This window comes from Pseudomonas mandelii (assembly GCF_024138395.1).
Classification (GTDB): Bacteria; Pseudomonadota; Gammaproteobacteria; order Pseudomonadales; family Pseudomonadaceae; genus Aquipseudomonas; species Aquipseudomonas mandelii_E.
The window spans coordinates 173,015-227,641 of sequence record NZ_JAMYDU010000008.1; the positions used below are offsets into that span (position 1 = coordinate 173,015).

General features: G+C 58.1%; 47 protein-coding genes, 1 tRNA gene and 3 pseudogenes (1 of these 51 running past the window's edge). 18 read left to right on the top strand and 33 right to left on the bottom strand.

Translation table 11 applies throughout. The features are described 5' to 3' along the window. The 12 genes and pseudogenes from NHU87_RS15140 to NHU87_RS15190 all read right to left on the bottom strand — a co-directional run. Positions 1-115, bottom strand: partial view of a hybrid sensor histidine kinase/response regulator gene (locus tag NHU87_RS15140; protein WP_253549951.1) — the start only. 2,171 nt of this gene lie to the left of the window's left edge; the window shows 115 of its 2,286 coding nt (coding positions 1-115); it begins with the start codon at positions 113-115; its stop codon lies off the left edge, out of view. Next, positions 112-795: a chemotaxis protein CheW gene (locus NHU87_RS15145; protein ID WP_253549955.1), complete on the bottom strand. Its 684-nt coding sequence runs from the start codon at positions 793-795 to the stop codon at positions 112-114. Before NHU87_RS15145 ends, NHU87_RS15140 begins: the two co-directional genes overlap by 4 nt. Continuing rightward, positions 792-2,078 (bottom strand): CheR family methyltransferase, encoded by a 1,287-nt coding sequence (locus NHU87_RS15150; protein WP_253549958.1) that lies wholly within the window; start codon positions 2,076-2,078, stop codon positions 792-794. Before NHU87_RS15150 ends, NHU87_RS15145 begins: the two co-directional genes overlap by 4 nt. Continuing rightward, complete coding sequence (locus NHU87_RS15155; protein ID WP_253549961.1) at positions 2,075-2,611, bottom strand: chemotaxis protein CheW; 537 nt, start codon at positions 2,609-2,611, stop codon at positions 2,075-2,077. The genes NHU87_RS15150 and NHU87_RS15155 overlap by 4 nt, the downstream gene beginning before the upstream one ends. Then, the gene (locus NHU87_RS15160; RefSeq protein WP_253549978.1) at positions 2,611-4,233 is read right to left on the bottom strand and encodes a methyl-accepting chemotaxis protein; all 1,623 of its coding nucleotides are present in this window, start codon (positions 4,231-4,233) and stop codon (positions 2,611-2,613) included. Before NHU87_RS15160 ends, NHU87_RS15155 begins: the two co-directional genes overlap by 1 nt. A gap of 92 nt (positions 4,234-4,325) precedes the next feature. Further along, the gene (locus tag NHU87_RS15165) at positions 4,326-4,637 is read right to left on the bottom strand and encodes a DUF6124 family protein (RefSeq protein WP_253550097.1); all 312 of its coding nucleotides are present in this window, start codon (positions 4,635-4,637) and stop codon (positions 4,326-4,328) included. Between the two features lie 17 nt (positions 4,638-4,654). Continuing rightward, positions 4,655-6,171, bottom strand: a pseudogene (gene tnpC, locus NHU87_RS15170) (IS66 family transposase). Between the two features lie 18 nt (positions 6,172-6,189). Beyond that, positions 6,190-6,549, bottom strand: coding sequence for an IS66 family insertion sequence element accessory protein TnpB (tnpB, locus tag NHU87_RS15175; RefSeq protein WP_019412232.1), 360 nt, complete (start codon positions 6,547-6,549; stop codon positions 6,190-6,192). A gap of 77 nt (positions 6,550-6,626) precedes the next feature. Continuing rightward, positions 6,627-6,746, bottom strand: a pseudogene (locus NHU87_RS28625) (DUF6124 family protein); the annotation flags it as partial. Between the two features lie 158 nt (positions 6,747-6,904). After that, on the bottom strand, positions 6,905-9,325 hold the full coding sequence (locus tag NHU87_RS15180; RefSeq protein ID WP_253549981.1) for a hypothetical protein: 2,421 nt from the start codon (positions 9,323-9,325) through the stop codon (positions 6,905-6,907). A 208-nt stretch (positions 9,326-9,533) separates the two neighbouring features. Further along, positions 9,534-10,256 carry a tellurite resistance TerB family protein gene (locus NHU87_RS15185; protein WP_253549983.1) on the bottom strand — a complete coding sequence of 241 codons (723 nt, stop codon included), beginning with the start codon at positions 10,254-10,256 and terminating at the stop codon, positions 9,534-9,536. A gap of 149 nt (positions 10,257-10,405) precedes the next feature. Beyond that, on the bottom strand, positions 10,406-12,757 hold the full coding sequence (locus NHU87_RS15190; RefSeq protein ID WP_253549986.1) for a hypothetical protein: 2,352 nt from the start codon (positions 12,755-12,757) through the stop codon (positions 10,406-10,408). 333 nt (positions 12,758-13,090) lie between these two features. Here NHU87_RS15190 and ydcS point away from each other — a divergent pair, with 333 nt between their 5' ends. From ydcS to NHU87_RS15215, 5 genes are all read left to right on the top strand, one after another. Further along, positions 13,091-14,242, top strand: coding sequence for a putative ABC transporter substrate-binding protein YdcS (ydcS, locus tag NHU87_RS15195; protein ID WP_253549989.1), 1,152 nt, complete (start codon positions 13,091-13,093; stop codon positions 14,240-14,242). A 180-nt stretch (positions 14,243-14,422) separates the two neighbouring features. After that, positions 14,423-15,460: an ABC transporter ATP-binding protein gene (locus tag NHU87_RS15200; RefSeq protein ID WP_253549992.1), complete on the top strand. Its 1,038-nt coding sequence runs from the start codon at positions 14,423-14,425 to the stop codon at positions 15,458-15,460. A gap of 1 nt (position 15,461) precedes the next feature. Continuing rightward, positions 15,462-16,409: an ABC transporter permease gene (locus tag NHU87_RS15205; protein ID WP_253549994.1), complete on the top strand. Its 948-nt coding sequence runs from the start codon at positions 15,462-15,464 to the stop codon at positions 16,407-16,409. Continuing rightward, on the top strand, positions 16,399-17,223 hold the full coding sequence (locus NHU87_RS15210; RefSeq protein ID WP_253549996.1) for an ABC transporter permease: 825 nt from the start codon (positions 16,399-16,401) through the stop codon (positions 17,221-17,223). The genes NHU87_RS15205 and NHU87_RS15210 overlap by 11 nt, the downstream gene beginning before the upstream one ends. Positions 17,224-17,372: 149 nt before the next feature. After that, positions 17,373-18,797, top strand: coding sequence for a gamma-aminobutyraldehyde dehydrogenase (locus NHU87_RS15215; RefSeq protein WP_253549998.1), 1,425 nt, complete (start codon positions 17,373-17,375; stop codon positions 18,795-18,797). Between the two features lie 185 nt (positions 18,798-18,982). On the opposite strand, the gene NHU87_RS15220 is transcribed toward NHU87_RS15215, so the two are convergent. Then, complete coding sequence (locus tag NHU87_RS15220) at positions 18,983-19,609, bottom strand: RloB family protein (RefSeq protein WP_253550000.1); 627 nt, start codon at positions 19,607-19,609, stop codon at positions 18,983-18,985. 3 nt (positions 19,610-19,612) lie between these two features. After that, a complete protein-coding gene (locus NHU87_RS15225; RefSeq protein ID WP_253550002.1) occupies positions 19,613-20,866 on the bottom strand; it encodes an AAA family ATPase in 1,254 nt (417 codons plus the stop codon). A gap of 382 nt (positions 20,867-21,248) precedes the next feature. Between NHU87_RS15225 and NHU87_RS15230 the strand changes: the two are divergent. Further along, positions 21,249-21,347, top strand: a pseudogene (locus NHU87_RS15230) (phage antirepressor protein); the annotation flags it as partial. Between the two features lie 71 nt (positions 21,348-21,418). Here the strand turns inward: NHU87_RS15230 and NHU87_RS15235 are convergent. After that, positions 21,419-21,604 (bottom strand): hypothetical protein, encoded by a 186-nt coding sequence (locus tag NHU87_RS15235; protein ID WP_253550004.1) that lies wholly within the window; start codon positions 21,602-21,604, stop codon positions 21,419-21,421. A 410-nt stretch (positions 21,605-22,014) separates the two neighbouring features. On the opposite strand from NHU87_RS15235, the gene NHU87_RS15240 reads away from it, so the two are divergent. Next, complete coding sequence (locus NHU87_RS15240; RefSeq protein WP_253550019.1) at positions 22,015-23,640, top strand: glucan biosynthesis protein D; 1,626 nt, start codon at positions 22,015-22,017, stop codon at positions 23,638-23,640. Between the two features lie 192 nt (positions 23,641-23,832). Here NHU87_RS15240 and NHU87_RS15245 read toward each other — a convergent pair whose 3' ends face one another. The 3 genes from NHU87_RS15245 to NHU87_RS15255 form a co-directional block, all read right to left on the bottom strand. Continuing rightward, positions 23,833-24,939 carry an NADH:flavin oxidoreductase/NADH oxidase gene (locus NHU87_RS15245; protein ID WP_253550022.1) on the bottom strand — a complete coding sequence of 369 codons (1,107 nt, stop codon included), beginning with the start codon at positions 24,937-24,939 and terminating at the stop codon, positions 23,833-23,835. Positions 24,940-25,206: 267 nt separating this feature from the next. Further along, on the bottom strand, positions 25,207-26,916 hold the full coding sequence (gene recJ, locus NHU87_RS15250; RefSeq protein WP_253550025.1) for a single-stranded-DNA-specific exonuclease RecJ: 1,710 nt from the start codon (positions 26,914-26,916) through the stop codon (positions 25,207-25,209). A gap of 66 nt (positions 26,917-26,982) precedes the next feature. Further along, complete coding sequence (locus tag NHU87_RS15255) at positions 26,983-27,525, bottom strand: YaeQ family protein (RefSeq protein ID WP_007897614.1); 543 nt, start codon at positions 27,523-27,525, stop codon at positions 26,983-26,985. A gap of 147 nt (positions 27,526-27,672) precedes the next feature. Between NHU87_RS15255 and NHU87_RS15260 the strand changes: the two genes are divergently transcribed. Then, positions 27,673-28,872 (top strand): CaiB/BaiF CoA transferase family protein, encoded by a 1,200-nt coding sequence (locus NHU87_RS15260; RefSeq protein WP_253550028.1) that lies wholly within the window; start codon positions 27,673-27,675, stop codon positions 28,870-28,872. A 199-nt stretch (positions 28,873-29,071) separates the two neighbouring features. Here the strand turns inward: NHU87_RS15260 and NHU87_RS15265 are convergent, their stop codons facing one another. The 12 genes from NHU87_RS15265 to queA all read right to left on the bottom strand — a co-directional run bounded on the left by NHU87_RS15265 (position 29,072) and on the right by queA (position 42,252). Beyond that, positions 29,072-29,359 carry a DUF3509 domain-containing protein gene (locus tag NHU87_RS15265; protein WP_253550031.1) on the bottom strand — a complete coding sequence of 96 codons (288 nt, stop codon included), beginning with the start codon at positions 29,357-29,359 and terminating at the stop codon, positions 29,072-29,074. A 337-nt stretch (positions 29,360-29,696) separates the two neighbouring features. Then, positions 29,697-31,052, bottom strand: a complete 1,356-nt coding sequence (locus NHU87_RS15270) for a transporter substrate-binding domain-containing protein (RefSeq protein WP_253550034.1) — start codon at positions 31,050-31,052, stop codon at positions 29,697-29,699. Positions 31,053-31,185: 133 nt separating this feature from the next. Beyond that, the gene (gene thrC, locus NHU87_RS15275) at positions 31,186-32,595 is read right to left on the bottom strand and encodes a threonine synthase (RefSeq protein WP_253550037.1); all 1,410 of its coding nucleotides are present in this window, start codon (positions 32,593-32,595) and stop codon (positions 31,186-31,188) included. 66 nt (positions 32,596-32,661) lie between these two features. Continuing rightward, a complete protein-coding gene (locus tag NHU87_RS15280; protein WP_253550040.1) occupies positions 32,662-33,966 on the bottom strand; it encodes a homoserine dehydrogenase in 1,305 nt (434 codons plus the stop codon). Positions 33,967-34,098: 132 nt separating this feature from the next. Further along, positions 34,099-34,830, bottom strand: coding sequence for a bifunctional protein-disulfide isomerase/oxidoreductase DsbC (gene dsbC, locus NHU87_RS15285; RefSeq protein ID WP_253550043.1), 732 nt, complete (start codon positions 34,828-34,830; stop codon positions 34,099-34,101). 304 nt (positions 34,831-35,134) lie between these two features. Further along, the gene (gene xerD, locus NHU87_RS15290; RefSeq protein ID WP_253550046.1) at positions 35,135-36,031 is read right to left on the bottom strand and encodes a site-specific tyrosine recombinase XerD; all 897 of its coding nucleotides are present in this window, start codon (positions 36,029-36,031) and stop codon (positions 35,135-35,137) included. Positions 36,032-36,164: 133 nt separating this feature from the next. Next, on the bottom strand, positions 36,165-36,716 hold the full coding sequence (locus tag NHU87_RS15295; RefSeq protein ID WP_008072859.1) for a glycine zipper 2TM domain-containing protein: 552 nt from the start codon (positions 36,714-36,716) through the stop codon (positions 36,165-36,167). A 121-nt stretch (positions 36,717-36,837) separates the two neighbouring features. Next, on the bottom strand, positions 36,838-37,752 hold the full coding sequence (gene secF, locus NHU87_RS15300) for a protein translocase subunit SecF (RefSeq protein WP_253550048.1): 915 nt from the start codon (positions 37,750-37,752) through the stop codon (positions 36,838-36,840). 9 nt (positions 37,753-37,761) lie between these two features. After that, positions 37,762-39,630, bottom strand: coding sequence for a protein translocase subunit SecD (gene secD / locus NHU87_RS15305; protein ID WP_253550051.1), 1,869 nt, complete (start codon positions 39,628-39,630; stop codon positions 37,762-37,764). A 63-nt stretch (positions 39,631-39,693) separates the two neighbouring features. Beyond that, positions 39,694-40,029, bottom strand: coding sequence for a preprotein translocase subunit YajC (gene yajC, locus NHU87_RS15310; protein WP_007903559.1), 336 nt, complete (start codon positions 40,027-40,029; stop codon positions 39,694-39,696). Positions 40,030-40,072: 43 nt separating this feature from the next. Then, positions 40,073-41,188 (bottom strand): tRNA guanosine(34) transglycosylase Tgt, encoded by a 1,116-nt coding sequence (gene tgt / locus NHU87_RS15315; protein ID WP_162130630.1) that lies wholly within the window; start codon positions 41,186-41,188, stop codon positions 40,073-40,075. A gap of 14 nt (positions 41,189-41,202) precedes the next feature. After that, positions 41,203-42,252, bottom strand: a complete 1,050-nt coding sequence (queA, locus tag NHU87_RS15320; RefSeq protein ID WP_253550053.1) for a tRNA preQ1(34) S-adenosylmethionine ribosyltransferase-isomerase QueA — start codon at positions 42,250-42,252, stop codon at positions 41,203-41,205. A 107-nt stretch (positions 42,253-42,359) separates the two neighbouring features. On the opposite strand from queA, the gene NHU87_RS15325 reads away from it, so the two are divergent. The 3 genes from NHU87_RS15325 (at position 42,360) to NHU87_RS15335 (ending at position 43,960) form a co-directional block, all read left to right on the top strand. Beyond that, positions 42,360-42,444: transfer RNA gene (locus tag NHU87_RS15325), tRNA-Leu, on the top strand. Positions 42,445-42,607: 163 nt separating this feature from the next. Then, positions 42,608-42,937, top strand: a complete 330-nt coding sequence (locus NHU87_RS15330; protein ID WP_253550056.1) for a hypothetical protein — start codon at positions 42,608-42,610, stop codon at positions 42,935-42,937. A 285-nt stretch (positions 42,938-43,222) separates the two neighbouring features. Then, complete coding sequence (locus tag NHU87_RS15335) at positions 43,223-43,960, top strand: hypothetical protein (RefSeq protein ID WP_253550059.1); 738 nt, start codon at positions 43,223-43,225, stop codon at positions 43,958-43,960. Here the strand turns inward: NHU87_RS15335 and NHU87_RS15340 are convergent. Beyond that, a complete protein-coding gene (locus NHU87_RS15340; protein WP_253550062.1) occupies positions 43,917-44,393 on the bottom strand; it encodes a DUF488 domain-containing protein in 477 nt (158 codons plus the stop codon). The genes NHU87_RS15335 and NHU87_RS15340 overlap by 44 nt on opposite strands. A gap of 687 nt (positions 44,394-45,080) precedes the next feature. Here NHU87_RS15340 and NHU87_RS15345 point away from each other — a divergent pair. The 5 genes from NHU87_RS15345 (at position 45,081) to NHU87_RS15365 (ending at position 51,145) form a co-directional block, all read left to right on the top strand. Next, positions 45,081-45,392: a DUF3077 domain-containing protein gene (locus NHU87_RS15345; RefSeq protein WP_253550065.1), complete on the top strand. Its 312-nt coding sequence runs from the start codon at positions 45,081-45,083 to the stop codon at positions 45,390-45,392. Positions 45,393-46,006: 614 nt separating this feature from the next. Continuing rightward, on the top strand, positions 46,007-46,483 hold the full coding sequence (locus NHU87_RS15350; RefSeq protein ID WP_253550068.1) for a formate dehydrogenase subunit gamma: 477 nt from the start codon (positions 46,007-46,009) through the stop codon (positions 46,481-46,483). After that, the gene (locus tag NHU87_RS15355) at positions 46,480-48,042 is read left to right on the top strand and encodes a formate dehydrogenase beta subunit (RefSeq protein ID WP_253550071.1); all 1,563 of its coding nucleotides are present in this window, start codon (positions 46,480-46,482) and stop codon (positions 48,040-48,042) included. The genes NHU87_RS15350 and NHU87_RS15355 overlap by 4 nt, the downstream gene beginning before the upstream one ends. Beyond that, positions 48,039-50,927, top strand: coding sequence for a formate dehydrogenase subunit alpha (gene fdhF / locus NHU87_RS15360; RefSeq protein WP_253550073.1), 2,889 nt, complete (start codon positions 48,039-48,041; stop codon positions 50,925-50,927). Before NHU87_RS15355 ends, fdhF begins: the two co-directional genes overlap by 4 nt. Beyond that, on the top strand, positions 50,924-51,145 hold the full coding sequence (locus tag NHU87_RS15365) for a formate dehydrogenase subunit delta (protein WP_095054230.1): 222 nt from the start codon (positions 50,924-50,926) through the stop codon (positions 51,143-51,145). Before fdhF ends, NHU87_RS15365 begins: the two co-directional genes overlap by 4 nt. Before the next feature lie 64 nt (positions 51,146-51,209). Here the strand turns inward: NHU87_RS15365 and NHU87_RS15370 are convergent, their stop codons facing one another. Both NHU87_RS15370 and NHU87_RS15375 read right to left on the bottom strand, forming a co-directional pair. Continuing rightward, on the bottom strand, positions 51,210-52,571 hold the full coding sequence (locus NHU87_RS15370) for a sensor histidine kinase (RefSeq protein ID WP_253550076.1): 1,362 nt from the start codon (positions 52,569-52,571) through the stop codon (positions 51,210-51,212). Next, entirely contained in the window at positions 52,568-53,278 is a 711-nt protein-coding gene (locus NHU87_RS15375) for a response regulator (protein WP_253550079.1), read from the bottom strand. The genes NHU87_RS15370 and NHU87_RS15375 overlap by 4 nt, the downstream gene beginning before the upstream one ends. Positions 53,279-53,444: 166 nt before the next feature. Here NHU87_RS15375 and NHU87_RS15380 point away from each other — a divergent pair, with 166 nt between their 5' ends. Beyond that, positions 53,445-54,239, top strand: coding sequence for an MlaA family lipoprotein (locus NHU87_RS15380; protein ID WP_253550082.1), 795 nt, complete (start codon positions 53,445-53,447; stop codon positions 54,237-54,239). After that, positions 54,229-54,504: a hypothetical protein gene (locus tag NHU87_RS15385; protein WP_253550086.1), complete on the top strand. Its 276-nt coding sequence runs from the start codon at positions 54,229-54,231 to the stop codon at positions 54,502-54,504. The genes NHU87_RS15380 and NHU87_RS15385 overlap by 11 nt, the downstream gene beginning before the upstream one ends. The last annotated feature ends 123 nt before the right edge of the window (positions 54,505-54,627 follow it).

The following is a 54,627-nucleotide window of genomic DNA, read 5'->3' on the forward strand; positions in this document are numbered from 1 at the left end:
GGGTCGGATCGCGTTCAAGCGCCAAAAGACCTGCGCTCAACACCAGGGTCTGGGCCTCGGCTTCGAGGCTGAACAGTTCCAGCAAAGAGGCGTCACGCATTTGCTCGGGGGTCATGTGAGGCTCCGGGTCACGGCGGACAGCAGCTGTTCTTCATCCAGCCAACGCAGGCTGCGACCTTTGAATTGCAAGACGCCACGGGTGTATTTGGCGCTGGTCTGAGTGCCGGACTGAGACGCCGCATCGAGAATGCGCTCGTCGATAGCGTGAATCCCGTCCACCTCGTCCACTGGCACCACCACCGGCCCGCCGTGAGCGGCGATGATCAGCATCCGCGGCATCACCCGCGCGCCAGACGCCGCGCCACTGCCGCCGTCGAGCCCCAGCAGTTCCACCAGCGACAGGCATGCCACCAAGGCACCACGTACATTCGCCACGCCCAGCAACGCCCCGGAGCGTTGATGCGGCAAGGAGTGAATCGCCTGCAGCGGCGCCACTTCGACCAGGCTGCGAGTGGCCAAACCCAACCATTCTTCGCCGAGGCGAAACATCAGCAGCGAGCGGGTTTTCACATCGCTCCCGGCCACAGTGGAGACTTGCTCGCGGTCGTCCTGCTGCAACGCATAGCGGTCGAGCAAGCGAGTGGCAGCAGCCGAATACACCGCGCAATTGCGGCAATGAATGTGTTCGCTCAGCAGCGGACAGGACTGGTCGCCGTGGATACCGATGCGGTTCCAGCAGTCGTCGATGGCCTGGGCATCTTCATGGGTGACGCTCAAGGTGTCGGCGGCGTTCATCGTTTACGCTCACTGTCTGCGGCGCGCTCGCTGCGGGCGGCGCGGGCCTGCAATCGTCTGGCACCGGCCGTGTCGCCCTGGGACTGGAGCAAGGCGGCCAAGTGCATCAATGCGTCGGGGTGTTGCGGTTCGAGGTACAACGCCTTGCGATAAAAACCCTGGGCTTCGAGAGCGCTGCCGGCGAGATCGCTGAGCAGCCCCAGCCAATAAAACACCTGGGCCACCGGTTCGTGACTGCGCAAATAACTGTCGCACGCTGCCCGAGCCTCGGCACTTTTCCCTTCGTTAGCCAGCGCGGCGATGTTCGCCAGCAGCGTGGCGGCGTCTGAAGGGGTGACCTGCGAAGGTGTGACTTGGGGAGTCTGCGGCAGCGGGACGACCGTCGCAAAAGGCCGACTGCGCATCGGCGGCGGTGTCACGCTGCGCACCGGTTGTTGCACCGGCAGTGGCAATGGCGTTGGCACGAAGGACGCGAGCGGTTCCGGCGCACTTTGACGACTGAAGGCAAACGACTGCGGGATACCGATCGAGCGCATGCCGAAACGCCCCAGCAAACTGCCCTCCGCCGGGCCGATAAACAGTACGCCGTCGACGTGGGTCAGGCGCTTGAGCACTTCGAACACCTGCTGCTGGGTCGGCTGATCGAAATAGATCAACAAATTGCGGCAGAACACGAAGTCATAGGGTGGCTCACTGACCAGCAAGGCCGGGTCCAGCAAATTGCCGACCTGCAAACGCACCTGCTCAAGCACGCGCCCGCCAAGACGATAGTTGTCGTTTTCAGCCGTGAAATGCCGCTCGCGAAAGTCGATGTCCTGGCCACGAAACGAATTCTTGCCATACAGCGCGAGCCTGGCCTTTTCCACCGACAGCGGGCTGACATCCATGCCGTCGACCTTGAACTGGTGCGGCGCCAGTCCGGCATCGAGCAATGCCATGGCGATGGAGTAAGGCTCTTCGCCGGTGGAACACGGCAGACTGAGAATCCGCAGGGCGCGCATGTTATTGATCGCCGCCAGCCGTTTGGCCGCCAATTTCGCCAGTGTGGCGAAGGATTCCGGGTAACGGAAAAACCAGGTCTCGGGGACGATTACCGCTTCGATCAGCGCCTGTTGTTCGTCGCGCGAACCCAGCAGGGTGTGCCAGTACTCATCGGCCGTCAGCGCCCGAGCCGCCGTGCAGCGCTGGCGTACCGCGCGTTCGATGATCGCCGGGCCGACCGAGCCCACATCGAGGCCGATACGTTCCTTGAGGAAATCGAAAAACCTTTGATCGCTGCTCATCCCTGCTCCTCAAACTGCGCCAGGTCCAACGGCGGCGAGGGAAACAACAAGACGCGGACTTGTTCGTCCAGCAAATCGGCAACCCGCACCCATTGCAGTAAACCCTGGGCATCTTCGCGCACCGGCCCGAGGTACGGCGCTTGGCGATTGTCCAGGCCATAAGGCTGAAAATCTGCCGGATTGCAGCGCAACGTGTCGGTTGCCTGCTCCAGAATCAGCCCGAGCAATTGCGCAGGCGTCGTCTCATCCGGCCGATAGTGCACCAGCACCAGCCGCGTGCTGGTGCGGGCCTGGGCCGGTTGGGCGAAGGTCAGGGCGCTGAGGTCGATCACCGGCACCACCGCGCCGCGATAGGCGAACACCCCCGCCACCCAGTCCGGCGCCCGGGGAATGGGTTTCAACGGCAGCTGCGGCAGCACTTCGGCCACCTCGATGGCCTGCAAGGCGTAACGCTCGTTGCCGATGCGGAACACCAAAAACAACGACTGCTTCGCCGGCATCACCGCGCCGCGCTTGACCGCGAGCTCGCTCATCAGACTTTGAATCGCGAGACGCCGCCACGCAGCCCTACGGCCACCTGGCTCAGTTCATCGATGGCGAAACTGGCCTGACGCAGGGACTCGACGGTCTGGCTGCTGGCATCGCCCAACTGCACCAACGCGTGGTTGATCTGCTCGGCGCCAGTGGCCTGGGCCTGCATGCCTTCGTTGACCATCAACACCCGTGGCGCCAGCGCCTGAACCTGATGAATGATCTGCGACAACTGCTCGCCCACCTGCTGCACCTCGGACATGCCTCGACGCACTTCTTCGGAAAACTTGTCCATGCCCATGACCCCGGCCGACACCGCCGACTGGATCTCGCGCACCATCTGCTCGATGTCGTAGGTGGCCACAGCAGTCTGGTCCGCCAGACGCCGCACTTCGGTGGCAACCACGGCAAACCCGCGACCGTATTCACCGGCCTTCTCGGCTTCGATCGCGGCGTTCAGGGACAGCAGGTTGGTTTGGTCGGCGACTTTGACGATAGTCACCACCACCTGATTGATGTTGCCAGCCTTCTCATTGAGGATCGCCAGTTTGGCGTTGACCAGATCGGCCGCGCCCATCACCGAGTGCATGGTGTCTTCCATGCGCGCCAAGCCTTGTTGACCGGAACCGGCCAGCACCGACGCCTGATCGGCGGCGGTGGAGACTTCGGTCATGGTGCGCACCAGATCCCGCGAGGTGGCGGCAATTTCCCGCGATGTCGCACCGATTTCGGTGGTAGTGGCCGCGGTTTCAGTGGCGGTGGCCTGCTGCTGCTTGGACGTCGCGGCGATTTCCGTGACCGACGTGGTGACTTGCACCGAGGACCGCTGGGCCTGGGACACCAGCGAGGTGAGCTCGGTCATCATGTCGTTGAAGCCGGTTTCCACCGCGCCGAACTCATCCTTGCGATCAAGATCCAGACGACTGCTGAGATCGCCGGTGCGCATGATTTCGAGGATATCCACAATGCGATTCATCGGCGCCATGATCGCGCGCATCAGCAGCAGACCACACAGGCCGGCGACGATGATCGCCACCAACAAAGAGACTCCCATGCTGATCTTGGCGGCTGTCACCGCTTCACCGATGGCCAGTGTGGCTTCGTCAGCCAGATCGTGATTATGCTCGATGAGGCTGTTCAACTGCTTGCGTCCATTGACCCAGGCCGGAGTGAGCTTTTGCTCCAGAGCAAGACGCGCTGATTCGTACTCTTTGCGCTGATAGAGGTCGATGACGCTCGTCAGTTCTTGATTGAAGAGCTGATGAAACGCTTCGAATTTGTCAAATGTGGCCTGATCTTCCGGTGTGAAAATGGTTTTGCGGTAGTTGGTCATCTGCTCGTTCAAGCGCTCTTCGAAGCCCTTGTACATGGCATGGTCGGCGGGTGTTATTTCGCGACGTCCGGAAAGGCCGACAATCTGCTGGGTCAGGTTGTAGCTGTCGACCCAGGCACCGCGCATCATCGAGCTGAAATACACCCCGGGAACCGCGTCATTACGGACCCTTTCTGCGCTGGCGTCGATTTTCATCAACCGAGAAAAAGAGATCACAACCATCAACAGCATGATCGCGATAATCACCGCAAAGCTCGCCAAAATGCGTTGGCGCAATGTCCAGTTCTTCACAGTCAGTCCTCGGTGCGGGTCAAATTGCGGGGGAGTATAGCCGAGGCCTGTGGGAGCGGGCTTGCTCGCGAAGAACGATCACGCGGTGTTAGTCACGAACCTTTGTGGCGAGGGGCTTGCCCCCGTCCGGCTGCGCAGCAGTCGCAAACCCGGCAAATGAGGTTGTCTGAATAAGCGCAGTAGCCCGCCAGCTCACCCAGCATGACCACCTGTTGAATGCCCAACATGGTGTTGCGATGCGAGCCTTCCAGCAACCCGGCGAAATCACTGAACATCACCCTCGCCGCGGTCAGGGTTTCGCAGGCTTTTGCCAGCAGGGTTTCGTTATCGACCTCGGTGCCGACGTGGAAATGGTGCTGGGGTTTGCGTGGAGTGTTTGTAAGCGCTCCATGAACCCCGTCTATTCAAATAGGCGGCGCGCTTAGCGAGGCGATGCGGGCGAGCAGTTCCAAGGCAGCAAGGCTTCGTAATCTTCAACCGAGGTTGCCTGTGGCAGGCGCTCAAGTGTGTGGCGCAGCCACGCATAGGGCTCTTGGCCGTTGGCTTTAGCCGTCTCGACCAAACTGTAAAGTTGAGCGCTGGCCGCTGCGCCCTTGGGCGTATCGCTGAATAACCAGTTCTTTTCGGCCAATGACAAAGGGCCTGATCGCACGCTCTGCCACAGTAACCGGCTTCGGTGTAGCGCACCAACTTGATCCAGTTGCTGGCCAGGTAGCTGATGGCTTTGCCCAGTGCATTTTGCGCCGTCACTTGTGGCTGGGTTTTCTCCAGCCATGTTTGCAACTGCGCCAACACCGGCAGGCTGTTTTGTTGTCGGCTTTCGTGGCGATGATCATCACCGACTTCTTTTAAATCTCGCTCGATACCGTACAGCTTGTTGATCAGATTCAGGGCGATATCGGCACGCCCGGTTTTGCCTTTAGGCTGCACCTTTTGCGCCTCGACAAATTTGCGTCGCGCATGTGCCCAACAGCCTAAACGTTCGACACCGGATTGCGCGCCCAAGGCGTTATAACCAGCGTAATCATCGGTCATCAGGTAGCCGCGATAACCTTCAAGCAGGCGCGACGGAACCTCCTGCGCCCGGCTGGTCGAGTAGTCAAAAAGGATCACCGGCTGATCCGGCGGCCCGCCGGTTTGAACCCACATCCAGGATTGACTGGTCGGCTCTCGATCAGGCTCTTTCAGCACTTGCACGCGCGTTTCGTCGCAGTGGATGACGCGACTTTCCAGCAGCCGATCGCGCATCAAGTTGAGCAAGGGGTGCAGGTGTTCGCCGCACTGGATAACCCAGCGTGCCAAGGTTTGTCGTGGAATATCGACACCGTGGCGACCGAGTACTTTTTCGAAGCGATGCAGTGGCAGGCCATCGACGTATGTGGTCGTCAGCAACATCGCCAAAACGCTGGGGCTAGCCATGCTCTTTTCGATCAGCTGCGCCGGTTTGTCAGCCGTGACCGGCGCGGTTTCACAGTCACGGCAGGCATAGACCTTGCGCACATGTTTGATCACGCGGATTTGCATCGGCACGATCTCGAGCTGCTCGCTGATTTCCTGGCCAATGCTGTGTTTACGGCAACCGCAGGCGCAGGTCAGCTCGTGCTCGGGCAGTTCGTGGATGACTTCGATACGCGGAAGATCAGCGGGCAGAGGCTTGCGTTTACCGCGATGTTTGGTCGGCGCTACGACCTCTTCTTCAACCGCTTCGTCGACAGACTCGGCCGCGCTTTCAGCTTCGTTGAACAAGGCCATTTGCGGGGTCGCGGGATCAGCTGTCTGCTCTGACTTGCGCCCGAAAAGGCGCTGACGCAACAGCGCGTTTTCTTCTTCAAGATGAACGATCTTGCCCTTATCCGACTCGCGCTCACTCAGCATTTGCTCAAGCAGTTGCTTGAGCAAAACAGGGTCGGCAGGAAGGTCTTTGGGCATGGAAATCATGCCCTGGATTATACCGAATCAGGCGACGAATCGAGGCGTCAAAACTTGATGCGGACGGTTGCGCCACAAATCAAAACCGTCCAATAACCAGTTGAGTTCTTGAACCGTCAGCACGATGGCTTCATCCGAACAATCCGGCGATGTTTTAAAGCGCTCAGACTCCAGCCGCTTTAGCCAAAGGCAAAAGCCGTTGCGTTCCCAATATAAAATCTTCACTCGGTTTCGAGGCTTGTTGAGGAAGACGAAAAGCACCGGGTCAAACACCGCGACCTTGATATCCAGTTCGACCAGAGCCGCGAGGCCGTCGATGGATTTTCGGAAGTCGACGGGCTTGGGGTAGAGATAGACTTTTTCGACTTTGGCGTCGGGACGCATCATGAGGTGCGGGCTCCGGAAAAGAATCGGGAGCACAGCATCGGGGATCAGGGGGCGGCTTTGAATGTGGGGTTCATGGAGCGCTTACGAGTGTTTTTGGGGGTAGGCGGGTTGAGGTCGTGGTCGGCGGCCTCGTTGAGTTTTTTTGAATCGGTGTTTTCGGATGGGGGTGCCGGATCGGTTTCCGACGGATTTGGACTGTTTGAACGACAGCGTCGTTTGTAAGAAAAAAGATCGCAGCCTACGGCAGCACACGACCGGGTACACCCGTATCCAACGGATAAACGCGGGTTCCGTAGGAGCTGCTGAAGGCTGCGGTTTGTCAGCGCAGCTGCTTTTTCGTACTTTTTTTTGCCGTTCACGCCCAGTTGATTATGTGCGTGTTGGATCGTAGATTCGAGTCATAGTCGATCAATTGATGGTAATGGTGTTTGCCGCCATTCCACCATCCGAGTTGAGACCAGTTTACTTGGTGTGGGTCAAGGGTGAACTGGTACCCTCCCCCCCATTGAGTGGTCAACAATACCGCTCGCGCATAGGGACGTGACTGAACCGTGCCATAAAACACTACCCAATGACTCGCGCTACCGCCCGAATAGAGGTAGGCCCCGTTCGATAACACATAAGCTATGGTTGGAGCTTGCGGCGGTGGCAGCACCGTAATCGTGCGAGCTACTGATACTGGCTGCGAACCTTGTAAGCTCTTGGCATATAGGTCATGACTCTTCAAGGCCAGCCCTGCCAACGCGTGGGACGAAATACCCTGATCGCTTGCCGTTTGTGTGCTGACAGGTGTCAGTCCATTGAGAAGTTGCACAAGCAAATTGGGACTGGAATAAACAATCACGGTGAGGTGGGTATCGGTGGTGTGCGCTCCAACCTCCCGTCCGGAACTGTCCTTCAGCGAAGTGATACTGGGAGTTGCTAGCGGCTCGGTAATAATCCGATAACTGTTAAGCGGCAAGCTCACGATCGTTTGATCGTTCTCGTTGGGACACAGATCTACTTCTGCCCAACACGTCAGTACACTGTTGTTCTTTAACATCAGCAAATCTTTACGCAAAACTGGCTTATTCAAGCCGGATTCACTTTCCACAAGCGACGTTTCTCCACTGGCGATAGGAATTGTGACAGCATGACCATTGCTGTTAGTTCCGGTGGCTCCCAACTTATATGGCTGGCCTTCAGCAATTAGTGGCCAGCATTGGAGACAAAGATTCGCATCGCCAGTGAAGAGGCGACTATCCACGATCTCACCTTGCGCCTCAACAATCACAGGCGATGGAAAATTGGGATCTTGATGCCTGTATGTCCCCACTTCGATTACCAATGGTTCGGAAGTGAATTCTTTGTTTCCACGTCGCAGAATCCATTCCAATTTAACCTTGATCCCGATATTGGCACGAATAAATGATGGTGGAAGTTTGAAGTTGGCCACCGAGTTGGAGTTGAAAGGTTTGAAATTGAAATTTGGCGACCCAGCGCCCGACGCCCCTCCCGTGACCACCAGTCTGGCTGCATCCCCAGCTTGAAACCCGGACAGTTTTGCACGTGCATTGACACCTTCGAGGTTATTTTGCGGAAGAAGTACATTTCCTTCGCTGAGTACATGTACCATCACCGGAGGCAAAGCCCCCTCGCCTGCATCGAGTACCCGAGCTTTCGCTTTATAAGATCTGGCGACCACCATGTCGTCTCTGATCAGCTCGCAATCCATCTCTACCTGACCGCCCGGCAGAACCTTCCCTACAGATATTTTCAAATCAATGGCTGATGGCACCCTTCCTACCGATTCTTCAGGACTATCCGTCACCAACGTACCGTCAGGCCCTTCGCAACGATAGCGGCCCCTGAGAATATCGCCGGTTTGGAACACCCCCCTGATCGTATTTACCCGCGCAGTGAGATACTTTGTTTTGTTCAAGATGACGCGATCGATAGTTTCCGGGTCGTCGTTTTGATAGTTATCTGGATCTTCAATGTAATCTGGCCTCTCGAATTGTTTTTCCGTACCGTCGATATCTCGCTCAACAGCTTTTGACCAGAGATTTCGTTCAGGGTAGTTCAACAACTGATCGTGAGGCTGGCAAATAAACAGAAAATTTGGGCTGCTTCCGGCCTCTTCGAAAACTTCCTTTCTGATAAGAATCGAGATGGGCTCACCGACAACATCCGGATCGAGCGGATCGTCCGGCATGCCCACTACACGCGTGACGGGAACTCCGTTGCATTTCACAAGGATGACATCCCAAAGTTTCATGAAAGGATACCAAACAGATAACCACACACCCGCGTTAATTTCCCTTGGCCCGATATCTTTTGGCACTTCGAGAACGATGCGATCATGAAAGTCATCGGCAGGATTGACGTCGTAGCCACAAATGCGATTTGAACTATATACAACATAAAGGGAGATTGATTCGTTGGCGTTTCCGCTCAGACGCACCTCCAAATAACTGAACCGGTTAATTCCATTCAACAATATTGTTTCAGAAACACGAAAAGTACGTCGAAGATTATCGTCAATTACCGGTGGAACATCGACCGCTACACCATTGTGTAAAATCGATACCGATGCAATAGGGTCGCCCGGCTGATCACGCGGAGGATCGACGACAATATCAAGCTTGCCACTCTCGACTAACCTGAGGGACACACCGACCAAAGGCTCTCCCGCGTCTGGGTCCTCGCTTTTGACGCCCGGTGTAGAACCGGGAATCAACGGAGGAACATCTTGCAGGACGCTATTTTCAGTACTCATCGAGAGATCGTCACTCATCACACACTCCTTGTTGACAGCCGCATGCTGCGGTCCAATGAGAGCCATCAAACCCCCAGGCCGTAGATTTGGCTACTGTCAGAAATTACAGGTAAAGTCTGTTTTTCGATGAACGGTCAATCCGAACGCGTTCGAAAACGTGCAAAACGACAACGCCCGCCACCTCAGGAAGAAGTGGCGAGAGCTATGAACGTATTTAACGTGTCGCTTATACCAAAGCCTGCCGCACCTGCTTCTCCAGCTCAGCCTTCAACCCCGGCTCCAGCTTCAACTGCCGCGCCAGCTCATCAAGGTAGGACTTCTCCATGAAGTTCTCCTCATCCACCAGCATCACACTGGCGATGTACATTTCAGCCGCCATTTCCGGCGTGCTGGCAGCGCGGGCGACGTCGGTCGGGTCCAGCGGTTTGTTGAGTTCGGCGTGCAGCCAGTGTTGCAGTTCCTGATCGTTGTCGAGCTTGCTGAACTCGCCTTCGATCAATTGACGCTCGCGCTCATCCACATGACCGTCGGCCTTGGCCGCGGCGACCAACGCCTTGAGAATCGCCTGGCTGTGCTGCTCGACCTGGGCCGCTGGCAAGCGGTCGAGAGTTTGCGGTTCGGTTCGAGGCGCAGTGCCTTGCTGGGCCTGCCAGTTGCCATACGCTTTGTAGGCGATTACGCCCAGCGCGGCGAGGCCGCCGTAGATCGCCACTTTGCCGCCGACCTTGCGCACCTTCTTGTTGCCGAGCAACAAGCCCATGGCGCCAGCCGCTAGAGCACCGCCGCCGGCGCCGGATAGGACACCGCCGAGGCCGCCCGAACCACTGGAGCCTCCGAGCAAACCGCCCAAACCACCGCTGGATGCTTTGTTCTGGGTGCCGCCGGCCTTGTTCTGCAACAGATCCTGACCGGATTTGAGTAGTTGATCGAGCAATCCACGGGTGTTCATGTTCCGCCTCCAAACAGGGGTTATCCGGATCTATAAGGCCTCCAGCCTAGTTCGAAAGTGCCCATGACCTGCGAGTGAGTGTGCTTCCAAATATTGCTGGTTTCCCCACGCAATAAATCGGAAAGACACCCCGGCTGGATTTTCAGCAACTAAAGCGTCAACAAGAAATCGTCAAATACCAAGGAAGCGTTACCTTTCGCAAGTAATTCCATTTTGACTATATCCAGCCCTGAGAACTCAATGGTCCTTGCGGGCAAGCCGAGCCTTTCTTGTCCTAGGAAACCGCCAGTGCCATAAAAATTTATTTCACCAAAAGACTGCCCCAAACCGTTGCCATAGAATTCAAAACTCACTTTTTGGCAGGGACGGATGAACGTAATCTCTGCTTTCTCTTGCGCCACGACATACCAGTGAAGCTGCTTGCCCGGTATACCACTGGCTATTTGAGCATTGGTAAAAACAGCCGGATTAGGCAAGTGAACTGCAGTTGTTAAAAGTTTGAAGGTGAGAACCGGCGTCACAAGCATTTCACCCGCCCGGATGATCATCCGCGAAAGTTCATCATCAAAATCCTCCACCAACAATGTCTTGACTGTGTAGGTCCTCTGCGGGAACTTCACAGCCTTGCTCTCGTCCGCCTCACCATAAAAATTCACGCTCATGCTGATCGTCAGCAGACTTCTGTCACGCAGCGTAAAAAGCCAGTCCAGCGGCACTGGCCGGCTCAAACCTGATGATGCGGCATGAACCACTTTTTCCTCAAAAATTGTCTCTTTGCCATCACGGTCGATCCCGATGTAGCGGATCAAGACCCATTGATTTTCGACCTGCTGGGGCCACTCGCTGACATTCAAAGGCGTCCGTGCTTCAAGTTGAGTGACGTCTAGATCATTGCCATTTACACCACCGATAATCGGTGTTGGCAGTTCCGGGTGGTAGTGAGGTATTGACCCGATCGAGGCAGCAAGGGGCGGCGATGTCTGGATCGGCTTGCCACCACGCAGGTGCTCGTAACTGAGCTTTACCTGTTTCCCCAGATTCGCCGCTATAAATGTGCGGTTGAGAAAAAAGTTGGCGCGACTGTTGGCGTTGAGAAGTTGAGGTGCAAAAACTGGAGATCCAGCCCCGGAAGCACCTTCGGCAATAAGTCGCACAGTATCGCCCACCCGATAACCCAAAACCTCAACCCGACCCGTTGCCCCGCGCAGATTGGCGGAGTCCAATGGGTCGAGCACACCGTTGATGGACTTGAGCAATGCAGGTGCGAGCAACCGGGGCAGCCCCTCCCCTATTACACGAGCACCGGCAACGGTTGAATTTCCGATCGAAATACCTCCACGGAGCAATGTGTAGATCACCGATACATTGCTTCCCGCGATGACTTGATCGTTACTGACCTGAATTACACAGGGTTTCTTCTGTCCGAACTCATCTTCCTCGACAGTGCCCGTCATTGATAAAACCACGTCTGGCTTGCCCGCCACTTTGGCGGTGTAAGTGGCAATGATGTTATCTCCCACCAGAAAACGCGGATCGCTGGTGCGAACCACAACCCGCAAAGGATTTGCGCCGAGTTTTCCCAGATCGATAGTGTCAGGATCGTCGGTGGGATCGTTGAGAATTTCGCGCAACAACGCACGCGGCAATCGATTACCAGCCAGATCCACATCAATAGATTGCACGGCTGACCAGCGTGAATCCTGATCGGGATTGTTACCGAGCTGATCGGTGACCGTATAAGAAATATTGAACTTGGGATGATCCCCGGCCTTCTCCAAGTCTGCACGAGTCACGTTGAAACAGACTTTGACGGGAACATTGGAACCAGGATTCGGCGCCTGCTCCCTGGTGACTTCGTGATACACACTGTGGCCGTTAAGGTTCAATCGAATGCGATCAAAAGCACGGCAAAAGGGGTAGGACACGCACACCTGTGCACCGATGACAGGAAAGTCCGGGCCAACGCCTTTGCGCAAAGCATCGGACAGAATCAACTCAAGTTCAGAATGCTCTCCATCTCCCGGGCTGGTGTCTTGATTACCGGGAAGTATCCTGTTGTACAACAGCTCCAGCGGCGGCTCGGAGGTGCCCATGTTTGCACTGCCCCGCTTCACGGTACAGCTAAGCCGGTTAATCACATCGGCGAGCAGCATCTGATGTGAAATGTGCAGTGTTACCTCATTGTTTTCGTCTAACGTCTGCACACTGTCGATGCCGGGTTGGCCGTTCAGATTCAGAAACACCGTATCGCCCCGGCGCTGCCCCAGATACGGGCCGAATACGACTTTTGCGCCTTCCGGCGCCCAATCATAGATACGCCGTGGAACCCCCAAATGCGCGCCTACGATAGGTCGTGTCGCTTCTGGCAGATCAGGCGGAAACAGTGCCAGCACCGTATTTTCCACCTCCATGCCACCTAATATCTGTTCTTCACTTGGTGGAAAACAGGTCGGGGTGACCGGTGGTGGGCCATCGAACTGCCCGGTTGCAGTTGTGTCCATGTGACTCTCCTTATCTCAGATTGAACGCCAGATACGCCTTGCGGAGAGTGGGCGCCGATAAGGCGGCACAGACAACTGTCAGAAATTACAGGTAGCCGGCCTTTCCCGACGAACGGCAAGACCGTACCCCACAACTCGTCTTCGAAATCGATTGGTAAAAAAAAACCGCCATCGGGAATTTCCGAATGATGACCCTGCGTCGGATTCGTCACTTCGGCACATCATGGCCCGCCCCGGCCAGTATCTCTGACTACGCTAATAACAAGCCGCCAACGGCATGCTTCACCCCGTTCACCACTGCCCCGACCATAATTTAAACAAGAGGGTTCACCCATGCTCGTGCACAAGACCGCACTGCTCAGTGCAATCACCACCGCGCTGCTGACCAGTGCCAGCCTGCAGGCCGCCGAACCGCTGCAAGCCGTCGGTGCCGGCGAAGGTCAGCTGGATATCGTTGCCTGGCCCGGCTACATCGAACGGGGCGAAACGGACAAGGCCTACGACTGGGTGACTGGCTTCGAGAAGGAAACCGGCTGCAAGGTCAACGTCAAGACCGCCGGCACGTCCGATGAAATGGTCACCCTGATGGCCAAAGGCGGTTACGACCTGGTGACGGCGTCCGGCGACGCTTCCCTGCGCCTGATCGCCGGCAAACGTGTGCAGCCGATCAATACCGCATTGATTCCCAACTGGAAGAGTCTCGATCCGCGCCTGAAGGATGCACCGTGGTATGTGGTCGACAAGCAAACCTACGGTACCCCCTATCAATGGGGCCCGAACGTGCTGATGTACAACACCAACGTGTTCAAGCAGCCGCCCACCAGTTGGGGCGTGCTTTTCGAAGAGCAGAAGCTGCCCGATGGCAAATCCAACAAGGGCCGCGTGCAAGCGTATGACGGCCCGATCTACATCGCGGACGCGGCGTTGTACCTGAAAACCGCTAAGCCGGAATTGGGCATCACGGATCCTTATCTGCTCGACGAGAAACAGTACAAGGCCGTTCTCGATCTGCTGCGCGCCCAGCAAAAGTTGATCCATCGCTACTGGCACGACACCACCGTGCAGATGAGTGACTTCAAGAACGAAGGCGTGGTGGCTTCCAGTTCCTGGCCCTATCAGGTCAATGGCCTGATGAAGGAGAAACAGCCCGTTGCATCGACCATCCCGAAAGAAGGCGCCACCGGATGGGCCGACACCACCATGTTGCACGCCGAGGCCAAGCACCCGAACTGCGCCTACAAGTGGATGGACTGGTCGCTCAAGCCGAAGGTCCAGGGCGATGTGTCTGCCTGGTTCGGCTCGCTGCCGGCGGTTCCGGCCGCGTGCAAGGAAAGCGAACTGTTGGGCGCCGAGGGTTGCAAGACCAACGGTTTCGACCAGTTCGACAAGATCGCCTTCTGGAAAACCCCACAGGCCGAGGGCGGCAAGTTCGTGCCTTACAGCCGCTGGACCCAGGATTACATTGCGATCATGGGTGGTCGTTAAGCTCTCTGAGATCAAAAACAAGATCAAAAGATCGCAGCCTTCGGCAGCTCCTACGCCGACGGCATGCACTGCAAATGTGGCGTCCTCTGCAAATCCCGTAGGAGCTGCCGAAGGCTGCGATCTTTTAATGGCAGACCCGATTCAATTGATAGAAAGCGCGCTTTTTTGGAGCACCGCACCATGACGCTTGCAGTCCAGTTCACCAACGTTTCCCGTCAGTTCGGCGAAGTGAAAGCCGTTGACCGGGTTTCTATCGATATCCAGGACGGCGAGTTCTTTTCCCTGCTGGGCCCCTCAGGCTCGGGCAAAACCACCTGCCTGCGCCTGATCGCCGGTTTCGAACAACCGAGCACTGGCTCCATCCGCATTCATGGCGCCGAAGCCGCCGGGTTGCCGCCGTATCAACGTGACGTGAACACCGTGTTCCAGGATTACGCGCTGTTCCCGCACATGAATGTACTCGACAACGTCGCCTACGGTTTGAAAGTCAAAGGCGTCGGCAAGTCCGAACGCCAAAAACGCGCCGACGAAGCCCTCGACATGGTCGCCCTCGGCGGCTACGGCGAACGCAAACCGGTGCAACTCTCCGGTGGCCAGCGTCAGCGCGTGGCCCTGGCCCGCGCGCTGGTCAATCGCCCTCGTGTGTTGCTGCTCGACGAACCCTTGGGCGCCCTCGATCTGAAGCTGCGCGAGCAAATGCAAGGCGAGCTGAAGAAGCTGCAACGCCAGCTCGGCATTACCTTCATCTTCGTCACCCACGACCAGACCGAAGCGCTATCGATGTCCGACCGCGTGGCGGTGTTCAACAAGGGGCGCATCGAACAGGTTGACACACCGCGCAACCTGTACATGAAACCGGCGACCACGTTCGTCGCCGAATTCGTCGGCACTTCCAATGTGATTCGCGGCGATCTGGCCCGGCAGTTGAGCGGCAATCCACAGCCGTTTTCGATCCGTCCGGAACACGTGCGTTTCGCCGAAGGCCCGCTGGCGAGCCATGAAATCGAAGTCAGCGGCCTGCTGCACGACATCCAGTACCAAGGCAGTGCGACCCGCTATGAACTGAAGCTGGAAAATGGCCAGACGCTGAACATCAGCCAGGCCAACGTCCACTGGCTGGACGTCAGCGCGCAACATCAGACCGGGCAACGCATCAGCGCTCGTTGGGCGCGTGAAGCGATGATCCCGCTGCACGATAATGTTGTGGGCGGGGCCTGAGATGAACAGCGTGACCGTTCCTCAAACCCCGGCCAGCGGCTCGCCGTTGCGCCGGTTTTCGAACCTGCTGTACCGGCGGCCGAATCTTTACTTGTCGCTGCTGCTGGTGCCGCCGTTGCTCTGGTTTGGGGCGATCTATCTCGGCTCGCTGTTGACGTTGTTGTGGCAAGGCTTCTACACCTTCGATGACTTCACCATGGCGGTCACCCCCGACCTGACCCTGGCGAACTTCGCTGCGCTGTTCCAGCCGTCGAACTTCGACATCATTCTGCGCACCCTGAGCATGGCCATCGTCGTGTCGATCGCCAGTGCAATCGTGGCGTTCCCGATCGCCTACTACATGGCGCGCTACACCAGCGGCAAGACCAAGGCGTTCTTCTACATCGCGGTGATGATGCCGATGTGGGCCAGTTACATCGTCAAGGCCTACGCCTGGACCTTGCTGCTGGCCAAGGGCGGCGTGGCCCAATGGTTCGTTCAGCATTTGGGGCTGGAGCCGGTATTGCAGTTCGTGCTGGGGATTCCGGGCGTCGGCGGCAGCACCTTGTCGACCTCGCATCTGGGACGGTTCATGGTGTTCGTCTACATCTGGCTGCCGTTCATGATCCTGCCGATTCAGGCTTCACTGGAACGCCTGCCGCCGTCCTTGCTGCAAGCCTCGGCGGACCTCGGCGCCAAGCCGCGCCAGACCTTCATGCAAGTGATTCTGCCGCTGTCGATTCCGGGCATCGCCGCCGGTTCGATCTTCACCTTTTCGCTGACCCTGGGCGACTTCATCGTGCCGCAACTGGTGGGCCCGCCGGGTTACTTCATCGGCAGCATGGTCTACGCCCAGCAAGGGGCGATTGGCAATATGCCGATGGCGGCGGCCTTCACGCTGGTGCCGATCGTGCTGATCGCTATTTACCTGTCCATCGTTAAACGTCTGGGGGCTTTCGATGCGCTCTGATGCTTCATCTCAAGATCGGGCATCCTTGGGCCTGCGAATCGCCGCCTGGGGCGGATTGGTGCTTCTGCACTTCCCGATCCTGATCATCTTCCTCTACGCCTTCAACACCGAAGACGCGGCGTTCAGCTTTCCGCCCAAGGGCTTCACCCTGAAGTGGATCGGCGTGGCGTTCTCCCGGCCGGACGTGCTGGAAGCGATCAAGCTGTCGTTGCAAATCGCCGCCGTCGCCACATTGATTGCGCTGGTCCTCGGCACCCTCGCGTCGGCGGCGTTGTACCGACGGGACTTCTTCGGCAAGCAAGGCATCTCGCTGATGCTGATCCTGCCAATTGCGTTGCCGGGGATCATTACCGGGATCGCGCTGCTGGCGACTTTCAAAACGTTGGGGATCGAACCGGGGATGTTCACCATCATCGTTGGCCACGCAACCTTCTGCGTGGTGATCGTCTACAACAACGTCATCGCCCGCTTGCGCCGCACGTCATACAGTTTGATCGAAGCCTCGATGGACCTCGGGGCCGACGGCTGGCAGACCTTCCGCTACATCGTCCTGCCGAATCTCGGCTCGGCGATGCTGGCCGGTGGCATGCTGGCGTTTGCGCTGTCGTTCGACGAAATCATCGTCACCACCTTCACCGCCGGCCATGAGCGCACCTTGCCGCTGTGGCTGCTCAACCAGCTCAGCCGCCCACGGGACGTGCCGGTGACCAACGTCGTCGCGATGCTGGTGATGATGGTGACCATGTTGCCGATCCTCGGCGCCTATTACCTGACCCGTGGTGGGGAAAGCGTTGCGGGCAGTGGGGGGAAATAACTGATTCCCAATGTTAAAACCGGATCCTGTAGGAGCGAGGCTTGCCCGCGAAGCTTTTGGCGTTCTTGAGGACGCCTTCGCGGGCAAGCCTCGCTCCTACAGGGATTCGGTTCAGACAGAAATACAACAGCTTCGATGAGGACATAGCCATGCAAACCAAACTCTTGATCAACGGCCAACTCGTCAACGGCGACGGCCCCACCCACGCCGTGTTCAACCCGGCCCTGGGCCGTGTGCTGGTAGAAATCAATGAAGCCAGCGAAGCCCAGATCGACGCTGCCGTGCGGGCCGCCGACCACGCCTTCCAAGCCTGGTCGCAAACCACACCGAAAGAACGCTCGTTGCTGCTGCTCAAACTCGCCGACATCATCGAAGCCCATGGCGACGAATTGGCCAAACTGGAATCGGACAACTGCGGCAAACCCTACAGCGCTGCGCTGAACGATGAGATTCCAGCGATTGTCGACGTGTTTCGTTTCTTCGCCGGCGCCAGCCGTTGCATGAGCGGTGCGCTGGGGGGTGAATACCTGCCCGGCCACACCTCGATGATCCGCCGCGACCCGGTGGGCGTGATCGCCTCCATCGCGCCGTGGAATTACCCGCTGATGATGCTCGCCTGGAAAATCGCCCCGGCCCTGGCCGCCGGTAATACCGTGGTACTCAAGCCGTCGGAACAAACCCCGCTGACCGCCCTGCGCCTGGCAGAACTGGCGACGGACATCTTCCCGGCCGGTGTCCTTAACCTGGTGTACGGCCGTGGTTCTGCGGTTGGTACCGCACTGGTCAATCATCCGAAAGTGCGCATGGTATCGCTGACCGGCTCCATCGCCACCGGCTCGAACATCATTTCCAGCACCGCCGGCAACGTCAAACGCCTGCACATGGAACTGGGCGGCAAGGCACCGGTGATCATCTTCGACGATGCCGACATCGACGCCGCCGTGGAAGGCATTCGCACCTTCGGTTTTTACAACGCCGGCCAGGATTGCACCGCCGCCTGCCGCATCTACGTGCAGTCAGGCATCTACGACCAGTTCGTCGAAAAGCTCGGTGAGGCGGTAAGCAGTATCAAGTACGGCTTGCAGGACGATCCATCGACAGAGCTTGGCCCGTTGATCAGCGCGCAACATCGCGATCGCGTGACCGGATTGGTCGAGCGTGCCATGGCGCAACCGCACATTCGTTTGATCACTGGCGGCAAAGCGGTGGAAGGCAATGGCTTCTTCTTTGAGCCGACAGTGCTGGCCGACGTGCAACAGGACGACGAGATCGTGCGCCGCGAAGTGTTCGGGCCGGTAGTGTCGGTCACTAAGTTCACCGATGAAGCGCAGGCGCTGGCCTGGGCCAACGATTCAGACTATGGCCTGGCGTCGTCAGTATGGACCGCGGACGTCGGCCGCGCGCATCGGCTGTCTGCACGTTTGCAGTACGGCTGCACCTGGGTGAACACCCACTTCATGCTGGTCAGCGAAATGCCGCATGGCGGTCAGAAACTGTCTGGTTATGGGAAAGACATGTCGATGTATGGGCTGGAGGATTACACCGTTGTAAGGCATGTGATGTTCAAGCATTAAAAGCTTCGCTCCTACAGGACCGCACTGAACCTGTGGGAGCGTGGCTTGCCCGCGATGGCGTCGCCGCACAATCAAGGAAGATACCGTTCATACGCCCCCCAGTTCTACGCCCAAAAACCAAAACAAATTGAACCGATCTAACACCATCAACCCGGCCCACATCTCTGCGGGCCGGATTGATGGTGTTAGATCGGCTGAGGCTTGGAGAGGGTTTCAAACTCATCCATCAGCAGATGGATTTCGGTGCTGGGGTTAGGTTCGCCGCTGATGGCGACATCTTCGAGAATTTTGGGTGCCAAAGCTTTGGCTTTCTGAAAAGGCTCACCCAATAGCTGAGCAAAATAGTTGATGCCTTTGCCCTTCTGGTACTTATCCATGTTCGGTTTTTCTCTGAGGCTCTTGGCCACCAAGTCACCCGGAGAGTTTTTCCCAACAGCCCTAAATGGCTTTCGATTGAAGCCGAAGTGCAAAAGAAGCCAAAACTCAAAACAGGGAAACGATGCTATGACTTTGATTTTCGGATGAGGTCTCGCCAGATCTATCGCTCTCTCAAAACATTGATGCGTATCGCGATCCAATGCACAAAACACTCTGTCGAAACGTTTCTGACGGGCAATGGCTCTTTCTACTATTCCGCTCGGGTGCGTGACACCGCAGTGGGCAATTTCTACCTGGGCCTTGGCACGAAAATGAAAGGCGGCCTCCTCCAGATACCGTTTTCCTGACTTGCTATCTTCACAGAGAACCAGCACTTGTGGCTGAGGCTTGAATCTTGATTTCTTCCGATCAAATGATTTAGTCGAGTGCACCATTGGTCACCCCCGCCTGATCAGCGGCAAACCGCGGTAACGGCCTTCAAAGTAGCGTTTCTCGACATCCTCACCCTCTCGCCCTTCAAAATCGTGAACGGAAAAAACACTGGTTGCACCATTGGCATCACGTTCAGTGATCCAGAACTGATCACGCCGCAGAATTTTTGCATTCATTAGATGAGTATCGTGTGTCGTAAATATCAGCTGAGTATCCAATCCGCTATCGAGATGTTTCCCGATCAGATCAGCAACTATTTCAGGATGGAGGCTGCTGTCCAACTCATCGACAGACAGTATCCCGCTTCCATCTGCGCGATTGATCATGAACCAGGGCAGCCAAAAGCCAATCAGGTTTTTTGTGCCTCCGGACTCCTCTGAAAAATCAAACTCTGCTGTTCCCAAAAGACTTGTATGTGTCAGGGTTACTTTGTCTTTTTGGGCCGCCGCGAAGAATTCTTTAAGCGTGAGCTTTTTCTTGGTCGGAACAGCATCTGCATCCTCAGTATTGAGTTGAATAGCAGACACCGGAATATCCACGGCCCTCAAGAACTCCTTTAAATCGACTGTGTAGTCCGAGGCAACCTGCAAAAACCTGATGGAGGCGGCAGACAGCCCCATCATATTGTTCTGCTCAATGACAAGAAGACCGGTTTGAAACCAGGTAAACGGCGCTCGTAACTGAGTCAGTTCTTCGCTGCTGTTCGCAACAGCCTGCGAAATAAACAACACCTTTGGGCTCGTCAGGCGCCGCCAGGCATTGTGGACATCTTTCCCCCCCTCAAGACTTGAACCAAAAATATACTGCTCTCCCTCATCACCAAAACGACGTTCATACAGCAGTGTTTCTTTCCCTTTGGGATAAGAGACCAGCTGCTCCTTGATTATCCGTTGCGAAGTAATGCGCAGAACAAACCGATATCGGAGCCCGTTTTGAATGAAGTTGTACTCAAAGAAACTGGGCTCGTTCTTGAGCTGCGGATCAAAACGAAATGGTGAAACCGGCAGCGGTTCATCATTTGAGGAGGGCGTCGTTGCGAGCAGCCGTCCCATGATCCCCATCGCCTGGATAAGAGAAGATTTACCGGACGCGTTCGGCCCGTAAATTGCCGCGACCTTCAACAAGTCCGGTAGATTTTCGCCACTCACGGAAGGTTTGAATACATTGCGCTTTTTACTCAGGCGTGGGGTCGCAACCATGGACAGGGTTTGCGCCTCACGGAAGGAGCGGTAATTGGAAACCGAAAACTCGATCAACATGTAGAAATCCTGCACTTAATTCCTGAAAGCAGAATAAATATAGGAAAAACCATTCATTTGGCGCTGTCTCCCTGCACCTCGTGCAAAAACAGGAAATTCCTACAGATGGAGCCTTCCAGCAAATACAACATTTCCTACAAGAAGCATCGCCAGAGTAGACTTGGCGCCGCGAGCGCCTTGCAGATAGGCTTCCCCCATCGCTGCAACATCAGCGACCCGGGGTCGAAGCCGGAACACTATCAACATGGCGCATCCGCGCCCCCATATGAACTGGGGCATTTTTTGCCTTTCAGCTTCGCTTTATGGTGGGCCGTGTGGCGCGGGCCTCTCGGCTTACATGTTGATCGAGAATGTTCCGACTTCGAACGCCACTCGGTCCGCCACCCCGCTGCTGCATTGGCAGCATCAGGCCTGGATCAAGTGGCGGGACATGCCTGACCTGATGCAGGCACAGCGGCCATTCACGATTGATAGCCGTTGAGCTGACACACAAAGGGACGGACTTTTACAGTCCGTCCCTTTGGTTTTCCAATATGACTCAATCTCCTACGCTCAAAACCGCGAAACACTGCGCATCGCATCCACCAGATACCGCATCGCAATCCGGTCGGTCTCCGACAGCTCGCGATACCGCTCCACCAACTTCAACTCCTCCGAACTGAGCCGACGCCTTCGCCGACCAGTGGCCAGGCAGGGGAAGATTCCTAATATTTCAGTAATGCCTTGTACTTTCGACATGGACGATGTCCTTCTATACGTCAGAGAAAACTTCAAAACCGCATCGCCCTATCACTTTCAGCGGTCACCTTGTGCCTGCTGAACCCACCGGCCTGAAGGGCCGAAACCGGTCATGCCCATAGAATAGAAATTAAATCGGCGCTGAAAAGCTGTTTTTAGAGTAATTAGTCGAAAAAAGCAGATATGCCCTATAAATCAGAAAGCACTGTGAGAAACGTCACCTGAAATGTCTTGTTTCATTGCCGCGCTGTCGCTGTGCCATCAATCATTTTTGCTCTGCAACCGAACGGTTTAAGCTATTTGGCATCTCTTTAAGGTCCGTTGCGTTTGGCCAAGGCATGTCCGAACCGTTATTTCTGATCCAGCACGTGCCAGGAACGGCGCGGGATTGTTCACGACAGGTTGTACTTATGCACCGCAGGAATTTGCTCAAAGCCTCCATGGCCATCGCGGCTTACACGGGTCTCTCAGCCACCGGCCTATTGGCGGCACGCGCCTGGGCGGGCAGCAGCACGGCTGATGGCGACGCTATGGCGTTCGACTTCGAATCACTGAAGAGCCAGGCCAAACAGCTCGCCGGCAAGCCCTATCAGGACACCAAACAGGTGCTGCCGCCGACGCTGGCGACCATGACGCCGCAGAACTTCAACGCGATCCGCTACGACGGCAATCACTCGCTGTGGAAGGACTTGAAAGGTCAGCTGGACGTGCAGTTTTTCCACGTCGGCATGGGTTTCAAGCAGCCGGTGCGCATGTACAGCGTCGATCCCAAGACTCGACTGGCGCGGGAGGTGCATTTTCGCCCGTCGCTGTTCAACTACGAAAAAACCACCGTCGACACTAAACAGCTCAAGGGTGATCTGGGTTTCGCCGGGTTCAAGCTGTTCAAGGCCCCGGAGCTGGATAAGCACGACGTGTTGTCGTTCCTCGGCGCCAGCTATTTCCGCGCGGTAGATGCCACCGGCCAGTACGGTTTGTCGGCCCGCGGCCTGGCAATCGACACGTACGCCAAGAAGCGTGAAGAATTCCCGGATTTCACCAAGTTCTGGTTCGAGACCCCGGACAAGGACAGCACCCGCTTCGTGGTTTATGCCCTGCTCGATTCGCCGAGCGCCACCGGCGCCTACCGTTTTGATATCGATTGCCAGGCCGAGCGTGTGGTGATGGAAGTTGATGCCCACATCAATGCCCGCACCGCCATCGAGCAATTGGGTATCGCGCCGATGACCAGCATGTTCAGCTGCGGCACCCATGAGCGGCGCATGTGCGACACGATTCACCCGCAAATCCACGACTCCGATCGCCTGGCCATGTGGCGCGGCAATGGCGAGTGGATCTGCCGCCCGCTGAATAACCCGGCCACTTTGCAATTCAATGCTTTTGCCGACACCGACCCGAAAGGTTTCGGCCTGGTGCAGACCGATCACGAGTTCGCCAATTATCAGGACACCGTCGACTGGTACAGCAAGCGTCCGAGTCTGTGGGTAGAACCTACAACCGCATGGGGCGAAGGCTCTATTGATTTGCTGGAAATTCCTACAACTGGCGAAACCCTGGATAACATCGTCGCGTTCTGGACCCCGAAAAAACCGGTCGCGGCCGGGGATTCCCTCAACTATGGCTACAAGCTTTATTGGAGCGCTCTGCCGCCGGTGAGCACGCCGCTGGCGCGGGTCCATGCGACCCGTTCGGGCATGGGCGGTTTCATTGAAGGCTGGGCGCCGGGCGAGCATTACCCGCCCGTCTGGGCGCGACGCTTTGCCGTGGACTTCACCGGCGGCGGTCTGGACCGCTTGCCCGAAGGCGCGGGGATCGAGCCGGTGGTGACCTGCTCTAACGGCCAGGTGAAGGACTTCAACGTGTTGGTGCTCGATGACATCAAGGGCTACCGCATTACTTTTGACTGGTACCCGACCAATGACAGCGTGGCTCCGGTGGAATTGCGTTTGTTCATTCGCACCAATGACCGGACGTTGAGTGAAACCTGGTTGTACCAGTATTTCCCGCCGGCGCCGGAGAAGCGTAAGTACACCTGACAGTAAGTGGGTGCCTGAACCGGCCCCTTCGCGGGCAAGCCTCGCTCCTACGGGATCGGTGATAAACGCTCCGCCCCCTTGTAGGAGCGAGGCTTGCCCGCGAAGACGGCCTGACAGACAACGAACATCTCAGCACAGAAACGCAAAAAGCCCCGGTCAACACGACCGGGGCTTTTTGTTTTTCAGCAGCATTCAATCACGCAAATCCGATTCATGAATCGGCTGGTCACGATGGGTCGCCCGATGATATTGCGCCGGCCAGATAGCCTTATGCCCGCCCAGATCGTCATCGGCATGCAGCGGCCAATACGGATCACGCAACAACTCTCGGGCGAGGAAAATGATGTCGGCCTGACAGGTACGCAAAATGTGCTCGGCCTGGGCCGGTTCGGTAATCATTCCTACGGTGCCGGTGGCAATGCCTGACTCCTTGCGTACGCGCTCGGCAAAACGGGTCTGATAACCGGGGCCTGTAGGAATCTCTGCGTTTACCGCCGTACCGCCCGATGAGACATCGATCAGGTCCACGCCCAGATCTTTGAGGCGTCGCGCCAGCTCTACGGTTTCATCGGGGTTCCAGCCGTCCTCCACCCAATCGGTGGCCGACACCCGCACAAACACTGGTAATTCTTCAGGCCACACCGCACGCACCGCTTCGGTGACTTGCAGCACCAGCCGAATTCGATTCTCGAACGAGCCGCCGTACTGATCGCGCCGCTGATTGCTCAGGGGTGAAAGAAATTGGTGCAACAGGTAACCGTGAGCGGCGTGTACTTCGACCACTTTGAAACCGGCGGTCAGTGCCCGTTCGGCCGAATCGACGAAGGCCTGGATAACGTCAGCGATTTCGCCGTCATCGAGCTGCTTGGGTGGCGTGTGCTGTGGGTCGAAAGCGATCGGCGAAGGGCCGACCGGGATCCAGCCGCCGTCTTCCGGCTTGATGCTGCCATGCTTGCCGAGCCACGGCCGATGCGTGCTGGCCTTGCGCCCGGCGTGGGCCAACTGGATGCCGGCCACGGCGCCCTGAGCGGCGATGAAGCGCGTAATACGTTGCAAGGGTTCGATCTGTTGATCATTCCAGAGACCGAGGTCCTGGGCGGTGATGCGCCCGTCAGCGGTGACCGCCGTGGCTTCGGTGAACACCAGACCAGCGCCGCCGATAGCGCGACTGCCGAGGTGGACCAGATGCCAGTCATTGGCCAGCCCATCGACGCTGGAGTACTGGCACATCGGTGATACCGCAATGCGGTTAAGCAGGGTCAATTGACGAAGGGTATAGGGTTCAAGCAGCAGACTCATGGGGCACCTCTCGAATCAGTGGGCAGGCTCCAGGGTTCTGTTTGAATAGTCGACGAGTGACAGGAAAAAGGGTGCAGCACCCGCCCCCGCGGGCAAAAAATTCGACAAGACGTCACAAGGATAATCAAGCAGTGCTTAGAGCCTAGTCGACATCGGGGGATAAGGGAGGGATCCGAGGGATTCGGTGCGGGGGAAATTGCTTTCGCGGGCAAGCCTCGCTCCTACAGATTCAGTGATCTGTAGGAGCGAGGCTGGCCCGCGAAGGGCTTAACGCGGTTCGATGTGGGCAATCATCAACTGAACAGTCTCGTTCCCACGGAACTCATTGAGGTCGAGTTTGTAGGCCAACTCAACCCACTTGATGGTCGGATTCGGCCAGATATCACGGTCGATACCAAAGGCTATGCCGTCTAGCTTCACCGAACCGCATTCACTTCTCAGCACCACTTTGAGATGTCGCTCACCCACAACACGCTGCTCGACCAACTGAAACACCCCGTGAAACAGCGGCTCCGGGAAGTGTTGCCCCCACGGCCCGGCGTGGCGCAGGGCGCGGGCCAGTTCCAGGTGAAACTCTTCGACCGCCAACGTGCCGTCCGACAGCAGGCGCCCGGTCAGGTCTTCTTCGCGCATTTGCCTACGCACTTCAGCGTCGAAGGCTTCGGCGAACAACGGAAAATTCGCTTCTGGCAAGGTCAGGCCGGCCGCCATGGCGTGGCCGCCGTATTTGCTGATCAGGTTCGGATGCTGCGCCGCGACCACACTCAAGGCGTCACGAATATGAAAACCCTGAACCGAACGCCCCGAGCCCTTGAGCAGGCCATCGCCAGCATCGGCAAAGGCAATGGTCGGACGGAAATAACGCTCTTTCATACGCGACGCGAGGATTCCGATGACGCCCTGGTGCCACTCAGGATCGAACAGGCACAAGCCGAACGGCATCGATTCCACCGGCAAATCCTTGAGCTGGGCCAGCGCCTCACGCTGCATGCCCTGCTCGATGGATTTGCGGTCCTGGTTCATGCCATCCAGTTGAGCGGCCATTTCACGGGCAGCGCCCGCGTCTTCGGTAAGCAGGCATTCGATGCCCAAGCTCATGTCATCCAGACGCCCCGCCGCGTTCAGACGCGGGCCGAGGATGAAACCCAGGTCGGTGGAAGTGATGCGCGAATGGTCGCGCTTGGCCACTTCAAGGATCGCCTTGATTCCCGGCCGCGCGCGCCCGGCGCGAATCCGCTCCAGCCCCTGATGCACCAGAATCCGGTTGTTGGCATCCAGCGGCACCACGTCGGCGACGCTGCCCAGCGCCACCAGGTCGAGCAATTCGCCAATGTTCGGCTGCGGCTTGCTTTCGTACCAACCCAGACTGCGCAGGCGCGCGCGCAAGGCCATCAGCACATAGAAGATCACCCCGACACCGGCCAGGGCTTTGCTCGGAAACTCACAACCCGGCTGATTCGGATTGACGATGGCATCGGCCAACGGCAGCTCGTCGCCGGGCAAGTGGTGATCGGTGACCAGCACCTTGAGCCCGGCCTTCTTCGCCGCCGCCACGCCTTCGACGCTGGAGATGCCGTTATCCACGGTGATCAGCAGTTGCGGTTCGCGGGTCAGCGCCACTTCGACGATCTCCGGCGTCAGGCCATAGCCGTACTCGAACCGGTTCGGCACCAGATAATCGACATGCGCCGCGCCCAACAGGCGCAACCCCAGCATGCCCACAGTACTGGCCGTCGCACCATCGGCGTCAAAGTCGCCGACGATCAGAATCCGCTGACGTTGCTCGAGGGCCGTCACCAGCAAATCCACCGCCGCATCGATGCCTTTGAGCTGCTGATAGGGAATCAACCGCGCCAGGCTCTTGTCCAGTTCAGCCTCGGATAGCACGCCCCGCGCTGCGTAAAGGCGGGTCAGCAGCGGTGGAATATCACCGAGGAATGGCAGGGTGTCGGGCAACAGGCGAGGTTCGATGCGCATGGGGTGACAGGTGCTTCTCTTGAATACGTAGGATAAAACCGGGTAACGCGCTTCAGCGGCGAATAATCAGCCGCGTTCGCCGCTCAGCCACTGCAACTGGACTTCATGCTGACCACGGTCGTCGGTGACGAAAATCGTTCCTTCGCTGATCATCACATCCCACTTGATAACGCGCGGCATGTCCTTGGCCAGGGTTTCCAGAACTTCCTGGGGTACGGCGGCGATATGGACGTTTTTCAGGTTTTTGATCGCCGGGATCACTTTGGTTTCCCACACACGCAGGCTGCCGTAAGCCAGCAGGCTGGTGCGCTCGGTGCGGCGCGAGCACCAGGTCAGGCGATCGGCGTCTGGCTGGCCGACTTCGATCCAGTGCAGGACACGATCATCCAGGCTCTTTTCCCACAGCGCTGGCTCATCCACGTCTGACAGACCGCGACCGAAGGACAACTGCTCGTTGTACCAGAAGGCGTAGGCCAGCAGCCGCACGGTCATGCGCTCTTCGGTTTCCGAAGGGTGACGGGCGATGGTCTGCTTCACGCTCTCGTAGACGCTGCGGTCGAGGTCGGTGAGGTTCAGTTCAAACTTGTAGGTCGTGGACGGCTGGGCCATGAACGGGCTTCTTGATACGAGGAAAGGCGGCAAGTCTAACCGATGCAACAGGCAATCAACGAATTGAAGGCGATCAACTTTGGGCGACTGACGCCGGCCTATGTTAAAACGCTACATCCGCTCAGCCTTTGTCCTACAGGATTCAGCATGCCGTTCTCCAACAAACCGCTCTCGGGTCTGAAAGTCATCGAATTGGGTACGTTGATTGCCGGGCCGTTTGCCTCGCGTATTTGTGGCGAATTCGGCGCCGAAGTGATCAAGATCGAGTCCCCGGACGGTGGTGATCCGTTGCGCAAATGGCGCAAGTTGTATGAAGGCACTTCGCTGTGGTGGTTCGTTCAGGCGCGGAACAAGAAGTCTTTGACCCTGAACCTGAAACACCCGGACGGCTTGGCGATCCTGAAACAACTGCTCAGTGAAGCGGACATTTTGATCGAGAATTTTCGCCCCGGCGTGCTGGAAAAGCTCGGCCTGGGCTGGGAAGTCTTGCACGCACTGAACCCGAAACTGGTGATGGTGCGGCTTTCGGGCTTTGGCCAGACCGGACCGATGAAAGATCAGCCAGGCTTCGGCGCGGTCGGCGAGTCCATGGGCGGCTTGCGTTACATCACCGGCTTTGAGGACAGGCCGCCAGTGCGCACCGGAATTTCCATCGGCGACTCGATTGCCGCGCTCTGGGGCGTGATCGGCGCGCTGATGGCCTTGCGTCATCGCGAGGTCAACGGTGGCTTGGGGCAAGTGGTGGACGTGGCGCTGTACGAAGCGATCTTCGCCATGATGGAAAGCATGGTCCCGGAATTCGACGTGTTCGGCTTCATCCGCGAACGCACCGGCAACATCATGCCGGGCATCACGCCCTCCTCCATTCACACCAGCGCCGACGGCAAACACGTGCAGATCGGCGCCAATGGCGATGCGATCTTCAAGCGTTTCATGTTGATCATCGGTCGCGAAGACCTGGCCAACGATCCTGTGTTGGCCAGCAACGACGGACGCGATAGCCGTCGCGACGAGATTTACGGGGTGATCGATCGCTGGGTCAACTCACTGCCGCTGGACGCGGTGATCGAGCAACTGAACCAGGCTGACGTTCCCGCCAGCCGGATCTTCAGTGCCGAAGACATGTTCAGCGATCCGCAATACCTGGCCCGGGAAATGTTCTTGCAAGCCAAGCTGCCCGACGGCAAGGACTTCAAGATGCCTGGCATTGTGCCAAAACTCTCTGAGACGCCCGGCAGCTCCGAATGGGTCGGGCCGCAGCTGGGTGAACACAACGCGCAAGTACTCCACGACCTTGGCTACGACTCGGCACAGATCACACGGTTGCGTGAAAACGGGGCCATCTAAGCTGGAGCGCCTGCTTTCATCAGCAATGACAAATCGCGGGCAAAAAGAAACCCCGAGAAGTGGGGAGACAACTCGGGGTTAAACGTGGCCTACAAAAAGGCCAGTGACAACAAGCTACAAGCACCGGAGCACAATGCTTGATCCTGCTGTTACATGGTCTGACTGACCTTGGCGCGGGAAGGTTCCCACAAAAAACAATTCAATTTCGGCTGGCCAGGATCTTGTCCTGAGCAGCATTGCGCAACGCCGCAATCACACAGGGTTCCAGACGTCCTTCAGCGATCAGCACGTCGCGGTGCAGCCCGTCGACGACATCCGTCAGCAGACGTTTATCGGTTAACTGGGCCTGATTGAACGTCCGTTCGACCACGATAGCGCCGCTCGTACTCTTCAGTGTCACCAGGCATTCGCCATGGGCACCCGATGGAGTCAATTTGACCTGATACGGGCTCAGAGCCTCACCGAGCAATAGACTGATACTTTCCATCTCGATCACCACTCAATAGTCCGAAAACAAAGTGCCTGGGGCGTTCCACAGTAAATGACCACAGGCCCGAGAAGAAAGTTCTGATTCCAACGGCAGGCGCACCGGCGCCTCTGGTAACTAAAGCATGCCCGGTAAAGATGACAGCAAAAAAACAGCTGATTCACGCAGTTTCAGCCTCGACGCGCTCTTTGTAGCAGCTGGCGAAGCCTGCGTTCGGCTGCGAAGCAGTCGTGAGTCCGGCTGACGCGGTCAACCTGACGCACCGTAATCTCTGGTTTTACGACTGCTTCGCAGCCGAACGCAGGCTTCGCCAGCTGCTACAGATCGCATTTACAACTCACACCTGCCTTGTACGCTTGCCGATATCGCTCCATCCGCCCAGCAGTCCTCGCAATTGACCGTCCGCACTGTAAAACGGCACCGTCCACTGGTAGATGTCCCTGACGCCATCCTTGAATACCAACTGACGTTCGCTGAAACGGGTCTTGCGGGTACCGAGTTGAATCATGAACTCGGCGTGCAGCTGCTCGGCGGTTTCTTTGGGCAAGACATCGAGTTCGATCAGTTGTCGCCCCTGAACCTGGTCGAAACGGGTCGACAAGCGCTCCTCATAACTCTTGTTGCACATGATCAATCGCCCTTCCAGATCACGCACGAACATCGGATCGGGCATTGCGTCTATCAATGCGTGCTGAAATGCGAGTTGGTCATTGAGGTCTTTCTCGGCGTCCCGGCGTTGCTTGATCAGTGCAGCGAGCCGGCGGTTCCAAAGCAATGACAGCAAGCCGAACAGGCTAACGATGAATAGGCTCCAACAGCCCCACTGGGTTATTCGCTGCCAGGCCGAGGGCGCGTGTACCGGCGTAATTCCGTTCAGCCATTTCAACCGCATGGCGCGTAACTCGGTGGGTGGAAACGCTTCGAGTGCCTTGTTGAGGATGCTCAATAACTGTGGCTGAGCTTTGCGGACGGCCAAATGGTCCGCCTCCCATTTGCCCTCCACCGCACGTCCTACCTTGAGCCGGCCCGAGGGATAGAGTTGCGCTCCGATTTCGTTTTCAATGGTGGCGTAGGCCTCGCCACTTTCCACCAGTGCCCGGGCTTCGCCGTAGGTTTTGACCGAGCGCAGCTCGATCGCCGGGTAGTCACGACGAATCACACCCTCCAGGGCGTGCCGGGCCGGCAATACCAGGACTCTTTTCGAAAGCTGTTCCAGGGACTGTAACGCTGGGGTGCCGGCCAGTCCCACGAGTACCCAGCCCGCCCCGCCGAACGCATGACTGAAATCCAGAAACGCCTTGCGCTCGTCATTTACTGCCAGCGTCGTGCTCATGTCCGCTGCGCCGCTTTCCAGCCGCTCCAGCAATTGGTCAGTGGAAAACGACTCTTCATGGACGAAGCGCAATCCTGTCATGGCGCTGATGCGATTGAGCACATCGTTGTTCAAACCGCTCCAGTGACCGTGCTCGTCCTTGAACAGATACAGCGGGTATTGCGCCGACGCGACGACAACCATCGGATGCTCAGCAATCCATTGCCGCTCCTGAGCGTCCAGCTCAATGCGTGCGACAGTGGCTGACTCCCGGGAGTCATGTGTCGCCAATTGTGCGGCCTTTACCCATGGCCCAAAGCCCAGGGCGCCCAGCAAAAATATCCAGCACACGGCTGGTTTAAACCCTCTAAAAAACAGCATTGCCACTTCCTTGGTGATCGTCTCGCCCGTCCTTCATGGGCGGCTCTTCTTTTACGAAACCCGACAAGTGTGGCATGCAGAAATGAGAAAGCCCGTCAGGAGACGGGCTTCAAAATGTGACAGCTTTTACCGGTTACAGCGGCTTGCCGCGGTTGCCATGCTGACTGACAAAGGCCTGCACGGCTTTCAGGTCGTTCGGCAACACGGTGCAACGCTCATCTCGCTCAAACAAATCAGAAAGATGTGTAGGTAGTTCGAGCGCTTTTCCTACGCCAGCTTTTTCCACTGCGTCCGGGAATTTGACCGGATGGGCCGTGCCGAGGATCACCATCGGGATGTCCAGGCTACGACGGCATTCACGCGCGGCCTTCACGCCGATGGCAGTGTGCGGGTCCAGCAGCTCGCCGGTTTGCTCAAAGACTTCGGCAATGGTTTCGCACGTTTGGGCGTCGTCCACGGCCAGCGAATCGAACAGCTTGCGCGCCTCGGTCCAGCGTTCCTCTTCGACGCTGAAACCGCCGCCCTGCTTGAAGGTGTCCATCAAACCGGCAATCGCCGCACCATTGCGACCGTGCAGGTCGAACAGCAGGCGTTCGAAGTTCGACGAGACCATGATGTCCATGGACGGCGACAGCGTGGCGTGCAGGGTTTCCTTGACGTACTGATTGCCGCTCATGAAGCGGTGCAGGATGTCGTTGCGGTTGGTGGCGACGATCAACTGATTGATCGGCAAGCCCATGTTGCGCGCCAGGTAACCGGCGAAGATATCGCCGAAGTTGCCGGTCGGCACCGAGAACGACACCGAACGCGCCGGCCCACCCAGTTGCAGGGCTGCATGGAAGTAGTAAACGATCTGGGCCATGATCCGCGCCCAGTTGATCGAGTTCACCGCCACCAGGCGCGTGCCCTTGAGGAAGCTCTGGTCGGCGAAGCTGGCCTTGACCATTTCCTGGCAGTCATCGAAGTTGCCTTCGATGGCGATGTTATGGATGTTCTCGCCGAAGATGGTGGTCATCTGGCGACGCTGCACTTCGGACACACGGTTGTGCGGGTGCAGGATGAAGATGTCGACGTTTTCGCAGTGCTTGCAGCCTTCGATCGCCGCCGAACCGGTGTCGCCGGAGGTAGCGCCAACAATCACCACGCGCTCGCCGCGTTTTTCCAACACGTAGTCGAGCAGACGACCCAGCAGTTGCAGGGCGAAGTCCTTGAACGCCAGGGTCGGGCCGTGGAACAGCTCCAGGACCCATTCGTTGCCATTCAGCTGACGCAACGGTGCCACGGCGTTGTGGGAAAACACGCCATACGTTTCTTCAAGAATCTTTTTGAAATCGGCATCCGGAATGCTGCCGGTGACGAACGGGCGCATCACCCGGAAGGCCAGCTCGTGATAGGGCAGACCGGCCCAGGAAGCGATTTCTTCCTGGGTGAAACGTGGCAGGTTTTCCGGGACGTACAGACCGCCGTCGGTGGCGAGACCGGCCAGCAGGACATCTTCGAAATTCAGGGCCGGTGCCTGGCCGCGGGTACTGATATAACGCATGACTGGCTCCAATAGACAGTGTTCGCAATGCCGGGCCCGCGTGCGAGCCCGGTGAACGATAACGGCTTAGTTCAGGTGCTCGACGCGGATCCGTACGACCGGGCCGACCACGCCTTCCAAGGCCTCCAGGGCGTTGATCGCGTCGTTCATGTGCTGTTCCAGCACACGGTGGGTCAGCAGGATCATTGGCACCAGACCGTCATGCTCTTCGACTTCCTTCTGCATGATCGATTCGATGTTGATACCGCGCTCCGACAGGATGCTCGCCACCTGAGCCAGTACGCCCGGATGGTCCTTGGCCTGAATGCGCAGGTAGTAAGCGCTTTCGCAAGACTCGATCGGCAGGATCGGGTGGGCCGACAGCGAATCTGGCTGGAAGGCCAGGTGCGGTACGCGGTTTTCCGGGTCGGAGGTCATGGCGCGAACCACGTCCACCAGATCGGCGATCACCGACGAAGCGGTCGGCTCCATGCCGGCGCCAGCGCCGTAGAACAGGGTCGAACCCGCGGCGTCACCGTTGACCATCACCGCGTTCATCACGCCGTTGACGTTGGCGATCAAACGATCGGCCGGGATCAGCGTCGGGTGCACACGCAACTCGATGCCGGCCGCGGTGCTGCGCGCCACGCCCAGGTGCTTGATGCGATAGCCCAGCGCTTCGGCGTAATTCACGTCAGCGGTGGTCAGCTTGGTGATGCCTTCGGTGTAAGCCTTGTCGAATTGCAGCGGAATGCCGAACGCGATGGACGCCAGGATCGTCAGCTTGTGGGCTGCATCGATGCCTTCGACGTCGAAGGTCGGATCGGCTTCGGCGTAACCCAGGGCTTGCGCCTCGGCGAGTACGTCTTCGAAGGTCCGGCCCTTCTCACGCATTTCGGTGAGAATGAAGTTGCCGGTGCCGTTGATGATCCCGGCCACCCAGTTGATGCGGTTGGCGGACAAACCTTCACGGATCGCTTTGATCACCGGAATGCCGCCGGCCACGGCCGCTTCGAACGCAACGATCACGCCCTTCTCGCGAGCCTTGGCGAAAATTTCATTACCGTGAACGGCAATCAGTGCCTTGTTCGCGGTGACCACATGCTTGCCATTCTCGATGGCCTTGAGTACCAGCTCGCGGGCAACGGTGTAGCCGCCCATCAGCTCTATCACGATGTCGATCTCAGGGTTCGTGGCCACTTCGAACACATCGTTGGTAATCGCAATACCGGTCGTCTGGAACTGAGGCTTTGGCGTGCGCATGGCAATTTGTGCCACTTCGATTCCACGCCCGGCACGACGAGCAATTTCCTCGGCGTTGCGCTGAAGTACGTTGAAGGTACCGCCACCGACGGTCCCTAACCCACAGATGCCTACTTTGACCGGTTTCACTGTGAACTCCCCATAAAACGGCCGACTCAAGGCCGGCCGTGAAAACAACCGCATACTCGCGGCTCTCTATTAATGGCCCGACAATGTTGCCGCCAGACCATGATCGTCAAGGCTGACCGTGACGATGCGAAACTATTTCGCGCCCAGTGCCAGTTTGGCGACTTGTGGCGCAGGCTGGTAGCCCGGAATGACCTGACCGTCGGCCAAAACGATGGCCGGTGTACCGTTCACGCCAATCGACTGACCGAGGGCGAACTGTTTGGAAACCGGGTTATCGCACTTGGCGGCCTTGATTTCCTTGCCATCGACCATTTTGTCCATGGCCGCTTTCTTGTCCTTGGAGCACCACACGGCTTGCAGTTGTTCGTCACCCGACGAACCCAGACCCTGGCGCGGGAACGCAACATACCGCACTTCGATACCCAGCTTGTTCAGCTCCGGCACTTCGGCGTGCATCTTGTGGCAATACGGGCAGGTGGTGTCGGTGAAGACAGTGATGTGCGACTTGGTTTCGCCGATAGCCGGGTAGACCACGGTTTCAGCCACTGGAATGCTGTTGATCAGTTTTGAAATGCCCAGGCGCTCGGTTTTCTCGGTCAGATTGACCGGTTTGCCGTCCTTGAGCTGGAACATGTAGCCCTGAACGACGTACTGGCCGTCGGCGCTGGCATAGAGCACGCGACTGCCCTTGAGCTTGACTTCGTACAGACCTGGCAGCGGGCTGGCGGTGATGGTTTCGACCGGCACGTCGAGCTGGAGGTTTTCCAGGCTTTTACGAATGGCTTTGTCGGCCGCGTCATCGGCAACGGCAAAGGTGCTGACCAACGCAATGGCTGCGGCGGCGAAAATCTGGGTCAGACGCATGAGAACTCCTGAAGGCGGACAAATGGGACGATCAGAACACCCGTGCCGAAACACCGGGTCATAATCGCCCATCGTGCAAACCGGCAAAGCCTACCACATAAGGCCCCAGTGGCCGAATGCGGGTGACGCGAGACACCTGTTCTTGCGACTCGGTTATCCATGTAGCAGCTGCCGAAGGCTGCGTTCGACTGCGAAGCAGTCGTCAATCCTGAATCCGCGTTTTAGCTGAAACACCGCAGTGACTGATTTTACGACTGCTTCGCAGCCGAACGCAGGCTTCGCCAGCTGCTACAAGGGGTTGTATTTAGCCGCGCGGGTGATGTTTGGCGTGCAGGTCCTGCAAGCGGGCGCGGGCGACGTGAGTATAGATCTGGGTGGTCGAGAGATCGCTGTGGCCGAGCAGCATTTGCACCACCCGCAAGTCGGCACCGTGGTTGAGCAAGTGCGTGGCGAAGGCATGACGCAGGGTGTGCGGCGACAGCGACTTGCCGATCCCGGCGACCTTGGCCTGGTGCTTGATGCGATGCCAGAAGGTCTGGCGGGTCATCTGCTCCCCGCGAAGGCTGGGGAACAGCACATCGCTGGGGCGCCCGCCCAGCAACTCGCCACGGGCATCGCGCATGTAGCGCTCGACCCAGACAATCGCCTCCTCACCCATCGGCACCAGCCGCTCCTTGCTGCCCTTGCCCATCACCCGCAGCACGCCTTGGCGCAGGTTGACCTGTTCAAGCGTCAAGCTAATCAGCTCCGTGACCCGCAAGCCACAGGCATAAAGCACCTCCAGCATGGCGCGGTCTCGCTGGCCGATGGCTTCGCTCAGGTCTGGCGCGGCCAATAGCGCTTCCACATCGGCTTCCGACAAGGACTTAGGCAACGGCCTACCCAACTGGGGCATATCGACGCGCAAGGTCGGATCGACGGCGATCAGTTTTTCCCGCAGCAAATAGCGATAAAAGCCACGTACACCGGAGAGAAATCGCGCCGTAGAGCGGGGTTTGTAGTTTTGCTCCAAGCGCCAGGCCAAGTGATCGAGGATCAACTCGCGACCGGCGTTGATCAACTCCAGGCCCTTTTCCTGCAACCAACCGTTGAATAAGGCCAAATCGCTGCGATAGGCATCGCGGGTGTTATCGGAAAGGCCTTTTTCCAGCCACAGGGCATCGAGGAACTGGTCTATCAGGGGATTATCGATGGCAGGCATGGGGTCTCAGACAGGCAGGCGTAAGGCCGCGAAAAATGAAGAGTCTTTCATAGCACGTTGGCGGTGAACATAAAATTCAGGCACAAAAAAAGCATCCCTCTCGAGATGCTTCTTTTTGTGTGAGGCGCTCAGCTTATTGTTGAGCCGGTTCGTTTTGCCCCAGGATCAACTTGCCTTCCTTGTCGACCGGAATCTGATTGCCCGGATCGCGATCCATCCGCACTTTGCCTTCCTTGCCATCCAGCGAATAACGAACGTCGTAGCCTACAACTTTGTCGCTGATGTCATTCACGGTGTTACAGCGAGTTTGAGTGGTGGTGTAGGTATCACGCTCCTGCATGCCTTCCTGCACCTTGTTACCCGCATAACCGCCGCCGACCGCACCGGCCACTGTGGCGATTTTCTTGCCTGTACCGCCGCCGATCTGGTTGCCCAACAGGCCACCCGCCAGCGCGCCGACCACCGTACCGGCGATCTGGTGTTGATCTTTTACCGGCGCTTGCCGGGTAACCGTAACGTCCTTGCACACTTCACGTGGAGTCTTGATTTGTGTCTTGACCGGTTCAACGGCCAGCACTTGCGCATACTCAGGGCCGCTTTTCACCAGTTTGTAGGTGGCAACAGCACCACCGGCAGTGACACCGACAGCACCCAATACGGCACCAACCAGCAACGACTTGTTCACATGAACCTCCTGACCATCACAGGCGGGACAAACCCGCGCTTCTCCCAGCCTTGGAGCATAAAAAAAGGCGCGAGTTCAATACTCGCGCCTTCTCGGGCTACAGCTGGAAAAGCGCTGACCGTTATGGACGGTCGTCGACTTCCGTCTCGGCCACCGCGGCAGGAATCAGGTCCTCGCTGCTCAGGTTCAGCCAGATCAGCACCACGTTCGCGATGTAGATCGACGAGTAAGTACCCGCCAGAACACCGATGAACAGGGCAATGGAGAAGCCGAACAGGTTGTCGCCACCGAAGAACAACAGGGCCGCGATCGCCAGCAAGGTGGAGATCGACGTCGCCATGGTCCGCAGCAGGGTTTGCGTGGTCGAGATGTTGATGTTCTCGATCAGGCTAGCCTTGCGCAGTACCCGGAAGTTCTCACGAACCCGGTCGAATACCACGATGGTGTCGTTGAGCGAGTAACCGATGATCGCCAGCACCGCCGCCAGGACCGTCAGGTCGAAGGTGATCTGGAAGAACGACAGGATACCGATGGTCACGATCACGTCGTGGATCAAAGATACGATCGCACCGACTGCAAACTTCCACTGAAAGCGGAAAGCCAGGTAGATCAAAATGCCGCCCAGCGCCATCAGCATGCCGAGGCCGCCCTGGTCGCGCAGCTCTTCACCGACCTGAGGGCCGACGAACTCGACGCGCTTGATCTGGGCCGGGTTGTCGCCGCCGACTTTTTGCAGCGCTTCAGCCACCTGGTGACCCAACTGCGGGTCTTCACCTGGCATACGCACCAGCAAATCGGTAGTTGCACCGAAGCTCTGTACGATCGCCTCGTGATAACCCGACGTAACCAGCTGCTCACGCACCTTGGTGACATCGGCCGGACGTTCGTAGGTCAGCTCGATGAGCGTACCGCCGGTGAAGTCCAGGCCCCAGTTCATGCCCTTGGTGGCGACACTGAACAGAGCCAGAACCGTAAGGAACAATGTGACGCCGAACGCAATGTTGCGAACGCCCATGAAGTTGATTGTACGTAACATGGCAGCCCCTTAAATCCACAACTTCTTGAAGTCACGACCGCCGAAGATCAGGTTGACCATCGCGCGGGTCACCATGATGGCCGTGAACATCGAGGTAAAGATCCCGAGGGACATGGTCACTGCGAAGCCTTTGACCGGGCCGGTGCCCATGGCAAAGAGAATCCCGCCGACCAACAAGGTTGTCAGGTTGGCGTCGAGAATCGCGGTGAATGCCCGGCCGAAGCCTTCGTTGATTGCCCGCTGCACGCTCATGCCAGCCGCGATCTCTTCACGTATCCGCGAGAAGATCAGTACGTTGGCGTCGACCGCCATACCCATGGTCAATACGATACCGGCGATACCCGGCAGGGTCAGCGTTGCACCCAGCAGCGACATCAAGGCCAGCAGCATCACCATGTTCACCGTCAGCGCGACGGTGGCGATGAGGCCGAAGAAGCGGTAAATAGCCATGATGAACAGCGAGACAAACAGCATGCCCCACAGCGATGCATCGATACCTTTGGTGATGTTGTCAGCACCCAGGCTTGGGCCGATGGTACGTTCTTCAGCGAAGTACATCGGTGCCGCCAGACCACCGGCACGCAGCAGCAGCGCCAGCTCGGACGATTCGCCCTGGCCGTTCAGGCCAGTGATGCGGAACTGGGCACCCAGTGGCGACTGGATGGTCGCCAGGCTGATGATCTTCTTCTCTTCTTTAAACGTCTGAACCGGTACGTCTTTCTCGACGCCGTTGACCACTTGCTTGACGTAAGTGGTGACAGGACGTTGTTCGATGAAGATCACCGCCATGCTGCGACCGACGTTGTTGCGAGTCGCACGACTCATCAGCTCGCCACCGTGGCCATCCAGACGGATGTTCACTTCTGGCGTGCCTTGCTCGCCGAAGCCAGCCTTGGCGTCAGTCACCTGGTCACCGGTGATGATCAGACCACGCTCGATCAGCGCCGGAGGACGATTGCCTTCACGGAACTCGAACGATTCGGAAGTGGCTTTCGAAGCGCCAGGCTCAGCCGCCAGACGGAATTCCAGGTTGGCCGTCTTGCCGAGGATACGCTTGGCTTCTGCGGTGTCTTGCACGCCCGGCAGCTCAACCACGATGCGGTTGGCGCCTTGGCGCTGGACGATAGGTTCGGCAACACCCAGCTCGTTGACGCGGTTACGGACCGTGGTCAAGTTTTGCTTGATGGAGTATTCGCGGATTTCCGCCAGCTTGGCCGGGGTCATCGCCAGACGCAGTACCGGTTGGCCATTGAGGTCGGCCGGAACAATGTCGAAATCGTTGAAGTTCTTGCGAATCAGCGCACGCGCCTCTTCACGGGCTGCTTCATCAGTGAAGCCCAGCTGAATGGCACCGCCCAGTTGCGGCAGGCTGCGATAGCGCAGACGCTCTTTGCGCAACAGGCTCTTGACGTCGCCTTCGTAGACTTTCAGGCGTGCGTCGAGGGCTTTGTCCATGTCCACTTCCAGCAGGAAGTGCACACCACCGGACAAGTCCAGACCCAGCTTCATCGGGTGCGCGCCAAGGCTGCGCAGCCATTGCGGGGTGGTTTGTGCCAGGTTCAGTGCAACGACGTAGTCATCACCCAATGCCTTGCGCACAACGTCCTTGGCCGGCAGTTGATCTTCTGCCTTGACCAAACGGATCAGACCGCCCTTGCCGCTCTCGGACAGGCTGGCAGCCTTGACGTTGATTCCGGATTCCTTGAGCGCGGTGCTCACACGATCCAGATCTGCCTGAGTGACCTGCAGTGCAGTGCTTGCACCGCTGACCTGAATGGCCGGGTCATCAGGATATAGATTGGGAGCGGAATAAATCAGACCGATCGCCAGCACCGCCAGGATCAGAATGTATTTCCACAGAGGGTATTTGTTCAGCATCACGCCGCCCGCTTATGACGCGGGGCGCCTTGCGCGCCCCGTCGATTGAGTAGAAGTTGAAACTTAGATCGCTTTGAGCGTGCCTTTTGGCAGCGTGGCGGCGATGGCGCCTTTCTGGAATTTCATTTCGACGGTGTCGGAAACTTCCAGAACCACGAAGTCGTCGGACACTTTGGTGATCTTGCCGGCGATACCACCGGTGGTCACAACTTCGTCACCTTTTTGCAGGCTGCCCAGCAGGGTTTTCTGCTCTTTGGCGCGCTTGGCCTGTGGACGCCAGATCATCAGGTAGAAGATGACCAGGAAACCGACCAGGAAAATCCACTCAAAGCCGCCGCCCATTGGGCCAGCAGCAGGTGCAGCGGCGTCAGCCATGGCATTAGAGATAAAAAAGCTCATTTAGCACTCCAGTTGCAAATGTTGAATCTTGGGGTCAGAAAACTCAGTCCAAAGGCGGAACGGGTAGCCCGCGTTTGGCGTAGAAGGCATCGACAAAGGCGGCCAATGTACCCTGTTGAATAGCCTCGCGCAAACCAGCCATAAGCACCTGGTAATGGCGCAAATTGTGGATGGTATTCAACATGCTACCCAGCATTTCGCCGCACTTGTCCAGATGGTGCAGATAAGCACGGGAGAAGTTCTGGCAGGTGTAGCAATCGCAGGTTGGATCCAGCGGCGAATCATCATGGCGATGGAACGCGTTACGGATCTTCAGCACGCCTGTATCAATGAACAGATGCCCATTGCGGGCATTACGGGTTGGCATCACGCAATCGAACATGTCCACACCGCGGCGCACACCCTCAACCAGATCTTCCGGTTTGCCAACGCCCATAAGGTAACGAGGTTTGTCAGCCGGCATCTGGCCCGGCAGGTAATCCAGCACCTTGATCATCTCATGCTTGGGCTCGCCCACCGACAGACCGCCGATGGCCAAGCCGTCGAAGCCGATCTTGTCGAGGCCTTCCAGGGAGCGCATGCGCAGATCCTGGTGCATGCCGCCCTGAACGATGCCGAACAGCGCCGCCGTGTTATCGCCATGAGCATTTTTCGAACGCTGGGCCCAGCGCAACGACAGCTCCATGGAGACGCGAGCGACGTCTTCATCGGCCGGGTACGGGGTGCATTCGTCGAAAATCATCACGATGTCCGAGCCCAGATCGCGCTGGACCTGCATCGACTCTTCCGGGCCCATGAACACTTTGGCGCCGTCGACCGGAGAAGCGAAGGTCACGCCCTCCTCCTTGATCTTGCGCATCGCGCCCAGGCTGAACACCTGAAAACCGCCGGAGTCTGTAAGAATCGGGCCCTTCCACTGCATGAAATCGTGCAGGTCGCCGTGCTTCTTGATCACTTCGGTGCCAGGACGCAGCCACAAGTGGAAGGTGTTACCCAGAATGATTTCCGCGCCAGTGGCGGTGATATCCCGCGGCAACATGCCTTTGACCGTGCCGTACGTGCCCACCGGCATGAAAGCCGGGGTCTCGACGGTACCGCGCGGGAAGGTCAAACGACCGCGACGAGCCTTGCCGTCAGTAGCAAGTAACTCAAACGACATACGACTTTGGCGACTCATTCTGTTTCCTCGGGGCCACGTGGTGCGGGGTTACGGGTGATAAACATCGCATCACCGTAGCTGAAAAAGCGGTATTCGTTGTCGACGGCGGCTTTATAGGCGGCCATGGTCTCGGGATAACCGGCGAACGCCGAAACCAGCATCAACAACGTGGATTCAGGCAAATGAAAGTTGGTGACCAGGGCATCGACCACATGGAACGGCCGGCCCGGGTAGATGAAAATGTCGGTATCGCCACTGAACGGCTTGAGCACGCCATCGCGCGCGGCACTTTCCAGAGAACGCACGCTGGTAGTCCCCACGGCCACCACGCGACCACCGCGAGCGCGGCAGGCTTCGACGGCATCGACCACGTCCTGACCGACTTCCAGCCACTCACTGTGCATGTGGTGATCTTCGATCTTCTCGACGCGCACCGGCTGGAAGGTGCCAGCGCCGACGTGCAAGGTCACAAACGCAGTCTCGATGCCCTTGGCGGCAATCGCCTCCATCAGCGGCTGATCGAAATGCAGCCCCGCCGTCGGCGCCGCCACCGCGCCCAGGCGCTCGGCGTACACCGTCTGATAACGCTCGCGGTCCGAGCCTTCATCCGGTCGGTCTATATAAGGAGGCAGCGGCATGTGCCCGACGCGGTCGAGCAGCGGCAACACCTCTTCGGCAAACCCCAGTTCGAACAACGCATCGTGACGCGCCAACATCTCGGCTTCACCACCACCGTCGATCAGGATCTTCGACCCCGGCTTCGGCGACTTGCTGGAACGCACATGCGCCAGCACGCGATGACTGTCGAGCACCCGCTCCACCAGAATTTTCAGCTTGCCGCCGGAAGCCTTCTGGCCAAACAGCCGCGCCGGAATCACCCGGGTATTGTTGAACACCATCAAATCGCCCGGGCGCAAATGCTCAAGCAAATCAGTGAATTGACGGTGCGCCAGGGCGCCGCTGACCCCGTCCAGGGTCAACAGGCGACTACCGCGACGCTCAGCCAAAGGATGGCGAGCAATCAGCGAATCAGGGAGCTCAAAGGTAAAGTCAGCAACGCGCATGATGGGGTTCGTCTAGCAGGGCCGGGAAGTCTAGCGGAAATATCAAAAATTCTCCATGTACCTGATTGACCGACGGTTATCTCATCTCTATACTTCGCCGCCATTGAGCCCTGATGGCGGAATTGGTAGACGCGGCGGATTCAAAATCCGTTTTCGAAAGGAGTGGGAGTTCGAGTCTCCCTCGGGGCACCAAAATTAAGAAAGGTCTTGCTTTGCAAGGCCTTTTTTTTCGTCTGTAGGAAAGTGAGCTTGCCCCGCTGCCTCCGTGGGAGCTGCCGAAGGCTGCAGTCTTTTGATCTTGCTCCTTCGGTGCGACAGCCCAAAACCGCTCGCTAACGAATCAAGGATTCACACAATGGAATTGCCACTGGAAACCGTTGCCCTTTTCGCCTTCAAGCTGGCTTATGAGACGGAAGGTGAAAGTCCGATTCTGCGAGATGATCCGATCATGAGTGATTATGAGCGGGAGGTGTTTGGGTTGCTGGTGCGTCGGGGGGATGTTGAGGGGATTCAGTTTAGGGTGGCGCATTGTGTGGAGTTGGCGATGGAGGCTATCGGCGGTGTTGAAACGCCGCTAGGGTGTGAACTGCATCGGTTATCCGCTGATCTCAGTAATGCGCGGACGATGGAGCAGCTTGATGCACCGCTCATTGCGCTTAGGGATTACTTGAAAGACATTCAATGAATCAAGGCCGAGACCTAAAAAGCGGGTACGCCCGATCGCCGGACCGACCCTGGTCGCCACCTCCCCCAATAATAAATCTGCTCCCGCTTCTCGATATTGATACTGTTTGTTTCCGCGCATTGATCTGTATTGAGGGACAACTGGCCATCGGACAAATGCCTATGTAGAGTTGAAAAAAGCCAAACGGATCTGGTAAGAATGAGACGGAAAGCTCGGATACTTATACTCTGCAAGACATACCCTTCTCCCAGTGCCAAATATGCAGAAACATCGTGCGTCGCAGGAATGGATGAATATGGCAATTTAATACGCCTTTACCCCGTGCCATTCCGTCTAGTAACTGGAGATCAACAATTCGCGAAATGGCAATGGATCGACGCCATTATCGACAGAAGCCCTGCAGATCGACGGCCTGAAAGCCACAAAATTGGTGTAGACACCATTTCTGTCGGCGAAACTTTACCCGCGGGAGATTGGAAAGAACGGCGTACATTTTTGGATAAGCTGACTATTTACAACAGCTTCGACGAATTAGAGAAAGCGCGAGTGGATAGCAATATCACCCTAGGGCTGATCAGGCCTAAGCGCATAGCTACGCTGCACATTCGCAAAGCGGCTTCAGAAGAGTGGACACCTCAGGAAATCGAAAAACTTGAGTACCTGCAGCGCCAGCCTAGTTTGTTCGACGAACAACAGGAACGGGCGAGCATAAAACGACTGGAAAAAGTGCCGTTCGATTTTCACTACACTTACGAATGCTTAGTAGATGGCGAACTTAAATCTTACACCCACAAAATTGTGGACTGGGAGGCCAGCCAGCTCTACAGGAATGTTCGTCGTCGGCATGGCGCAGACGGTTGGGAAGCCCCATTTCGAAAAAAGCTAGAAGTAGAACTACCAAGCAAAGACCTCATGCTTTTAATGGGGACCATCCATCGTTTCCCCGGGCAGTGGCTGATCATTAGCCTAGTCTACCCGCCTAAGCTACAGCGTGAAACAGATCAGCAAATTTCTCTATTTTGACCGGAAGATGTTTTGCTATTAGCGAACCGTCTAACTCTTGAGCGGCTTCCGCAATAAGGCTCCGATGACAGAAATTTGGGTCCGCCTCGTAGCAGACCATGCAAATTCGCTGTCCAGCCGTGCTGGACACGAGCTTATCCAACACGGCGTCCTGCGTTCGGATGTAAGTCCGGAAGTCGCGCGAGTACACACACCAATCGCCATCTTCTTTGTATCGATTACGTATTGGCTTTGGGCATCCCAGCGGAGGGCTGTGCTCATACGAAATACCCGCAATGGCCAGGTATTCGGCAAAAGCTTTTTTGGAAAAACCCTTCTTCCGAGAAAGAGGATATTCCCGAACATCAAGCACCTTGTCGATCTGGGCCTGCTTGAGACGCGCGATGAAAGCTTCAATCGTGAGCCCTTCGTAACCCGCGGTGTAGATGGCCATAAACTATTCTCCTTGTGCTTCCATGCGCAATCAAAGCGTAAAAAACGCCGCGAACTATAGCATCGACAGTCTTCTGCCGGGCGTTGGGGTGATGGGTGGAATGGCTTCACTGAATCCGGTGCATGGAACCAGCTAACCTATGACGATGCAGTGCTCAACATATCCACAGAAAAATTCAGACATAGTTTTCTCAAACCCCAACTTATATCTGAGTAGCCATAAAGATGGGGGAAATCGGAACGAATAAAACTGAACGGACCATATGCCCTCACTTTGACATTCTAGGAGTGAAATTTTTGAAGGTTGCAGACAAGGTGTCTGCACGATACCCTTCCTCCGTCGCTGCCAATTCAGCGACCGGGTGTGGTAACCCGAGTTATTCAAGGCGCTACAGCGCCCCCATCACGATTGCCGGCGCTTTTTTTATGCCAGCAAGCGTGAGTTATGGCAGCTGTGCGTGGGACGCCTTCGGGCGTGCCGGTTTCCTTGATTCCCGGTTTACCACCCTGCGCACAGCTGTCACCCATTCGTGTGGTAACGAACGTGGCAGCTCCTCATATCAAGGAGTCTGATAATGCGCAGCATCAATCCGTACAAAATTTGGCTTTTCCCTCAACGCGACTCCCAGTTGCGTAACGCCCCACTGTCCACCCTCTCCCACCGCCTCTCCGTCATTGGAGGTGGCAAATGACCGAACAATCAGAGCTGAAAACTATCGGACTCACACCTGCCATCTACTGCGCGGATCAAGCCCTGTTCCATGTCACTGGTGGCGTCCCCCTCGGCGATGCGTTATCCATGGCTTCTGATTTTCTGTTTCTCGCCAAGAAGCTGACCGAAGATGCTGCTTACGCCAGGGACACCGACCGCCACGCTTGGACCGCGCATTATTTGACGGCGATGAGTAAGGCGGTGGTTGATGATGCGGTGAAGGTGCTTGCGCGGGATCGGACTTCTGCACCGACACCTGAGCGGGCGGCGGCAGAGTCTGAAGGGTAGCGGCCGGAAAATGGTGGTTCTGATGCCAGTCGGTATGGAATCAAGCCTAAAGGAGTGAGCTGCTTGCGATGAGGGCAGTACATTCAGCATTAATGTTGGCTGAGCTGGCGCTTTCGCGAGCAAGCTTCGCTCCTACAGGGATTGCGTTTAGCAGACCGGCATTGTTAGCCCCGAGGTTTTCGGGGCTTTTAATTACTCAGCTCAAAGCGGATGCTGAGACATCAGTTTCGAAATCTCCACCATCCAAGCCCTCTCGGTGAACTCAACCGTCACCTTCCCCAACGGCAATCCGTTTTGCATAAGCCCTGAAGCGAAAAGCATAGCGACCAAGGACGACGCCTCGGCCTGCACTCTTCTAGACTTAACAGGTAGTCGTAGACAGAATCGAACACGTCGCTTTGGTGCAGATGAATCAAAGGCAGCGTGGCAAGCTGCCTGTTATGCCTTGAAGAGGTGCGGCAAAGACCGCACCGGGCCCAACAAGATGCCCGCTCAGGGTGCCTGGCCAACGGCCTGAAAATGCCACGATACCGTGACGTGGTGTGACTGCCGCAGCCGACACTTTCGGACAACTGACAACCGCCTGGTTTGTCCGTGATCGTGAGGAATGCTGTATGCCTGATGAGATGTTGCACCTGCCTATGGTCAACAGTCTGCTGGAGCGCCACAAACGCTCCCCCGGCGCACTGTTGCCGATCCTTCATGAGATTCAGGAGGGCATCGGTTACATCCCCGGTGCCGCCATCCCCGAGATTGCCCACGCGCTCAACCTGAGTCAGGCCGAGGTTCGCGGGGTAATCAGCTTCTACCATGACTTCCGCACTGCGCCTCCGGCCCGGCATATTCTGCGTCTGTGCCGGGCCGAGTCCTGCCAGAGTCGCGGCGCCGAGCAGCTCGCGGCGCAATTGCGCGAACGTCTGCAACTGGACGACCACGGCAGCAGCGCCGACGGCAACATCAGTCTGCGCCCGGTGTATTGCCTCGGCGCCTGCGCCTGTTCGCCTGCTCTGGAACTGGATGGTCAGGTGCATGCGCGGCTTAGCGCCGAGCGTCTGGATGCATTGCTCGATACTTGCCGGGAGGATGCATGATGCCGGCTTTTTATCTGCCCCATGATTCGCTGGCCCGTGCCGTGGGTGCCGAAGAGGTTGCGGTGGCCCTGATCACCCATGCCCGGGGACGTTTTGTGCCTCTGGAGTTGCAACGCACCAGTTCTCGCGGCCTGTACTGGCTGGAACCGCTGCTGGAAGTGGACAGCCCACAAGGCCGTATCGGCTTCGGCCCGCTGACGGCTGCCGATGTGCCGTCCGTGCTCGATGCGCTGCAAGGCGAGTCGTCCGACCATCCCTTGGCCTTGGGCCTGGTGGAAGAGTTGCCTTATCTGAAGACTCAACAACGCCTGCTGTTCGCCCGCGCCGGTATTACCCGGCCGCTGTCTCTGGAGGATTACCGGGCTCACGGCGGCTTCGAGGGCTTGGCCCAGGCCATCGCCTTGGGCGGTGAGCAGACAGCGACTGCTGTGTTCGATTCAGGGTTGCGTGGCCGCGGCGGCGCGGCCTTTCCGGCCGGGATCAAATGGCGCACGGTGCGCGCCACCCAGGCTGCGCAGAAGTACATTGTGTGCAACGCCGACGAAGGCGACTCCGGCACCTTTGCTGACCGCATGCTGATGGAAGGCGACCCGTTCCTGTTGATCGAAGGCATGGCCATTGCCGGTATCACCGTCGGGGCCAGTTATGGCTACATCTACGTGCGCTCGGAATACCCACAAGCAGTGGCCACCCTGCGCGCGGCGCTGGACATCGCCCGGACCGCCGGTTACCTCGGCGCCAATGTCGGCGGCAGTGGCCTGGCCTTCGATATGGAAGTGCGAGTCGGTGCCGGCGCTTACATCTGCGGTGAGGAAACCGCGCTGCTGGACTCGCTCGAAGGCAAGCGCGGGATCGTCCGCGCCAAGCCGCCGATCCCCGCTTTACAGGGGCTGTTCGGGCTGCCGACGCTGGTGCACAACGTGCTGACCCTGGCCTCGGTGCCGCTGATTCTGGCCAAGGGCGCGCAGTTCTATCGCGATTACGGCATGGGCCGCTCCCTGGGCACTATGCCCTTCCAGCTGGCGGGCAATATTCGTCGCGGCGGTCTGGTGGAACGGGCCTTTGGCCTGACCCTGCGGGAACTGGTGGAAGACTATGGCGGTGGCACCGCGAGTGGCCGACCGCTGAAAGCTGCGCAAGTCGGCGGCCCCCTCGGCGCTTGGGTTCCGCCGTCGCAATTCGACACGCCGCTGGATTACGAAGCCTTCGCCGCCATCGGCGCCATGCTCGGTCACGGCGGTGTGGTGGTGGCTGACGACACCCTGGACATGGCCCATATGGCGCGCTTCGCAATGCAGTTCTGCGCCGAGGAATCCTGTGGCAAATGCACCCCATGCCGCATCGGCTCGACCCGGGGCATGGAGGTGATCGACCGCCTGCTGGCCGCGCCTGACCAGAGCAGTCGTGATGAGCAGGTGATCATCCTCAAGGATCTGTGCGACACCCTGCAATACGGTTCGCTGTGCGCGTTGGGCGGCATGACCTCCTATCCGGTGGTCAGCGCCCTCAAGTACTTCCCCGCCGACTTCGGTCTGCAGTCCTCGGAGGCCGACCAATGATTACTCTCTTCGACCCGAATACAGATATCGATTTGGGAACCCCGGCCCGCGAAAGTCAGGTGCAGGTCACCGTGAACATCGACGGTCGCAGCATCAGCGTGCCCGAAGGCACCTCGGTGATGCGCGCCGCCGCGCTGTTGGGCACCACCATTCCGAAACTGTGCGCCACCGACAGCCTGGAAGCCTTCGGCTCCTGCCGCATGTGCCTGGTGGAGATCGATGGCATGCGCGGCTACCCCGCGTCCTGCACCACGCCGGTCAGCGAAGGCATGAGCGTGCACACCCAGACGCCGAAGCTCGCCACCCTGCGCCGCAACGTCATGGAGCTGTACATCTCCGATCACCCGCTGGACTGCCTGACCTGCTCGGCCAACGGCAACTGCGAGCTGCAAACCGTCGCCGGCCAGGTTGGCCTGCGGGAAGTGCGTTACGGCTATGAAGGTGAAAATCATCTGGCGGACCAGAAGGACACCTCCAACCCCTACTTCGATTACGACCCGAGCAAGTGCATCGTCTGCAACCGCTGCGTGCGCGCCTGCGAAGAAACCCAAGGCACCTTTGCCCTGACCATTACCGGGCGCGGTTTCGAATCCCGGGTCGCTGCCGCCGGTGGCGATAACTTCCTAGACTCGGAATGCGTGTCCTGCGGCGCCTGTGTGCAAGCCTGCCCCACCGCGACCCTGATGGAAAAAAGCGTGGTCGAACTGGGTCAGCCCGAACGCAGTGTGATTACGACGTGTGCCTATTGCGGCGTGGGTTGCTCGTTCCGCGCCGAGATGAAAGGCGACCAACTGGTGCGAATGGTTCCAGACAAAAATGGCCAGGCCAACCACGGCCACTCCTGCGTCAAAGGACGCTTTGCCTGGGGCTACGCCACCCACCCGGATCGCATCACCAAGCCGATGATCCGCAAGCACATCAATGACCCTTGGCAGGAAGTCAGCTGGGATGAAGCGGTGACCTACGCCGCCAGCGAATTCCGCCGGCTGCAGCAAAAATACGGCCGCGACTCCATTGGTGGCATCACCTCCAGCCGCTGCACCAACGAAGAAACCTACCTGGTGCAAAAACTGGTGCGCGCCGCCTTCGGCAACAACAACGTCGACACCTGTGCGCGGGTCTGCCACTCGCCGACCGGCTATGGCCTGAAACAAACCCTGGGCGAGTCCGCCGGCACTCAGAGTTTCGACTCGGTGATGCAGGCTGACGTGATTCTGGTGATGGGCGCCAACCCCAGCGACGCCCACCCGGTGTTCGCCTCCCAGCTCAAACGCCGCTTGCGTGAAGGCGCACGGCTGATCGTCATCGATCCACGACGCATTGATCTGGTGGACTCGGTGCATGCCCGCGCCGAACTGCACCTGGCCCTGCGCCCGGGCACTAACGTCGCCATGCTCAACGCCCTGGCCCACGTCATCGTCACCGAAGTCTTGCTCGACCAGGCCTTTGTCGACGCCCGTTGCGAGGGCAGTGATTTCGCCCGCTGGAGCGAGTTTGTCAGCCGCGCGGAAAACTCGCCGGAGATCCTTGGCCCCATCTGCGGCGTCGCCGCTGCCGACATCCGTGCCGCCGCCCGTCTGTATGCCACCGGCGGCAATGCGGCGATTTACTATGGACTGGGTGTCACCGAGCACAGCCAAGGCAGCACCGCGGTCATGGGCATCGCCAACCTGGCCATGGCCACCGGCAACATCGGCCGCGAAGGCGTGGGCGTGAACCCGCTGCGTGGGCAGAACAATGTTCAGGGTTCCTGCGACATGGGCTCCTTCCCCCATGAACTGCCCGGCTACCGGCACATCTCCAACGAGGTGGTACGGACGCAGTTCGAACAGGCGTGGAACGTCACCCTGCAACCCGACCCGGGCCTGCGCATTCCCAACATGTTCGAGTCTGCGTTGGCCGGTAGCTTCAAGGGCCTGTATTGCCAGGGCGAGGACATCGCTCAGAGTGACCCCAATACCCAACACGTCACCGCGGCGCTGTCGGCGATGGAATGCGTGGTGGTGCAGGACATTTTCCTCAACGAAACCGCGAAGTTCGCCCACGTGTTCCTACCGGGCGCCTCGTTCCTGGAAAAGGACGGCACCTTCACCAACGCCGAACGGCGCATCTCCCGGGTGCGCAAGGTCATGGAACCGCTGGGTGGCAAGGCCGACTGGGAAGGCACAGTGGCCCTGGCCAATGCGCTGGGTTACCCGATGAGTTACCAGCACCCATCAGAAATCATGGATGAAATCGCCAGCCTGACGCCGACCTTCACCAACGTCAGCTACACCGAGCTGGATCGCCACGGCAGCCTGCAATGGCCGTGCAACGCCGCGGCACCGGACGGCACGCCGACCATGCACATCGAGGAGTTCGTGCGCGGCAAGGGCCGCTTCATGCTCACCGGTTATGTGCCCACCGAGGAAAAGGTCAACAGTCGTTATCCGCTGCTGCTAACCACCGGACGCATCCTCAGCCAGTACAACGTCGGCGCCCAGACCCGACGTACCGACAACGTCGCCTGGCACCAAGAAGACCGCCTGGAAATCCACCCGACCGACGCCGAGAGCCGTGGCATCAACGAAGATGATTGGGTCGGCATCGGCAGCCGCGCCGGACAAACCGTACTGCGTGCGCGGATCACCGAACGGGTTGCACCGGGCGTGGTGTACACCACCTTCCACTTCCCAGAATCGGGGGCGAACGTCATCACCACCGACAACTCCGACTGGGCCACCAACTGTCCGGAGTACAAGGTCACCGCCGTGGAAGTCAGCCGCGTCTATCACCCTTCCGAGTGGCAAAAACGCTATCAGGCATTCAGCGACGAGCAACAACGTCTGCTCGACGAACGCCGCCAAGCGCGCACCACCGGAACAAAAGCCGAGGTGCGCCGATGAGCACTGACAACCTGATCAAAATGGCCAACCAGATCGCCCAGTACTTCGCCAGCGAACCGGACCAGCAACAGGCTGTGCTCGGCGTGCGTAATCATCTGCAGATGTACTGGACGCCCGGCATGCGCAAAGAGTTGCTGGCCTGGCAGACAGCGCATCAGGGGGCAGACTTGCACCCACTGGCGCAGGCTGCGGTCAGTGGGGCGGGCTGGGAGGCTTAGGTTTACGCGATTCCCTGGGAGTGCCCTTGGTCTGTGAAGACAGGCCAAGGGGCGTTCCACTACTTCACGCTGCTGGATGCACTGGCAACACCACCAACGCCTCCAACCCGCCGATCGACCGATTACGCAGTGTCAGCTCGCCTCCGTGCTCCAGCACAATCGCCCGCGCCGCCGATAATCCCAAACCAACACCCCCAGTGCTTTTGTTCCGCGAGCCTTCCATCCGGAAGAACGGCACAAACACTTGCTCAAGGCAGGCATCTGGAATGCCCGGCCCACGATCCAGTACTTTAATCCGCACCTGGCCAGGGCTCGGGATCAGCTCAATCCCCGGCTCACTACCGTACTTGATAGCGTTGTCGAGCAAGTTAGTCATCACCCGTTTGAGTCCCAACGGACGCCCGAAATACACCCACCGCAGCGGACCGCTGAACGTAATGTCGATTCCCTGATCTCGATAATCATCAAGCAACGTGTGTAGCAGTTCCGCCAGATCAAACTGGGTCGCCGGTTCAAGCCGCGCATCATCACGAAAGAACTCCAGCGCCGAGTTAATCATCGCCTGCATTTCATCCACGTCACGAAACAGCCGTTGCTGTTGCTCGGCGTCTTCGATGAATTCGCCACGCAAGCGCATCCGCGTCAGGGGAGCGCGCAGGTCGTGGGAGATGGCGGCGAGCATTTGCGTGCGATCGCGGATGAAGTGTTGCAACTGCGCCTGCATGGCATTGAACGCAAGAATGGCCTGGCGGATTTCGTGGGGGCCAAGCGGTTCGATCGGCGGTGCGCGGAAGTCCACGCCGAAGCGGCGGGCGCCTTCGACGAAGCGCTGCAAAGGTGTGGCGAGGCGCCGGGTGGCGATCAGCGCGACCAGTGCGGTGGAGATCAGCACCAGCAGGATCACGATCAGGTAGCGTGGCGCTTCGTCGAGCCCCCAACTGCGCGAGGGCGCGGAGAACATCAGCCATGATGAATCCGATAGCTCGATCAGCAGCGCGTAATGCGCGTCTTCCGTGTGCTCCGTCCAGTCGGCCGGTTCATAGGCTTCGATGCGCCGGTCAGGGGCTCTGAGCATCGGCTGCAGGATGGTCGAGCCGATGTCAGACTTCGGATCGTCCACTGTCGGCAGGTTGAGATCGTGCCGGTCAGGGTGCCAAGTGACAGTGAAGCCGTTCTCGTTGGCTGCTTGGGCCAATGGGTTGCGCAATGGCGCCGGGGCGGCCTCGATGATGCGGGCGATGGCTGCGGCTTTTTCCAGCAGGCCGATTTCAGTCAACGGCGGGCGCGCCCACACGCCGGCCAGTTGGATAAACAATCCGTTGAGCGCCAGTGAAATGAGCATGGCCAGGATGATCGTCAACGCGATCCAGCGCGCCACCGTATCTTGCGGCCAGTCTCGGACGCGAGCCCGCTTCAGCCAACTCATCGCCGCGTCACGCTGGGGGTAAACAGGTAACCACCGTTGCGCACGGTGCGAATCATCGCCGGCCGCTTGGTGTCGGACTCGAGTTTGCGTCGCAGGCGACTGACCTGAACGTCGATGCTGCGATCGAACGCCTCATGGCATTGCCCGCGTGCCAGATCCAGCAACTGCTCGCGGGTTAGAATGCGCTGCGGGTGTTCGACGAAGACCAGCAGCAAGTCGAACTCACCGGCCGACAGCGGGATCATCACGTTGTCTGGCGAGCGCAACTCACGGCGGGTGACGTCCAGGTGCCAGCCGGCGAAGTCGATCAGCGGACGAGGCCGTTCCTGCAACACCGGACGGCGCTCGGCCACGCGACGCAGCACAGCGCGCACCCGGGCCAGCAGTTCACGGGCGTCGAAGGGTTTGGTCAGATAATCATCGGCGCCCAGTTCCAGGCCGACCACCCGATCACTGAGTTCGCCCATGGCGGTCAACATGATTACTGGAATTGCGTGTCGAATCCGCAGTTGCTGACACAGGATCAGGCCGTTGTCTCCCGGCAACATCACGTCAAGAATGATCAGGTCTGGCGCCTGTCGCTCGATGGCTGTCCACAGCGACACGCCGTCAGTCGCGACCTCGACGCTGTAGCCATGCTGCATGAAGAATTTTTTCAGGAGATCGAGGACTTCAAGGTCATCGTCCACAATTAAAAGGCTGTTCACCGAAGGTCACTTAAGGGCCGAATGGGACCGCCATCTAAAACCATTCACGGCCACGCGTCATATATTTCAACACTGCAATAAACCGTCATCGCCGCAATAAACCAGACATCTTTGCGCAAGGCTAGGAGTTCAGCATCACGGCGAATTCCTCTTGAGACTTGTGTCCATGTTGCCTTACAAATGTGCTCCCTGGCTGGCCCGTAACACCTCAATTGCCGTGTTGGCTGTAGGGCTGACGGGGTGCAGTAGCCAGCCGCCGTCCACCACCACCAACGTGGCCTGCGCCGACATCACCTATTCGGTGTATGACCCGGTGGAGCCGCTCAATCGCGGGGTCTTCGCGTTCAACCGGGTGGTCGATGATTATGCCCTGGCGCCGGTCGCTCGCGGCTATCGCTATATGCCGGACTTCTTCCAGATCGGTGTGCATAACTTTGTGGCGAACTTTGGCGAGCCCAAGGTCTTTATCAATGACCTGCTGCAAGGCAACCCGATGCGCTCGGTCAATACCCTGGGGCGTTTCGTGCTCAACACAACGGTTGGGGTGGTGGGCTTGATCGACGTCTCCGGCATGGCCGGTATCCCGCGCCACGACGCGGACTTCGGCCAGACCTTCGGCGTGTGGGGCATCGGCAACGGTCCGATCGTCGAGCTGCCATTGCTCGGCACCTCCAACAGCCGCGACGCCGCCGGGCGCGTGCTCGGTTTTGTGATCGATCCGTTCGGCAGCAATAGCGATACCGTAGACATGCTGTCCACCATCAACACTGTCGGTGGCATTGTCGATGGTCGGGCAGAAGCCTTACCGCTGACCGACAGCCTGCAAAAACTGCCGGACTATTACAGCGCACTGCGCAATGTGGTCGCCGAGCATCGTGCTGCTTATGTGGCCGATGGCAAACAAGGTTCGCCTGAGAACACCACCTCTCAATGCACAGGAGCACCGGTTGATGGTTTCTGAAAGCAACAGCCTGGTTCTGCAGCAACGGGTGACCCGGGACGACCCGGTCAATCTGCACTGTCGGGAAATTACCCTGCGTCTGTCAGCGGACTGTCGCCAACTGGTACTCAGCCGATACACCGAACACTATGGCCCGGCGCTGGTGCGCTGGATAGAGCGCAGCCATACGGTCTCGGTGGCCGAAATGATTCGCTGGCTCGTGGCCAATGGTGAGGCGGGAGTTCTTGAGCGCGGACAGCCAGGCGCTGCCTTGATTTCAGGGTGATGATTCGGAGGATGGAAATCTTCCGGTCATTCGCTGTCACCGGAGAGTACTTTCCTGCGGACAAAACAAAACCCCTACCTGCAGATGCAGATAGGGGTTTCGGAATTTGATCTTGACGATGAC

Coding starts and splice junctions, on each gene's coding strand:
- NHU87_RS15235 (WP_253550004.1), bottom strand. CDS start 21,604: ATGTCGAAAGTACAAGGCATTACTGAAATATTAGGAATCTTCCCCTGC.
- NHU87_RS15240 (WP_253550019.1), top strand. CDS start 22,015: ATGCACCGCAGGAATTTGCTCAAAGCCTCCATGGCCATCGCGGCTTAC.
- NHU87_RS15340 (WP_253550062.1), bottom strand. CDS start 44,393: ATGGCCATCTACACCGCGGGTTACGAAGGGCTCACGATTGAAGCTTTC.
- NHU87_RS15385 (WP_253550086.1), top strand. CDS start 54,229: ATGGTTTCTGAAAGCAACAGCCTGGTTCTGCAGCAACGGGTGACCCGG.
- NHU87_RS15150 (WP_253549958.1), bottom strand. CDS start 2,078: ATGAGCAGCGATCAAAGGTTTTTCGATTTCCTCAAGGAACGTATCGGC.
- tnpB (WP_019412232.1), bottom strand. CDS start 6,549: ATGATGCGTCCCGACGCCAAAGTCGAAAAAGTCTATCTCTACCCCAAG.
- NHU87_RS15180 (WP_253549981.1), bottom strand. CDS start 9,325: ATGAGTGACGATCTCTCGATGAGTACTGAAAATAGCGTCCTGCAAGAT.
- NHU87_RS15215 (WP_253549998.1), top strand. CDS start 17,373: ATGCAAACCAAACTCTTGATCAACGGCCAACTCGTCAACGGCGACGGC.
- recJ (WP_253550025.1), bottom strand. CDS start 26,916: ATGCGCATCGAACCTCGCCTGTTGCCCGACACCCTGCCATTCCTCGGT.
- NHU87_RS15245 (WP_253550022.1), bottom strand. CDS start 24,939: ATGAGTCTGCTGCTTGAACCCTATACCCTTCGTCAATTGACCCTGCTT.
- NHU87_RS15265 (WP_253550031.1), bottom strand. CDS start 29,359: ATGGAAAGTATCAGTCTATTGCTCGGTGAGGCTCTGAGCCCGTATCAG.
- thrC (WP_253550037.1), bottom strand. CDS start 32,595: ATGCGTTATATCAGTACCCGCGGCCAGGCACCGGCCCTGAATTTCGAA.
- fdhF (WP_253550073.1), top strand. CDS start 48,039: ATGATTACTCTCTTCGACCCGAATACAGATATCGATTTGGGAACCCCG.
- NHU87_RS15365 (WP_095054230.1), top strand. CDS start 50,924: ATGAGCACTGACAACCTGATCAAAATGGCCAACCAGATCGCCCAGTAC.
- xerD (WP_253550046.1), bottom strand. CDS start 36,031: ATGCCTGCCATCGATAATCCCCTGATAGACCAGTTCCTCGATGCCCTG.
- NHU87_RS15350 (WP_253550068.1), top strand. CDS start 46,007: ATGCCTGATGAGATGTTGCACCTGCCTATGGTCAACAGTCTGCTGGAG.
- NHU87_RS15380 (WP_253550082.1), top strand. CDS start 53,445: ATGTTGCCTTACAAATGTGCTCCCTGGCTGGCCCGTAACACCTCAATT.
- secF (WP_253550048.1), bottom strand. CDS start 37,752: ATGTTACGTACAATCAACTTCATGGGCGTTCGCAACATTGCGTTCGGC.
- NHU87_RS15155 (WP_253549961.1), bottom strand. CDS start 2,611: ATGAGCGAGCTCGCGGTCAAGCGCGGCGCGGTGATGCCGGCGAAGCAG.
- NHU87_RS15255 (WP_007897614.1), bottom strand. CDS start 27,525: ATGGCCCAGCCGTCCACGACCTACAAGTTTGAACTGAACCTCACCGAC.
- NHU87_RS15270 (WP_253550034.1), bottom strand. CDS start 31,052: ATGCTGTTTTTTAGAGGGTTTAAACCAGCCGTGTGCTGGATATTTTTG.
- NHU87_RS15200 (WP_253549992.1), top strand. CDS start 14,423: ATGACGCTTGCAGTCCAGTTCACCAACGTTTCCCGTCAGTTCGGCGAA.
- NHU87_RS15330 (WP_253550056.1), top strand. CDS start 42,608: ATGGAATTGCCACTGGAAACCGTTGCCCTTTTCGCCTTCAAGCTGGCT.
- NHU87_RS15185 (WP_253549983.1), bottom strand. CDS start 10,256: ATGAACACCCGTGGATTGCTCGATCAACTACTCAAATCCGGTCAGGAT.
- dsbC (WP_253550043.1), bottom strand. CDS start 34,830: ATGCGTCTGACCCAGATTTTCGCCGCCGCAGCCATTGCGTTGGTCAGC.
- NHU87_RS15220 (WP_253550000.1), bottom strand. CDS start 19,609: ATGGTGCACTCGACTAAATCATTTGATCGGAAGAAATCAAGATTCAAG.
- tgt (WP_162130630.1), bottom strand. CDS start 41,188: ATGTCGTTTGAGTTACTTGCTACTGACGGCAAGGCTCGTCGCGGTCGT.
- queA (WP_253550053.1), bottom strand. CDS start 42,252: ATGCGCGTTGCTGACTTTACCTTTGAGCTCCCTGATTCGCTGATTGCT.
- NHU87_RS15345 (WP_253550065.1), top strand. CDS start 45,081: ATGACCGAACAATCAGAGCTGAAAACTATCGGACTCACACCTGCCATC.
- NHU87_RS15355 (WP_253550071.1), top strand. CDS start 46,480: ATGATGCCGGCTTTTTATCTGCCCCATGATTCGCTGGCCCGTGCCGTG.
- NHU87_RS15335 (WP_253550059.1), top strand. CDS start 43,223: ATGGATGAATATGGCAATTTAATACGCCTTTACCCCGTGCCATTCCGT.
- NHU87_RS15145 (WP_253549955.1), bottom strand. CDS start 795: ATGAACGCCGCCGACACCTTGAGCGTCACCCATGAAGATGCCCAGGCC.
- NHU87_RS15210 (WP_253549996.1), top strand. CDS start 16,399: ATGCGCTCTGATGCTTCATCTCAAGATCGGGCATCCTTGGGCCTGCGA.
- NHU87_RS15205 (WP_253549994.1), top strand. CDS start 15,462: ATGAACAGCGTGACCGTTCCTCAAACCCCGGCCAGCGGCTCGCCGTTG.
- NHU87_RS15370 (WP_253550076.1), bottom strand. CDS start 52,571: ATGAGTTGGCTGAAGCGGGCTCGCGTCCGAGACTGGCCGCAAGATACG.
- secD (WP_253550051.1), bottom strand. CDS start 39,630: ATGCTGAACAAATACCCTCTGTGGAAATACATTCTGATCCTGGCGGTG.
- yajC (WP_007903559.1), bottom strand. CDS start 40,029: ATGAGCTTTTTTATCTCTAATGCCATGGCTGACGCCGCTGCACCTGCT.
- ydcS (WP_253549989.1), top strand. CDS start 13,091: ATGCTCGTGCACAAGACCGCACTGCTCAGTGCAATCACCACCGCGCTG.
- NHU87_RS15260 (WP_253550028.1), top strand. CDS start 27,673: ATGCCGTTCTCCAACAAACCGCTCTCGGGTCTGAAAGTCATCGAATTG.
- NHU87_RS15190 (WP_253549986.1), bottom strand. CDS start 12,757: ATGGACACAACTGCAACCGGGCAGTTCGATGGCCCACCACCGGTCACC.
- NHU87_RS15225 (WP_253550002.1), bottom strand. CDS start 20,866: ATGTTGATCGAGTTTTCGGTTTCCAATTACCGCTCCTTCCGTGAGGCG.